Source organism: Paeniglutamicibacter selenitireducens, assembly GCF_051550675.1.
Classification (GTDB): domain Bacteria; phylum Actinomycetota; class Actinomycetes; order Actinomycetales; family Micrococcaceae; genus Paeniglutamicibacter.
Window position 1 is genome coordinate 1 of record NZ_JBPULF010000011.1, and the last position, 57,092, is coordinate 57,092.

The following is a 57,092-nucleotide window of genomic DNA, read 5'->3' on the forward strand; positions in this document are numbered from 1 at the left end:
AACACCGGGGGCAGATTCGCCCGGCTGCCCCTTTGCTGGCATTCTGTAGCCATGGCAATAGAACTCACACCAATGCCCGTTTCCGAGATGCCGGCGTGGTTGGATGCGATCAAGGCGGAGTACGTCGAAAGCCGCAGGCTGGCCGGCGAATCCAGGGAAGAAGCCCAATCCAATGCCGATGCCAGCTTCGCAAGGTTCTTCCCCGATGGCCTGCCCATTGACGGTCATCTGGTGTTCCAGGCGCACCACGAGACTGAAGACGACAGCGTCGGATACCTTTGGATAGGGCCGCAGATGGATTCCAGCCCGGACAAGTGGTGGGTGTGGGACATCGAAATATACAAGCCGCACCAACGCAATGGGTACGGTCGAGAAACGATGCTCCTGGCGGAGCGGACCGCGAAGGCGTGTGGCGCGAGTGAGCTCGGCCTGAACGTCTTCGGGTACAACACTTCGGCGAGGGCCCTCTATGAGTCGCTGGGCTACGAACCGACGTCCATCCGCATGGCGAAGGCGCTCTGAATCGGGGTCAGTGCCAGTGTCGGGAATCACGGCGTGAATGGCTGCCCCGATTCGACCCGCCTCGAAATATGGGCTATAGTTTTATACGAAGAACCACAGCATTAGTTGTGACTCACCAAAGCTACCGGCAGCCTGAACAAGGAATGTTTGGTAATAGAGTTACGGCGGTCATAGCGTGGGGGAAACGCCCGGTCCCATACCGAACCCGGAAGCTAAGACCCACAGCGCCGATGGTACTGCACTCGGGAGGGTGTGGGAGAGTAGGACACCGCCGGACATAATTGTCCCGAAACCCCCAAGCCACAGACTTGGGGGTTTCGATGTTTAACGCCCGTTTGGTCCCTGTGCCCGCCTCGGGGCCACCGGCTACTGTTGAGTCATGGACGGACTCTTTTCCCACGCTGCATCATCCGGTGACGACTTTGAAGAGTCGGCGCCGCTCCCGGAACTCATTCATACCGTTTCGGTCCCGGTGCCCATCGACCAGGCGTTCGAGGGATTCACGGACTACATCCACCTCTGGTGGCCGGTCAACGTCTACTCCCACTTTGGTCCGGGGAGCCACGTCTCGTTTTCGCAGGGGCAGCTCCTGGAAGAATCCGAGGAGGGCGAACAACACCTGTGGGGAGATGTCGTCGACCTCGACGTGCCGACACGCATCGTCCTGGATTTCAGCCTGGGCATGGAGAGCGCCCCGCCGACGAAGCTCGCATTCGAATTTGCGGATTCGGGGACCGGCACCGCCGTCACGGTTCGGCACGGCGGGTGGGCACGGGGGAGCGCAGGCGAGGCGCAATATGCCCGGTATGCGCGCTGGCCCGAAGTCATTGCGTACTATGCTCGCTTCATGGGCGCTCACAGCTGACCTCATCGTGGTCGGTCAGGTTCGGGCGTTCGGTAAGAACGAGATCCACCGACGACTAACGAGGGGCTGACATGGGCCTGGCACGCACCGATGAAACTTTGATTGACGACCTGATCCGCGAAGTGGGTTCGGGGTCCGTGTCCACGGACCCCGAGATCCTTGTGGCAAACAGCCACGATTTCGGCAAGCTCACTGCCGATTACCAACTGCCGCTGGCCGTGGTCTTCGCCGAGCGCGTGGAAGACGTCCAGGCGGCCCTGCGCCTGGCTTCCGCGGCCGGAGTCGGTGTGGTGCCCCGCGGGGCCGGTACGGGCGTCTCAGGGGGCGCCAACACCATCTCACGGTGCATCGTGCTCTCCCTCGAACGCATGAACCGGATCCTGGAGATCCGGGCGGACGACGAGGTCGCCGTCGTGGAGCCCGGCGTCGTGAATGCGGATCTCAACAACGCCGTGGCCAAGCACGGGCTGATGTATGCGCCGGACCCGGCCAGCTACCAGCAGTCGACGATCGGCGGGAACGTCGCGACGAATGCCGGAGGGCTGCGCTGCGCCAAGTACGGCGTCACCACCGACTCCGTCCTGGGGCTGGAGGTGGTGCTTGCCGACGGGACGCTGGTCTCCACCGGGCGCAACACCTTCAAGGGGGTGGCCGGATACGACCTGACCTCGCTGCTGGTGGGTTCCGAGGGGACGCTGGGCATCGTGGTTTCCGTGACGGTTCGCCTGCGCTACCTCAGTGAGAAGTCCTGCTCGATCGCCGCGGTGTTCACCGACGTGGCCCAGGCGGCCGCGGGCGTGGTGGCGATCGCCAGGGTGCGCGTGCAGCCGGCCATCCTGGAGCTGCTGGACAACGGGACGCTGCGCGTCCTGGATGCGATGTACGGGTCGGACCTGAGCGCGCGCGGCGGGGCGCTGCTGTTGGTGCGCACCGACGGCCACGGGGCAGAGATCGAAGCGGCAGTCGTCCGCTCCGCGCTGGAGAACCTGGGCGCCCAGGTGAGTGCAGAGGGCGACGAGCAGGCCGTCAAGCTCATCGAGATGCGGCGTGCCAGCCGCGGCGACGGGCAGGATGACCAGTACCGGGTGGGGGAGGACGTTGCGGTGCCGCGATCGGCCATGGTCGAGTTCATGCGCACGCTCAGCCAGATCGCCTCGCGCCACAGGGTGATGGTGCGCATCGTGGCCCACGCCGGCGACGGCAACCTGCACCCGACCTTCTGGGTGGACCCCGAGGACGGGCCCGCCGGCGTCGGCCGCTTGGAGGCCGCCCTGGAGGAATCGGTCCGCGAGGCCCTGGCCGTCGGTGGGACCATCACGGGCGAGCATGGCGTCGGAACCGTGAAGCGCGAGTGGCTGGGCTGGGAACAGTCGCCCGAAATCGTGGAATTGCAGCGGAAAATCAAGGATGTTTTCGACCCGCAGGGCATCCTGAACCCGGGCAAGGCCATCGTCTGAAACCGCGAATGGACCTCGATTAGGTGTTCGCGGGAAAAGTGGGTAAACTATTTTCTCGTTGGTAAAACACCGGGATATGGCGCAGCTTGGTAGCGCGCGTCGTTCGGGACGACGAGGTCGCAGGTTCAAATCCTGTTATCCCGACCAATGTGAGCCCCGCAAGAGACTTCGGTTTCTTGCGGGGCTCGTCCCATTTAACTGCCCGTTTCGGCCGGGAGCCACCCGGGGCCCCGAGGGTCAGTCGCCGAACAGGTCCACGTCGCCGCGCCACCCGATGCCGGGCCATCGTGTGGTGATCTCCCGGAGCTCGGGAGCATCCAACCGGATCCCGGGCGGACCGGGTTCCGCAATGTCGCAGACCGCGATGTCCAGTGCCACGGTTTCAACGGTTGCGTTCGACGATGCGGCAATGGCGTTGTCGATGTCGCGGATGGTGCCCTCGGGCGGAAAGCCGTTGGATTCAACCACCAGGGCGATGATCCGGGGCGCCCGCGACACCACGAAGATCTCCACGGGGTCGGTGAACAGCTGCGACTTCAACCCGGCCATGAGTTCGAGCCGAAATTCCTCCAGCCACGGGGGCGACGGCGTTTTCTGTGGGGTCATGGTGGGGATCCTACCGGTGGAACGATCCTGCAGGGGCCATGCACGGCGTGGCGAGGCCGCATGCGCCAGGCCGTCCCCAGCGTTGTCCATCGGCCTGTCTGGGTGGTTAAACGACTGTGGGACCCGGCAAGGCCGGGTCCCACAGCTGCAGCAAGGTTTGTTGCGGCGAAGTGGCTACTTCACCAGGTAGGTGCGCAGGTCGTCCAGGACGAGCGAGGCGCCGGTCGGGCCGAGGCCCAGGAACCAGACGTCGTCGTTCACACGCTGCACGTTGCCGGCCTTGACGGCCTCCAGCTTGTTCCAGATCGGGCCCTCGAGCGCGGTCTTCTCGCCGGTCGCCTCGGGGGTGCCGTAGGAGGTGTAGAAGATCCAGTCCGAGTCGGCCTCGGCAAGGTTCTCCGGGGAGATCTCGACGGCCAGGTCCTCGATGTCCTGGTTCGCCGGGCGCGAGAGGCCGGCGTCCTTGAGGATGACGCCGATCAGCGAGGCGTTGCCGTAGAGGCGGATCTTCTCCGGAAGGAAGCGCAGCAGCGAGATCTTCGGGTCGCCCGGGACGTCCTTGCCCAGTGCTGTGGCCTTGTCCTGGTAGGCGTTGAGCACGTCGACGGCCTTGGTTTCCTCGCCGAGCGCCGAGGCGGCCAGGCGGAAGTTTTCCTTCCACGGGAAGCCCGGGCGGATCGAGAAGACGGTCGGAGCGATCTGCGAGAGCTGCGGGTAGAGCTTGTCCGCGCGCAGCTGGGAGCCGATGATCAGGTCCGGCTTCAGGGCCGCGATGGCCTCGACGTTCAGTTCCTGGATGGTGCCCACGGTCTTGGCGTCCTTGACGGACTCGGCCAGGTAGCTGGGGATCGAGTTTGCGCCCTCGGTGGAGGGGATGCCGACGGGGGTGATGCCCAGGGACAGCACGGCGTCGAGCTCGCCGGTGTCCAGGACTACGACGCGCTCGGGCTTCTTGGCGATCTCGGTCTGTCCGTTGGCGTGGGTGAGCGTGCGCGGGAAGACGCCCGGGGCGACGTTGGCGCCGAACTTTGCGGTTTCCTCGTCGGCGGTGGAGAATCGTTCGCCGCCCACCGCGACGTCCTTGTTGCCGGCGGCCGTGTCGGCGGAGCCGTTGGCGCCGCATCCGGCGGTGAGGGCGATCAGGAGCAGGGCGGCGGTGGCCTTGACCGCACCGAAGCGGGTCTGGCGTAGGGAAGAAGTCAATTTCACCACGTAAATGTATCCTATTACTCTTGCCGTGGCCTAAGCGGGTGGCGGCGGCCGTGACACCGCACCGGGGCGGCGCGGTAGTGTGGAACGGTTCGAAGCTAAGGAGGATGATTCGTGGCAGGCCCCACCTCCGCTGCGGCGAACCCCAAAAACACCCAAGACAGCCCCGGCATGGCAGGCGCACAAGGCGCTTCCGCGCGGGAAACGGCGACCGGCGCGCCGCCGCACGAGGGAGCGCGCGCCCACCTTCGGCGTGCGTCCCTGTTGGGGGTGTTCGTGGCGGTGCTGGTGCTGCTGGCGCTGGCCTCCCTGGCCGTGGGTTCCAAGCACATCGACCTGCAGACGGTGCTCGATGCGCTGCTGCGCCCCGACGATTCCGCCGACCACGCGATCATCCGCGAATCCCGCGTGCCGCGCGCGATCCTGGGCGTGCTGGCCGGAAGCGCACTGGGAATCGCCGGGGCGCTGGTCCAGTCGATGACCCGCAACGCGCTGGCGGAGCCCGGCATCCTGGGCGTCAACGCCGGTGCCTCGCTGGCGATAGTGGTCGCCGTGGGAACCTTCGGCGTCAACGGCTTCGGCGGCTACGTGTGGTTCGCCTTCGGCGGGGCGGTGCTGGCGACGGGCGCCGTGTACCTGGTGGGCATGGCCGGGGCGCGCTCCAGCGACCCCGTGCGGCTGGTGCTGGCCGGCGTGGCGCTGGGCGCCGTGCTCTCCGGGATCGGCACGGCCCTGGCACTTGTCCACCCGGCTGCGTTCGACCAATTGCGGGCCTGGACCGTCGGCTCGCTCGAGGGACGCTCCACGGACGTGCTGGCACCCCTGGCGCTCGCCGTGCTGGTGGGCGTGGTGCTGGCCGCCTTCACCGGACGCTCGCTCAACGCCCTGGCGCTCGGGGACGACACCGCCCTGGCCCTGGGCTACAAGGTGGGCAGGGCGCGCGTGCTGATCCTGCTGGCCGTTACGGTGCTGGCGGGGGCCGCCACCGCGGCCGTCGGCGCCATCAGCTTCCTGGGCCTCATGGCACCGCACCTGGCCCGGCGGTTCTCCGGGCCCGACGCCCGCTGGATGCTGGCTTTCACCGCGGTGCTGGCCCCGATCATCTTGCTGCTGGCCGACGTGCTGGGCCGGGTGGCCATCCCCGGGGAGCTCGAGGCCGGGGTGGTCTGCGCGTTCGTCGGCGCCCCCGTGCTGGTCATGCTGGCCCGTCGCCGGAAGCCGGTGGCCGTATGAGCGTCGAACCGGGAACAGCGCCTGGCACCCGGGAGCCGGACGCACCCGCAACCGACGCTTCAGGTCGCGCCCCGCGGCGCCCCCGGCGCGGCGGGCGCGAGGCCCTGCTCTGCCTGGTGCTGGCGGGACTCGCCGTGCTGGTGGCCCTGCTGGTGATCGGCAGCGGCGACTACCCGTTGGGCCCCGGGCAGGTCCTGAAGGTGCTCTTCGGCGGCGGGGAGGGCCTGGAGAACACCATCGTCTTCCAGTGGCGCGCCCCGCGTGCCGTGGCGGCCCTGGTCTTCGGTGCCGCGCTGGGGGTGGCCGGCGCGGTGTTCCAGTCGCTGACCCGCAACCCGCTGGGTTCCCCGGACGTCATAGGTTTTTCCACCGGCGCCTACACCGGTGCGCTGTTGGCCCTGATGCTGGCCGGCGGCAGCTTCGCAGCGACCTCGATCGGAGCGCTCGCCGGGGGCCTGCTCACGGCGCTGGCCGTGTACCTGCTGGCCTGGCGGCGCGGTTCGCACGGGTTCCGGCTGATCCTGGTGGGCATCGGCATCTCCGCCATGCTCGCCGCGGCGAACCAGTGGCTGGTGCTGCGCGCCGAGATCGAGGTGGCCATGGCCGCTGCGGTCTGGGGTGCCGGCAGCCTCAACGGGGTCGGCTGGTCCACCATCCTGCCTGCGACGCTCGTGATCCTCCCGGTGCTGGCGCTGACCCTGGCCGGCGGGAACCGGCTGCACATGCTGGAGATGGGCGACGACGCGGCAACTGCCCTGGGCGTTCCGGTGGAGCGGACCCGGCTGGGCATGATCGTGCTGGCGGTGCTGCTGACGGCGGCCACCACCGCGATCGCGGGGCCCATCGCCTTCGTCGCCCTGGTGGCGCCGCAGCTGGCCAAGCGGCTGGTCAAGGGGGCGGGCATGCGGCTGGCTCCGGCGGCCTGCATGGGCGCGCTGCTGCTGGTGCTCAGCGACCTGGTGGCGCAGCGGCTCTTCGCCCCGGTGCAGCTGCCCGTGGGCGTGGTGACGGTGAGCATCGGCGGCGTCTACCTGATCTGGCTGCTGGCGCGCGAGGGCAGGGCCCGCGGGCGGTAGCTGCGGGCCCGGCCGGGCACACCCCGGGACCTCAGGTGCGGATGATGCGCCGTTCGATGGCCGCGGCCACGGCCCCGGCGCGGGTGTCCACGCCGAGCTTCGTGTACACGTGGGCCAGGTGGGACTTCACGGTGCCCTCGGAGACGAAGAGCTCCCGGGCGATCTCCTTGTTCCCCAACCCCCGGGCCAGCAGGTCAAGCACCTGGACCTCGCGCCCGGTGATTCCGGCCCCCTGGCCGGAGGTGCGCCGGACCAGGGCGGCGGCCACGGAGGGGGCCAGCACGGTTTCCCCGCGCGCCGTGGCGCGGATGCCGGCAAAGAGCTCCGGCGGCGGGGCGTCCTTGAGCAGGTAGCCGCGCGCCCCGGCCTGCAGCGCGCGCACGATGTCCGCCTCCGTGTCGTAGGTGGTGAGCACCAGCACCTCGGGCGGGTGTTCGAGCCCGCGCAGGGCCGTGGTGATCGCGATGCCGCCGGGGGATTCCGCGCCCAGGTGCAGGTCCATCAGGGTGACGTCCGGCGCGAACTGCCGGGCGGCGGCCACCGCGTCATCGAGCGTGCCTGCCTCGGCCACCACCTCGAGGTCCTCCTGCGCCGCGATGAGTGCACGCAATCCGGCGCGGACCACGGGGTGGTCGTCGACAAGCAGCAGCCTGATCATGAATCCTCCAGGGTAAAGCGGACCGAAACGGTGGTGCCCTCGCCGGGCGTCGAATCCAGTTCGAAGGTGCCGCCCAGCGCCAGGGCGCGTTCGCGGATGCCCCGCAGCCCGTGCCCGCGCAGCGTGGCGGTGGCCGCGGCGCCGGGGTCGCAGCCGATCCCGTCGTCGCGGATGTCCAGCAGGACCTCATCGTCGTTGCAGGTGAGCGTCACCGCCACCCGGGTGGCCCGTGCGTGCTCGCGCACGTTCGCCAGGGCACCGCGTGTGGTGAAGACCAGGGCCTCGGCGATCTCCGCGGGCAGCTCCGGGGCGCTCCCGAAGGAGTGGAATTCGACGGGCATGCCCGGGACCGTGGCGGTGATCGCGTGGCGCAGGCGTTCGTCGAGCGATTGCTGGCCCGCAACCCGCACGGGACCCGGGCCAGGTTCCGCTTCGTCCCCGGCGGGCGGGCCGGCGAAGTCGCGCACCAGGCGGCGGATCGAATCCAGGCCCTCGCGGGCCGAGGCCGCTGCCATTGACACGTTTTCGCGGGCCTCCGCGGGCCGGGTATCCCACGACTGCCCGGCGGCCTGGAGCAGCAGGTTGATGCTGGAGAGGTCCTGGCCCACCGAGTCGTGGATGTCGCGGGAGAGCCGGGCCCGCTCGGTGAGCGCCCCGGCGCGGCGTTCGGCGCGGACCAGCCCCTCCTGGGCAGCGGTGAGCTCCTGCAGCAGCACTTCCCGCTCGCGCGACTGCCGGGCGAGCGCGCGCACGGACATGACCGTGACCACCGCGATCCCCAGCGGTCCCACCACGAGCGTCGGGTCGAAGTCGGCGCCGATGCGCGCCCACGACAGGGCGATGGCGAGCATCATCGCCGCGAGCGTCGCCATGGCCCAGGGTTCGGGAAGCACGCTGAGCACCGAGAAGGCCACGGGCACCGCGCACCAGGCGAAGGACGGCGCGGCAAGGGTCAGCGCGCCCCAGAGCAGCACCAGGGAAGCCGTCCACGCCACGAGCCAGCCCATGCGCTCGCGCGCCAGCGGCCGCACGGCGTAGAGCACCATGAGGGTCGCGGCCCCGAACATGATCGGGACGGCGTTGTCTTCCAGGCCGTGCCGTTCCAGGTAGCGCCAGGTGCTGGTGGCCACGAGCGCGAACAACACCAGGTGCAGCCAGGGCGCCAGGAGCGTGGCGGGGGCCAGGATGCCGCGCATGCCGTGTTCTGCGTGTGTACTCATGATTCCCTCCAGCCTACGGCGGGGACGCCGGCGCCGGCATCATCCGATCGGCCAGTGCCTGCTGCCCTCCTGCCGGATGCCGCGCCCGGGTGCCCGCGGGAAAACTTGTGGGTGGACGACGAAAAACCACCACCACGTACACCGGGAGTGCACATGACGAAGAAAACCACCAGGCTGCTGGCCTCCACGCTGCTTGCCTCAACGATCGCCGCCTCCGCGGTCCTGGCCGGCGGGATCGGCTCCGCCGCGCTGGCCGCCCCGGCGAACGCGGCGCCTGCCGCGGCACCGGCAGCCGACTCGCCGGACCAGCGGCGGGCGCAGACCTACACGATGTCCGGCGACGAGGGCGGCTCGAAGTTCGAGGGCATCGGCGCGGACACCCGCCGCGGCACCTTCTACGTCAGCGAGGCCACGGGCGGGGAGATCCACCGCGGGGTTTCGGGCACGCCGCGGATGGCCGAATGGCTGGGCGGCAACGGCACCGACGGGCGCTACACCGCCCGCGGCATCACCGTTGACCGCGCGGGAAACATCTACATCGCCGGCGGCCCCAACGGCATCGGCAACGACCGGCCGGACCTCTGGGTCTACAACGCCCGGGGGGAGCTGCAGGCGGCCCTGCGTGCCCCGGGCACCGACGTGTTCCTCAACGACGTCGTCATCGGCGCGGACGGCGCCGCCTACTTCACCAACTCGAATGACGCGCAGCTCTTCCGCGTGGCAAAGTCCGGCGGCACGTACAAGGCAGCCCTCTGGGCCGACGCCACCGGGACCATCGAGCGGCTGCCCGGGTTCAACCTCGGCGGCATCGAGCTGAGCCCCGACCGCTCGGGGCTCGTGGTCGCCCAGGGCAACACCGGTGTGCTGTGGCGCTTCGATGCCAGGACCCGCGAGGCCAGCCGCGTGGACACCGGCGGCGCGCTCCTGCCCAACGCTGACGGACTGCTGCTGCGCGGCAGTACCCTGGGCGTGGTCCAGAACTTCACCAAGCAGCTGACCACCCTGAAGCTGGATGCCGACGGCAGCCGGGCCCGCGTGGTGAAGCAGCAGGCCACCGACCCGCAGCGGGTGCTGACGACGATGGCGCAGCTGCGCGGCCAGACGCTGTTCGTCGACTCGAAGTTCGACGAGCAAGTCGCCTCCGGCCCCTACGAGGTCATCACCGACCCCGTGGCACGTTAGCGGTGTCGGCTGCCTGCGGCCCCGATAGGCTCCCCGCAGGGAAGCCCCCAAGGGGGCCGATCCGTCGTTCGGGGCGCTGAGGGGTCGCCGCCGAATACGAATAAAGGATCGTACGTTGGAGGCGAGTTGAGTTTGACCGCCACTGGACTGCAGCTTGCCAATGGAAGTCCCCGACACCGTTTCACACGGGAACGTCATAGAAGCATCCATCATTTGGATAGTTTGGTTCAACTGAGTCATAGGTCAGGCTGTTGAATCCTGCTGTATGGGGGATGTTTCATGCCGTGAAGGGCAACAAATATGCTTTTTGACTTGGAGTAACAATTAGAACCAATCTGCGAAAACTTTGAAACATGTGCTTTTTATCACCTAGGCTGACAAACTCCACCGACTTTCAGGAGTAGATATGCTCGCAAAACCCCGTAAGCGCACAATGCTGTTGATTCCAGCGCTTTCATTCGCTCTTATCTCGATGGCTCCGGTAGCTCATGCAGACAGTCAGCCTGTAGCAATTGAGCGCGGCGAGGATGTCACGATCCAACCGAGGGTCTGCACCGGACCCACCCCGATCTTCACCCTTGGGACAAGCAAAGTGGACAGCCGCCCTACCAACGTGAAAAGCGCATACATCACGGGTCCCGGAACGCTCACATATAACAAGAATATTTCGGCAACCGTTTCCGCTGGCACCACCACCACCGCGTCCGCCGACATCCCACTGATCGTCACAAAGGCCAACGCTTCATTTTCAAAGAGCGTCACGAATTCACGGTCTTGGTCCGATGGATTCAGCTATTCGCTGACCGTCCCTAAGGGCCAACGGCGCGCGATGCGACTGTTCCAGGCCTCTCGATCATTCACAGTCAAGAAGGAAACCTTGGTTAGCCCCTGCAGCTACAAGGTTGTTTACACTAACCAGCTGGTGAATCTCCCTCTTGCCTCACGCGATGACGAGTGGAAGCTGATTCCATGAGCGTGAAGTTGCCTCTTCATCGCCACAAAAGGTCCTTGACTTTTGCCATAGTTGCCGCGGCTTTGCTCACTGGATGCACGGCTACGGACAACGGCGTGGAGCATTCTGCAGCCGGATCTCCGACACCGCCGGCTACTCCGTCACAAACCACGGCCCCTGCGCAGAGCCCTACGACGGACTCATCGTCGAGCCCAACCGGGGAAACAGCCACCGAAACTCCTACATTTAGCCCGGACTCCATCACGATTATCAGTCAAAAAGCTGTGAGCTCTGGTGCGACAAAATCCGTGGTTCTTAAGGTCCATGCACCGGAGAATACCCGTTTTGGCATCAGTGAGGTTGGCGCCAAGACTGCCCCAATCGATTGCACTTCGAAGGTCCTCGACCCGGCGCCAGTTCTCTATGAGGTCCAATGTCCTCAACAAGGGGCAAAGCAGGAACTGTCTGCCACGATCACCTACGGAGATTTTGACTACGGGTTCAAGAAATCCTTGAAATAGATTCGCATTAAAAGGTAGGGAGGACACTGGTTTCGGTGGCCCTCCCTACCTGTTTATCGTGACAGATCATGGTGATCTGCAGTACTTGACGCAGGTTCCGCTTGATCGGTCCTTGAGGGGAAATCCCAATCGTCTGGCCAGTCGACCTCAACTTCATTAGGGTCCCAGACCTGATCGGTCATTGGCCTGTCGGCCATGGATTCGTCGTAGGGACCCAAGACATGGTCGGTGATGGCGCGTCCCCGTACGTTCTGAAGATGCTTCCACTGGTCCTTCAATCGTGTGTGGGATTTGCTCGGCTCCACCGCGGCGAAGGCTTCCTCTTGCTGGTCCGCTATTTCACGCCACAACAGAGTTGCCCGCAGGAGCGTCCCTCCACCGGACACGCTAGCCTCTGACATGCATCGTTGCGAGCGATGGCCGTCGACAGTCCCGTATAGGGTGTTCGGTGAACTGACCGGTGAACGCGCGGTCCCTATGTGCAACACCCATCTACATGTCCGGGAATCTTGGAAGGCTGTGCACACGTGTCCACGGAAGAGCAAGACCTCACCGCCCAGCGTGATGCCCTGGCGGCCCTTGGCGTTGAGCCGGAACGCATCTATGTTGATCATGGCTTTACCGGCAGGAACAAGAATCGCGCCGGACTCCGCGAAGCCCTCGCCGCGTGCAGGGCCGGAGACACATTCGTTGTCACCAAGCTCGACCGCCTGGCCCGTTCCGTTCGTGATGCTCACGAAATAGCGGACGACCTCGCCAGTCGCGAAATCAAACTCAACATCGGTGGTTCCATCCACGACCCCACCGACCCCATGGGCAAACTGCTGTTCAACGTCCTGGCGATGATCGCCGAGTTCGAAGCCGACCTCATCAGCATGCGCACCCGCGAAGGAATGAAGGTTGCCAAGGCCAACGGCCGGCTCCGAGGAAAACAGCCGAAGCTCAGCGTGAAGCAGGAAGCCCCCCTCCTCGAACTGCACGAAGCCGGAGAATACACCATGGCCGAAATGGCCGAAATGGCCGAAATCTTCTCCATCAGCCGATCCACCATTTACCGGGCCGTCGAACGCAGCCAGAGGAAGAAGCCCGGTACTAGTAGCATCTGACGTGTGGATGTCCATCGTCGGACGATGACACCAGGTCCCCCACCACCCCTGTTCCTCCTTTCCCGCTTTATCGGGAGAAGCACCGATGCCCCGTCGTTGGATCCTGTTTGCCGCCGAGCACGAAAGTCCGCTCGCGCTGCCAGATGCCGAGGATGAGGTTATTCGACAGGGCACATACAGCGAATTCGATCTGGTAGCCATCCGCCAGAAACGCAGCGAAGCGAACCGCTTAGTCTTTGCTGCGCTGTTGCAATGGATTGGCGCTCAATTCGGCATCGACCCGACCTGCTGGCCGGCGTATGAGGCACGAGAGGAAGCAGGCCCCGAGCATCTGCCCGAACTGCTCACTTGCCCCGGCGTCAAGCCATTTGGCCTTATTGGCTACCGCGAGACCCTGCCTTCGGCCCTGGAATCCGGCAATCGGCCTTGGTGCACGATTTCACTCCGATTTCTGAAGCCGCACTTAGGTCGACGGACCCTGCGAGGCGTGCCGGTGTGCCGGAGGTGCTGTGGAGGAACGCAGCACGAATTCGGTGGGGAAGAACTCAGGCGCCGCGGCGTCGGGTTCCTCCTCGCCGAGCAGTTCCATGATGCGCCGCACCGCGGCCTCACCCTGGGCATGCGGGTGCTGGGCGATGGTGGTCAGCCCGTAGAGCTCCCCGAGCTCGTGCCCGTCGATGCCGACCACGGAGAAGTCCCCGGGCACCTCCAGCCCCAGGTCCCGGGCCGCCATGATGGCGCCGAAGGCCATCTCGTCGGAGGCGCAGAGCAGCGCGGTGGGCCGCCCGCGCGGGTTGGAGAGCATGCTGCGGACCTTCTGGTAGGCCCCGGCCGTGGTGAAGTCCGCGTTCAGCAGCCACTGCTGGTTGACCTGGATGTCCGCCTGGTCCAGCGCGTACTCGAACCCGTCGAGGCGCGCCGAGGGCAGCCGGAAGTCGATGTTGAACTCGTCGGTGCCGCCCAGGAAGCCGATGTCCCGGTGCCCCAGCGAGACAAGGTGCTCGGTGGCCAGCGCGGCGATGTTGAAGTCGTCGACCCGGATGGTGTCGACCTGGGGAAGCAGGCCGCCGAGCGCCACCAACGGCTTCTTCACCTGGCGCAGCTGGTGCAGCTCCGGGTCGGTGAGTTTGAGCGTGACGGTGATGACCGCGTCGAGACGCTGGCGCATCAGCAGGTCCTGGAAGACCGCATCCCGGTGCCGCTGCTGTCCGCTGGTGTTGTAGAGCGTGAGGTCGTAGCCGCGCTCGTTGAGTTCCTGGGTGGCACCCTGCAGCACGTGGGCGTAGTACCAGCGCGACACAGTCGGCATCACGATCCCGACGTTGCGGCTGCGCCCGGAAGCCAGCGAGGAGGCGTTGTAGGAGAGCACGTAGTCAAGCTCCTTGGCCGCGCGCTGCACCGCCTGCCGGGAGGCCTCGGAGACCTTCCCGTTGCCGGAGAGCGCGCGGGAAACCGTGGCGACGGAGACGCCCGCGCGGTGGGCTACGTCCTTGATGCTGGCCATGCGCCTGTGCTCTTTCCTTTCGTGCGGCGGGCAAGCCCGGGAAGGGTGCCCCGGTGTTTCACGGGGCCGGGGGTCATGCTCTCCCGGCGGCCTTGAGCCACACCGCCGAGTTCGGGGCCAGGAGCGGGGTTCCCGCTCCGTCGCCGGCCACCACGGCGTGCGCGTCGCTTGCCACCAGGATTTCCCCTGCCGGAAGCGGCACGGGGGTCACGCCCAGGTTGGCCAGGACCAGGACCCCGGAGTTCTCGAAGCCCAGCAATTCCGGGTGTTCCGTGTTCACTAGCCAGTTTAGATTGCCCAGGCCCAGTTCGTGGCTCCGGCGCAGGGCCAGGGTCCGCCGGTAGAAGGCGAGGGTCGAGGCAGGATCGGCCTCCTGCGCCTGGCGGGAGAGCGCGGACCAGCCTTCGGGCTGCGGGAGCCAGCCCGCGCCGGCGTCGTTGAAGCCCAGTGATTCCCCGCCCATGCTCCATGGCAGCGGCACCCGGCAACCGTCGCGGCCCAGGCGCTCGCCGTGGGTGCGCGCGTAGCTGGGGTCCTGGCGCAGCGCGTGCGGCAGCGTGGTGTGGTCGCCGAGGCCCAGCTCCTCGCCCTGGTAGAGGTAGGCGCCGCCGGGCAGGCCCAGCATCATCAGCGTGGCGGCCTTGGCGCGCAGCAGGCCGAGCTCGAGGTCCGGTTGCGCGTCCTCGGGGCCCAGCCCGTCCCCGGGGCGCGCGGCGGGGGAGGGGGCTCCCAGCCGGGTGGCGTGGCGCGGGACGTCGTGGTTGGAAAGCACCCAGGTGCTGGGGGCCTGCACCGCGTCGAAGGCCTGCAGGGAGCGGGTGATGATGGCCTTCAGTGCTGCGGCGTCCCAGCCGGTGTGCAGGAAGGGGAAGTTGAAGGACTGGTGCATCTCGTCCGGGCGCACCCAGTCGGCCATGGCCTCGATCGGGTGAACGTTGGCCTCGGCGCAGAGCACGCGCTCGCCCTCGTACTCCTCGCAGACCCGGCGCCAGCGGCGGTAGACGTCATGCACCCCGGGGCGCCCGAACATCGGCGCGTCCTCGAACGGGAACCCGGGGGTCGGTGCGCCGTCGGCGGTGCCGCCCCAGTCGGGCAGGGAATTGTCCTTGATCAGTGCGTGGGCCACGTCGACGCGGAAGCCCCCGGCGCCGCGGTCAAGCCAGAAACGCAGGATGGATTCGAACTCGTCGCCGACAGCGGGGTTGTCCCAGTTGAAGTCGGGCTGGCTGGAATCGAAGAGGTGCAGGTAGTACTGGCCCGGGGCGCCGTCGGCCTCGGTGACGCGGGTCCAGGCAGAGCCGCCGAAGTGGGACTGCCAGTTGTTCGGCGGCAGCTCCCCGTGGGCGCCGCGCCCGTCGCGGAAGATGAACATCGCGCGTTCCGCCGAGCCCGGGGCCGCGGCGAGGGCGGCCTTGAAGAGTGCGTGCTCGCTGGAGCAGTGGTTGGGCACGATGTCGACGAGGATCTTCACGTCCAGGCGGTCCGCCTCGGTGATGAGGTCGTCGAAGTCGGCGAGGGTGCCGAAGAGCGGGTCGACGGCGCGGTAGTCGGAGACGTCGTAGCCGGCGTCCTTCTGCGGGGACGCGAAGAACGGGGAGAGCCAGACCGCGTCGACGCCGAGGTCCGCGATGCGGTGCAGTTCGCGGGTGATGCCCGGCAGGTCGCCGATGCCGGTGCCGGTGGTGTCACGGAAGGAGCGCGGGTAGACCTGGTAGATCACCGAACGGCGCCACCACTCGCGCCCGGCGGAGGGGGCGTGGGTGGCCGCTTCGCGGTGGTAACCCTGCAGTGGAGTGTTGCTCACGGCGAGCTCGGGAATCTGTGACATGCGCTCAATCATAACGACGCAACGCACGAAAATGGAAGCGTTTACATCTTTCAGTGAAAACGTGGAACGGCCTTCCAGTCGTGAATCTGCATGCTCCAGCCCCGTCAATTCAAGGGAGTTACTCTCGATGTAACGCTCGCGCGCAGGAAACTCCGGGGCGCATCCACCTGTCAAGGGAACGTGACCTAGACGACAGCGGTGGAAACGCTTACACTGAATCCACGACATAAGCGCCGGAGTCCATATCCGATCGAAATTTTCCACCCGGGCACCCGGGGCGAAATGCTTGAAGCGGCCAATGGTGGCAGCACGAGACTTGAAAGAGGTAGATCATGACGGGAAACACCAAACCCGCCACGCGTCTGACGCGCCGCAGCTTCACCCTCGGAGCGGTGGGAGCCATCTCCGCACTGGCCCTGACCGCCTGCGGCGGCGGCGGAACCCCTGCCGCATCCAGCGGAAGCGCCGCGGCAACGTCGGCCGCCTCCAGCGCACCGGCTACCAGCACCACGTTGACCATGTGGGTCGATGCGGAACGCTCCCCGGCATTGAAGGACATCGCGGCAAAGTTCAAGGCCGAAAAGGGCATCGACGTGAAGCTTGTCGTCAAGGACTTCGCGGCGGTGCGCGACGACTTCATCACCCAGGCGCCGACCGGCAAGGGCCCGGACATCCTCGTGGGCCCGCACGACTGGCTGGGCAAGCTCGTCCAGAACGGCGTCGTGGCCCCGATCCAGCTCGGCGACAAGGCCAAGGACTTCGCCGAAAGCTCCATCAAAGCGGTGACCTACGACGGCCAGACCTACGCGGTGCCGTACTCCATCGAGAACGTGGCCCTGATCCGGAACACCGCGCTGGTCTCGGAGACCAAGGACACCCTCACCGAGGTCGTGGCCGAGGGCAAGAAGGCGGTTGACGCGGGCAAGGCCAAGTTCCCGTTCCTCGTGGGCCTCGATCCCAAGCAGGCCGACCCGTACCACCTCTACCCGTTCCAGACCTCGATGGGTGCCCCGGTCTTCGCCCAGAATGCCGACGGTTCCTACGACGCCAGCAAGCTGACCCTGGGCAACGAGGGCGGCCAGAAGTTCGCCCAGCTGCTCGCGGACCTCGGCGACAAGGGCGAGAAGGTCTTCAACTCCAACATCACCGGCGACATCGCCAAGGAGAAGTTCCTGGCCGGGGAGTCCCCGTACTTCCTGACCGGCCCGTGGAACGTCCCGGACATCGAGAAGAAGGGCATCAAGTTCGCAGTGGACAAGCTGCCCACCACCGGGGACGACCCGGCGCTGCCGTTCATCGGCGTGAACGGCTTCTTCATCTCGGCCAAGTCGACAAACGCGCTGGCCGCCAACGAATTCGTTGTCAACTACCTTTCGCAGGTCGAAGCCCAGGACGAGCTCTTCAAGCTCGGCGGGCGCCCGCCGGCCCTGACCGCCTCCTTCGAGAAGGCGGCAAGCGACCCGGTCGTCAAGGCCTTCGGCGAAATCGGTGCCGAGGGTGTCCCGATGCCCGCGGTTCCCGCCATGGACGCCGTCTGGGCCGACTGGGGAGCCACCGAGCTGAACCTCATCAAGGGCAAGGAAAGCGACCCCGCCGCGGCCTGGACCAAGATGGCTGCCAACATTGAAAAGAAGATCGCCGGCGGCAAGTAGCCCGCCAGCCATCCTCCAGCCGCCGGCGGCGGGGCAGGCATGCCACAGGCATCCTGGCCCCGCCGCCGGCGCACCACCAACCGCCATGCACCGGCGGGAAGCGCATCACGGAAAGTTTGGATCCCATGGTCGAAGTCGATGAAAAGGTGAACGGTCAGGCCTCCGGCCGCCCCGCCCCACCCCGCAAGAAGAAGTCCCATGGGCCGGATTCCCTCGGCGGCATCCTCGCCAAGATCATCCTGCTGGGCCTTGTCGACGCCGTTGCGGCGTTCGTGCTGTTCCAGCTGGCCACCGGCGGCCAATGGCTGGTCTTCGGGATCTCCCTGGTGGCCACCGCGGTGATCAACTGGATCTACCTGCGGCGCGGCGGGCTCCCGGCCAAGTACCTGGCTCCGGGCGTTGCGTTCCTCCTGGTCTTCCAGGTGTTCGTGATGGCCTTCTCGACCTACATCGCATTCACCAACTACGGCGACGGGCACAATTCCACCAAGGAAGACGCCATCGCCTCCATCCAGCTTTCCGCCTCCGAGCGCGTCCCCGACTCCCCGCAGTACCCCACCAGCGTCCTGGAACGCGACGGCTCCTACTTCCTGCTTGTCACGACACCGGAGGGCGAGGCGAAGCTCGGCGGCACCGACCAGCCGCTGGAAACCGTCACGGCCACCGGCACCGGGCCCACGGGCGCCGCCACCGGCGTCGAGGGCTACACCACCCTCGACTTCGCGACGCTGCTGCAGCACCAGGCCGAGGTCACGGCCCTGAGTGTCCCGATCAGCGGCAACCCCGAGGACGGGGCCCTGAAGACCGCGGACGGCTCCACCTCCTACGTCTACACCCCCAAGCTGCACTACAACCAGGACACCGACACCTTCACCGACACCCAGAGCGGGGTCACCTACACCGACAACGGCCGCGGCTCCTTCGTGGCGGCGGACGGCTCGCAGCTGAACACCGGGTGGAAGGTCAACGTCGGCTTCGACAACTTCAAGCGCGCCTTCACCGACCCCAACCTCCAGGGCCCGCTGCTGCAGGTCATCCTCTGGACCTTCGTCTTCGCCATCCTGTCCGTGGCCACCACCTTCGCGCTCGGCCTCTTCCTGGCGATCACCTTCAACAAGGCGGACCTGAAGGGCCAGCGGATCTACCGCATCCTGATGATCCTGCCCTACGCCTTCCCGGCGTTCCTCTCCGGCCTCGTCTGGTCCGGCCTGCTGAACCCCGAGTTCGGGTTCATCAACAACGCGCTGCTGGGCGGGGCCGACATCCCCTGGCTGACCGACCCGTTCCTGGCGAAGGTCTCGGTGCTCCTGGTCAACCTCTGGCTCGGCTACCCCTACATGTTCCTGGTGTGCACCGGCGCCCTGCAGTCCCTGCCGGAGGAAGTCGACGAGGCCGCCCGCATGGACGGCGCCAGCGCCTGGCGGATCTTCACCTCCATCAAGCTCCCGCTGCTGCTGGTGTCCCTGGCGCCGCTGCTGATCTCCTCCTTCGCATTCAACTTCAACAACTTCAACGTGATCTACATGCTCACCGGCGGCGGGCCGCGCTTCGACGACACGACCTTCGACATCGGTTCCACCGACATCCTGATCACCATGGTCTACAAGATCGCCTTCGGCACCGGAACCGGACGCGACTACGGACTTGCCAGCGCGCTTGCCATCCTGATCTTCATCATCGTGGCAGTGATCTCTGCACTGAGCTTCAAGAAGACCAAGGCCCTGGAGGACCTGAACTGATGAGCACCTCGACAGCACCTGCAAACCTCTCCGCGCCGCGCGAGAACAAGCGCGGCCTGGGCGACTGGTTCCTGGCCAAGGGGTGGCGCCACGTGGTCGCCATCATCGCCACCGTCTTCTCCGTCTTCCCGCTGCTCTACGTGCTCTCCGCGGCGCTGAATCCCGCCGGCACCATGGCCGGGGCGAGCTCCCTGTTCAGCGAGATCGGGTTCGGGAACTTCGAGGAGCTCTTCTCCAACCAGGAACGGCCCTTCGGCCGCTGGTTCGTCAACACCCTGGTGATCGGCACCGTCACCTCGGTGGCCACGGTCTTCCTCGGGGCGCTGGCCGCCTACGCGTTCTCCCGCATGCGCTTCAAGGGCCGCCGTTTCGGGCTGCTGAGCCTGCTGCTGCTGCAGATGTTCCCGCAGCTGCTGACGGTGGTGGCGATCTTCCTGCTGCTGAACTTCCTCGGCGACATCATCCCGGCCATCGGGCTGGGCTCGCAGCTGGGGCTGATCATGGTGTACCTCGGCGGGGCACTGGGCGTGAACACCTACCTGATGTACGGCTTCTTCAACACCGTGCCGATGTCCCTCGACGAATCGGCGCGCATCGACGGGGCCAGCCACGTGCAGGTCTTCTTCAAGATCATCCTGCCGCTTGTCACCCCGATCCTCGCTGTCGTGGGCCTGCTGGCGTTCATCGGCATCTCCTCCGAGTTCGTGATCGCCTCCGTGGTGCTCACCGACCCCGAATCGCAGACCCTCGCCGTGGGCCTGTACTCCTACGTGGCGCAGCAGCGCAGCGAGAACTGGGGCGTCTTCGCCGCCGGCGCGGTCCTTGCCGCGATCCCGGTCATGGCGCTCTTCCTCTTCCTGCAGCGCTACATCACCTCCGGCCTGACGGCCGGCGGCGTCAAGGGCTAGGCGGCCCCCGCACCCCGCAGGCAACACCCACGCACCCACCCATCGGACCCCCTGGAGCACCCGCATGCTTGCCGCAGATTCCTCACTGGCCCTGGCCCCGCACCACGACGGATCCCCACTCCACGTCCGCGGGCCGCGGATCCCGCAGGTCGGAGACGAGCTGCTGGTGCGGCTGCGCGTGCCCAGGATCCCCGGGCGCACCGTCCGGGTCTGGCTGCGCAGCCTGCGCGACGGCGAGCCGCACATCGAGCCGGCGGCCCCGGCCGGGGAGGACGGCGACGTCGCCTGGTTCGAGGCGCCGCTGGCCATCATCAACCCGGTGCAGCGCTACAGGTGGTACCTGGCCTACACCGATGGGGCCGGGACCGTCGAGCACCGCTGGCTCAATGCGGCGGGCCTGCACCGCCGGGACGTGCCTGACGCTAACGACTTCAGGATGCATGCCGGACACGGGACCCCGGACTGGGTCAAGGAATCCGTCATGTACCAGGTCTTCCCCGACAGGTTCGCGAACTCCGGGGCCCCGAAGCCCGCAACCGGCTGGATGGTCGCCTGCGACTGGGACACCCCGGTGGAGGGCAGCGGCGAAAACACCAGCCGGCAGTTCTACGGCGGGGACCTGCCCGGCATCGAGGAACGCCTGGGCCACCTCGCGGAGCTCGGTGCCACGGTGCTCTACCTGACCCCGATCTTCCCCGCCGAGTCCAACCACCGCTACGACGCCTCGAGCTTCGACATGGTCGACGAGCTGCTCGGCGGCGACGCGGCACTGGTCTCCCTGGTCTCCGCCGCACACGCCCGGGGCCTGCGCGTGGTCGGGGACCTGACCACCAACCACACCGGCGCCGGGCACCATTGGTTCCTCGCCTCCCGCAACAACCCCGGCGCGCCGGAGGGGGAGTACTACTACTTCAACGAGGACCGCAGCGAGTACGTGTCCTGGCTGGGCGTGCCCTCGCTGCCGAAGCTCAACTGGAGCTCCGAGGCGCTGCGCGCACGCTTCATCCTGGACGACGACTCGGTGGCCGTGCGCTGGCTCAAGGAACCGTTCAACCTTGATGGCTGGCGCATCGACGTGGGCAACATGACGGGCCGGATGGGCACCGACGATTTGAACCACGAGGTCGCCCGGATGCTGCGCAACCGCCTGGAGGAGGTCAAGCCCGGTGCCATGCTGCTGGCCGAGTCGACCTCCGACGCGGCCCCCGACGTGCCCGGGGACGGCTGGCAGGGAGCCGTCAGCTACACCAACTTCACCCGGCCGCTCTGGCAGTTCCTGGCCAGGGACCCGGACCCGGAGGCGTTCGGCTGGTTCTTCGGGCTGCCGCAGGCGGGCCCGGCGCGCATCGATGCGGCGGACTTCGTGGCCACCCACCGCGAGTTCTCCGCCGGGTACAGCTGGGAGGTTCGGCTGGCCAACGCCAACGCCCTTGACACTCACGACACGGCACGCGCCGCCAGCCACATGATTGCCGGCGGCCAGCAGGTCGCCGCCTGCGTGCAATTCTCCTTCCCGGGGATCCCGTTGGTGTTCGCAGGGGACGAGTTCGGCCTCACGGGCTACAACGGCGAGGACTCGCGCACCCCCATGCCCTGGGACGCGCCGGAGAAATGGGGTGCGGACCTGCGCGGCCTCTACGCCGAACTGGCAGCCCTGCGCGCCGGGCACCGCGCGCTCGTTGACGGGTCGCTGCGCTTCCTCCACGCCGAGGGCGACCTGCTGGTCTACGTGCGTGAACACGCGCAGGGGTCGGTGTTGTGCGCGGTCAGCCGCGGGCCCGTGGCCCAGACGCCGCTCGGGACCGGGATCCTGCCGCCGGGCGACGCCGTGGAGCCGCTGCTCCAGGTCGGGTCGGCGCCGTGGCTGCGCGTGGATGCCGCGGGCCGGCTGCTGGTCGGAGCCGGCGGTGCCGGTGCCCTCTTCCACCAGGTGCCGGCGCCCGCCACCTGGGGCTAGGGCTTTTCGGCGGCGGCGACCCGGACCAGGCTGCGTTCGGTCGCGGCGCTTCCTGCCCCGAACACCAGGATGGCGACGAACACGGGCAGGAACCCGCCGAACCCGTCGTCCTGAGGCAGCCGGAGCTTCAGCACGGCGAACGCCGCCACCGCCACGGCGCACCAGATGGCGCCCGCGAGCCGCTTCTTCCTGCCGGGGACCCCCGCCCAGAGCGGGAGTGTGCCCGGTGCGTGTTCGCCGGTGAGGCCAAGCCACTTCAGCATCCGTGTTCCTTTCGCGCGTGGCATCACTCGCCGGCGGCCTCGGGGTCCAGCATCAGCCGGGCCTCGTCGCGCCGGTGGCGCAGCACCGCCTCCACATAGGAGGCGACGGCCTCCTCCATGGGCACGTTTGAGCCGCGCGCCTCGGAAATGTACCAGCGGTGCTCCAGCACCTCGTGCACGATCTGCGCGGGCTCCAGCTTGCCGTGGAACTCGCGCGGGATGGCCCCGGTGATCCTGTCGAAGACGTTGGCCACCCAGTGCGCCGCCACCAGCTCCTCGTCGAGCTCCGGGTGCTTCTTGGCCCGGTAGGCGTCAAGGTCGTTGAGCAGGCGCCGGGCCTGCCCCTCCTCGACGTCCAGCCCGGTGAGCCGCAGCAGCCGGCGGGTGTGGTGCCCGGCGTCGACAACCTTGGGCTGGATGACCAGCTGGCCGCCGTCGGGGGAGGTCTTGAGGCTGATTTCCTCCACGTCGAAGCCCAGTTCGTTGAGCCGGCGGATGCGTTCGTCCACGCGCCAGCGTTCGGAGAGGTCGAAGGACTCGGTGTCGTTCAGCTCCGCCCACAGCCCGCGGTAGGCGTGCAGGATCTGCTCGCTGGTGGCCACCGGGTCCACCTTTTCCTCGATGAGCCCGGCCTCCATCAGGTCCATGAGTTCCCCGGCGATGTTCACGCGGGCGATCTCCAGGTCGTATTCGCGCTGCCCGGAGGAGAGCTCCGGGTAGAGCTCCCCGGTTTCCGCATCCACCAGGTAGGCGGCGAAGGAGCCGGCGTCGCGGCGGAACAGCGTGTTGGACAGGGACACGTCCCCCCAGTAGAAGCCGATCAGGTGCAGGCGCACCAGCAGCAGCGCCTGCGCGTCGATGAGCCGGGTGAGGGTGTCGCGGCGCAGTTTCTGGGAGAACAGCGCGCGGTAGGGCATCGAGTACTTCAGGTGCCGGGTGACCAGCACCGGCTCGAGCTCGTTGCCCTCGGTGTCGGTGCGCCCGGTGATCACGGCGACGGGCTCCACGCAGGGGGCCGCCAGGCGGCGCAGCTTGCGCAGCATGTGGTACTCGTGCCGGGCCACGTGTTCGCCGGTTTCCTTGATGGCGATGACCGAGCCGCCCATCATGGCAAAGCGCACCACGTGGCGCGAGATGCCGCGCGGCAGCGGGGCCAGGGTGTCCGCGGGCCAGTCCTCGAGCCGGATCTGCCACGGCAGGTCCAGCAGCGCGGGGTCGGCCGTGGCGGAGGTGATGGACAGGGAACCGGCCACGGATGGGCGCGCCGTATCGGGTGCCTCGCGCGGCAGCTTGCCGGGCTGCACGTAGTTGGTGGGTTCGTCGTGCCATTGGGCGGTGTGGCGGATCATGGGGTGTTGACCGTCCCTTGTCGAAGGCTCAAGTTGTCGAAATGGCCGCCGGTGCGCGGTGCCGCACGCGGTGGCGCGGGCGAAAGCCCGCCGGATGCGCAAAAGCGGCCGCATTCGTGGTGGTGAATGCGGCCGCCGTTGGCACTTGTTCCGAGCTTACAGCCCGGGGTGGCCGGGCCTAGACCTCGCTGGGGACCGGAGCCGCGTGCGCGCCCGGGACCTTGACGTCCGCCAGGCGCTCGCCGGAGGCGGTGTCGAAGAGGTGGACGTGTCCGACCTTCGGCATCACGTGCACGGTTTCGCCCTTGAACGGCGGCTTGCGGCCGTCGACGCGGACCACCATCTGGTATTCCGTGCCGCCCACGGTGGTGTGGCCGTAGACGTAGGCGTCGGCGCCGAGTTCCTCGACGACGTCGACGTTCACGGCCAGGCCCTCGCCGGCGGATACCAACTCGAGATCCTCCGGCCGGACGCCCAGGGTCACCGAGTTGCCGGTGGCTGCCTCGAGCGTTGCGGAGGACACCGGGTAGGTGGTGCCGCCGAAGGCGACGCCGCCGTTGACTGCCGGCAGTTCCAGCAGGTTCATGGCGGGGGAGCCGATGAAGCCCGCAACGAAGACGTTCTGCGGGCGGTCGTAGAGCTCGCGCGGGGTGCCGACCTGCTGCAGCAGGCCGTCCTTGAGCACCGCGACGCGGTCGCCCATGGTCAGTGCCTCGACCTGGTCGTGGGTCACGTACACGGTGGTGACGCCGAGGCGGCGGGTCAGCGACGCGATCTGGGTGCGGGTCTGCACGCGCAGCTTGGCATCGAGGTTGGAGAGCGGTTCGTCCATGAGGAAGACCTGCGGGCTTCGGACGATCGCGCGGCCCATGGCAACACGCTGGCGCTGGCCGCCGGAGAGCGCCTTCGGCTTGCGGTCCAGGTAGTCCTCGAGGTCCAGCAGCTTTGCGGCTTCCTGGACGCGGCGTGCGCGCTCTTCCTTGTCGACGCCGGCGATCTTCAGGGCGAAGCCCATGTTGTCGCCCACGGTCATGTGCGGGTAGAGCGCGTAGTTCTGGAAGACCATCGCGATGTCGCGGTCCTTGGGTGGAACGTTCGTGACGTCGCGGTCCCCGATGAGGATGCGGCCGGAGTTGACGTCTTCCAGGCCTGCGAGCATGCGCAGGGAGGTGGACTTTCCGCAGCCGGACGGGCCGACAAGAACGAGGAATTCCCCGTCGGCGATTTCCAGTGAGAGCTTGTCCACGCTGGGCTTTGTCGCTCCGGGGTAGACGCGTGATGCCTGGTCAAAAGTTACAGATGCCATGGGGCATTAATCCTTCCACGGGCAGGTACGTGCCCGACGATCCGTTGTGAATGGAATCACAAGCTTCTCATATCGAGTACCAATTCCAAAAGGGTTGACAATTCCCCGGGGCCGTTGAGCCGGAATTGCGCCCTCGTGTTGCCCGAACCGATCTTGACGCCGATGTCCCCGGGGCGCAGGACCGCGAAGGCGTCCTCGTCGGTGACGTCGTCCCCGGCGAAGAGTACGGTGGAGGCATCCGCCACCTCGCGCAGCCAGTCGAGCCCCTCGCCCTTGGTCCCCGACAGCACGGTGGCCTCGAGGACCTCCTTGCCGTCGAGCGTCCAGAGGTCCTTGACGTCCTCCAGCCTTTCGCGGGCAGCACGCAGTGCCTTGGTGGCGGTCTCTGGGGCCGCCTGGCGCACATGCAGCACCACGGATGCCGGCTTGTATTCGAGGTTGGTTCCTGGGTGGTCGGAGACGACGGCCTCCAGGAGGCGGGTTGCCTTGTCCAGGGCCGCGGACTGTTTCACGTTGAGGTCGATGTGGGTCGCATCGGTGCCGAAGCTCTCCGGGGCCCAGCGCTCGGTGCCGTGGCTGCCCACCAGCAGGGTTTCCTCCGGCGGGGTTGCCACGGCGCGCAGGGACGCCAGGTCGCGTCCGGAGATCAGGGCCGTGACGGTGTTTTCCGTTGCGGCAAGGCGGGAGAGCAGCTCCGCGGAGGCGGGCAGCGGCCTGGCATCGTCGGGGTGGTCGACAAGCGGTGCCAGGGTTCCGTCGAAGTCCAGCGCCACCAGGAGTATCTGGGTATCGGCCAGGGTTTCGATTGCATCGGCGAGTTCCGGCGAGAGGGGTCCCATGGGTTGGCCCGGGTCCTTTCAGGGTTGGAGGGGTGCGCCCGGACGGTGGCCGGCCGGGCGCGTTGTCCCGGGTGCGCCTAGACGAGCGTGTCGGTCGGCAGCGGCTGGGACAGGGCGCTGAGGAACGTGTGGGACCATCGGGCCACGTCGTGTTCCTTGAGGTGCCGGCGCATCCGGCGCATGCGCCGGGCGGATTCGAGCGGGTCCATGTGGACGGCGCGCAGGATCCCCTTCTTCATGCCGTCGATGTCGTGCGGGTTCACCAGCACCGATTGCGTGAGCTGGTCGGCGGCCCCGGCGAACTCGGAGAGCACCAGCATGCCGCTGTTGTCCGTGTGTGCCGCAACGAATTCCTTGGCGACAAGGTTCATGCCGTCGCGCAGGGCCGTCACCAGCATGATGTCGGCGGCCAGGTACAGGGCGATCATTTCCCGTTGCGGGTAGGAGTGGTGCAGGTAGCGCACGGCGGTGTGTCCCATGGTGTCGTGTTCGCCGTTGAGCGAGCCGACCATGAGCTCCACCTGGTCCCGCAGCTGGGCGTAGCGTTCGACGTTTTCGCGGCTCGGGCTGGCGACCTGCACCAGGCAGGCCTGGCCCACGACGAGGTCCCCGTCGGCCAGCAGTTCGCCGTAGGCCTTGAGCCGGTGCCGCAGCCCCTTGGTGTAGTCGAGCCTGTCGACCCCCAGGAGGACGGTTTGGGGGTTGCCCAGTTCCTTGCGGATCTGCTTGGCACGGGCAATGATCTCCGGGTCGTGGGCCAGCTGGGCGACCTGCGAGGTGTCGATGGAGATCGGGTGGGCCTCGGCCCGGCAGATGTTCCTGGTGGAGGCGCTGCCGTCCAGCTGGGCGGGCGGGATCGCCCACGAACCCTTGACGGTGCGGTCGGTGTAGCGGCGCATGGCGCGCAGGAAGTTGCTGGCGTCGGCCGTGCGCTGGAAGCCCACCAGGTCCGCCCCGGCCAGGCCCTCAAGGATCTGCCGGCGCCAGGGGAGCTGGGAAAAGATCTCGGGGGAGGGAAAGGGGATGTGGTTGAAGAACCCGATGCGCAGGTCCGGCCGCTGCTCCCGCAGCAGCTTGGGCACCAGCTGCAGCTGGTAGTCCTGCACCCAGACGGTGGCGCCCTGGTTTGCCACCTTGGCTGTGGCATCGGCGAACCGCTGGTTGACCTTCTTGTAGTTGTCCCACCAGGTTCGGTGGAACTCCGGGGGGACAATGACGTCGTGGTACAGCGGCCAGAGCGTCGAGTTGGAGAACCCCTCGTAGTACAGCTCGAAGTCCTCGGCATCCAGCGGCACCGGAATCAGGTGGATGCGGTCGTTCTCGAACGGGGACAGTTCCTCGTCGGTGGCTCCGTGCCAGCCGACCCAGGCGCCGTCGGACTCCTGCATGACCGGTGCAATGGCCGTGACCAGGCCGCCCGGCGACCGGCGCCACAGCAATTCCCCGTCGTCGCCCTCGACCCGGTCCACCGGCAGCCGGTTGGCAACCACAATAAAGTCGTAGCCCCGATGCTCGGGGGCAGGTGAGGGCTCGTGATCTTGATCGGCCATCATAGTGATCCTCCAGTTCGCGAACGCCTAGTTGCTCTTGAGCCTAGGTCAGCCACGGCGGCGAAGCGACACTATGACGCCCGGGAGCGCCGTGTCAGTGCCCTAAACTGGTGAAGTTGGGGGAGTACAAAACCTACCTAAGGGACGATTGACCTATGGCATCCGATAGCCAGCGGCCGAGCAAGGCCGAGCGCACCGCGAGCGCACGTGAGAAGGCGCAGCAGATGCGCGTTGCACAGGAAGCGGCGGACAAGCGCAAATCACTGTTCATCAAGCTCGGTGTTCTCGTAGCGGTCCTGGCTGTGATCGCCCTGGTTGCGGCCATCATCCTGCAGAACAACTCGGGCAAGGTCGCCGACGCGGGCAACGCACCCAGGGGCGGCAACGCCGCCGGCGGCATCACGCTGACCTCCGACAAGACCCTGGCCGACACCTCCGGCATCACGGTCGACGTCACCAAAGCCGGTACGGTTCCGCAGGACTCGTCGACGCGTCCGCCGGCCCCGCGCGACGCCAAGGCCTCGGCCAAGGGGGAACCGGTCAACCTGCTGGTCTACGTGGACGTGAACTGCGTGCACTGCGCCGACTTCGAAACCAAGTACGCCGACCAGATCAGCACCTGGCTTGCCGCCGGCGACGTCAACGTCGAGTACCGCAACGTGGCCTTCCTTGACCGTGGCTCACCCACCAACTACTCCTCGCGCGGCGCGAACGCACTGGCGTGCGTTGCCGACGCCGCACCGGCTTCCTACCTGCCGTTCTCCAAGGCGCTGTTCGCCCACTACCCTCAGGGTGAGATGAACAACAAGGCCCTGGCCCAGCTGGCCAAGGACAACGGTGCGGATGTGGAAAGCTGCATCGAGAAGGGCGACTTCCGCCCGTTCGTGAAGTTCACCGATCAGGCCGCACGCGTAGACGCCATCGGTGGCACCCCGAGCATCTTCGTCCAGGGCAAGGAATGGGACCAGACCGCCAACCCTGACTTCGTGGCCTTCGTGAACGAGCAGATCGCCGCCAACCAGTAGTCGAGGCATCGCCTCCGGCTGATGGCCGGGTTCTGGACCGCTTCGTGCGGTCGGGAACCCGGCCATCGGTTTTCCACGGCCGAGATGGCCGTCCGGGCCGGTTTTATGCTGCGGGCCATTGTCGGCTACGCTTGATTCTGCACTTGCGTTGCATTCATGCAACGAGTTGCGCGCCTCCTTAGCTCAGTTGGCCAGAGCATCGCTCTTGTAAAGCGAGGGTCGCCGGTTCGAATCCGGCAGGGGGCTCCAGCGAAGAGCCGAGGCATCCCTGTGAACGAGGGATGCCTCGGCTCTTTTCGTTTGCCGTGGGGCCAGGCGGGCCTCGTCGGCCAGATTCGATGGCTTCGGGACGGTTCCCACGAGGATTGGTGGCAAGCCCGCCTGCGAAACGGCAGCGACGCCCGGAAGCGGCGCTGCAGCCCACGTCGTGGCCCGGCCCAGGAAGCGCGGAAGGACTATCGACGCGCAGAGAATGCCGCGGGCCCGACTGAAGTGCGGAAACCAAGCCCCGTCCACGTTGTCAACGTGACGCCACGGACAGGTTTGGCCTAGTGGCATGTATGCGGAAGTTGCACCAAGGCGAGGTGGTCATTCTCCCGGCGCGCCATTTCGCTCCCTTTCCCGCCCGGGCCCGGGAGGCAACCGGCCAGAACCCCCAGTCCGAGCCGGCGAGGGCTGCCAATCTGCTCGAAAGCGGCCGCCGACTTGGTCTTTCAAAAGACCTTTACGGTGCGGGGTCTTGATTGAACGCAAAGATTCCGGTGTAGTTCATACTGAACGTAATGCACATTACTAAACACTTCGGAGCGTGAGTCGATGATGAGCGAGGAACGACAGAATCGCATCCTTCGCGAACTGGCACTTCGGGGTTCCTTGAATGCCGCCGACTTCGCTCGAAGCCTGGGAATCTCGGGCATGACAGTCCGGCGAGACCTCGCCCTCCTCGAGGAGCAGGGGGCGCTGCAGCGCGTGCATGGCGGGGCTGTCGCAGTCGCCGAACGTTTCGGGGACTCCGGCGGATTCACCCAGAGGAACGCAGGGCGCGGCGGCGGATTCGCGGGACAGGGTTTCGCGTCCGGGAAACCGAGCCCGCTGGCCCATGGCCAGCGGCCGCTGGCGACAATCGGCATGGTCGTGCCGTCGGCAAAGTACTACTTCCCCGGGGTGATCAGGGGCGCCGAGGCTGCGGCCTCCGAACTGGGTGTCAGGCTGGTGCTCGGCGTTTCAAACTACTCGCCAGTCGAGGAACAGCGCCAGGTCAAGCGGCTGCTCATGAGCGGCGTTGACGGGTTGCTGGTGACACCGAGCGTGGAACGCCTGGCCGGCACGCCCACGCTGGACCTCCTGGCCTCGGCGGAAGTGCCCGTGGTTGTAGTGGAGCGTTCGATCGGGGACGTCCTTGATGCCGGCAGGCTGGAATCGGTCCAGAGCGACCACGTCCGTGGCGCCGAGATCGCCGTGACGCACCTCTTGTCCCTGGGACACCGCCGGATCGCGTTGTGCACGCGCCAGAACAGTCCCACGGCGTCGCAGGTCGAGGACGGCTACCGCCTCTCCATGCAACATGCGGGGCTTGCGTCCGACGCTGCCCTGGTGGGGGCCACGTTCGATACCAGCGACCCCGAGAAGCACCGCGAGCAGATGAACGGAATCGTCGAGGGCTTCGTGGAAGCAGGGGCCACCGCCGCCATCATCCACAACGATGAGGACGCGCTCACCTTTGCCGACCTGTGTGAAGCGCGGGGCCTGCGGATACCCGAGGACATCGCCGTGGTGGCCTACGACGACGAGGTTGCCGCGCTGGGCGCCGTGCCGTTGAGCGCCGTGGCCCCGCCCAAATTCGACGTCGGATACCACGCCCTGCAGATGTGCCTGAACCGACTGGGGCCCCGCCGCCGCTGGGACCTGGCCGTCCAGCGGGTCAGCTTGTCGCCGACGCTTGTCGTGAGGGATTCGACGGCCGCCTGATGCCGTTTTGCGCGGCGACCCGGCAATAATCTGGCTGCCAAGGGAAGCTCGAGACTGGCCTGCGCCACCGGCTGAAGCATGGCCGGCGCCTTGTCGGAGCCTGAATTGAACATGGCCCGAAGGTGCCAGGCACGCGGCCCGCTTCCCATTGCGTGGCAAGCCTGCGCGCGCAGGGCTCAAACCCTCGAATGTTCAGCTTTGTTCATTTTGTTTACTTCGTTCAATTCTGCGTGTTTTATGGATCTAGTTCATTCGACGGTGATCACCGTCACTACCGCATCAGGGATTTCGAGGGAGAACAATGAAGCGTCGCAAACTGCTCATCGGGGTAGCCAGCCTGGCCAGCAGCGTCATGCTGCTCGCCGCCTGTGGATCGGCCTCCGGCCCGTCCTCTGCACCGGCCGCAACCGGGGAACCCTCGGGGTCGATCACCTTCTGGTCCTCGCTTGCCGGCATGGACCAGGTGGCCGAGTCCTTCAACAAGAGCCAGGACAAGATCAAGGTCAACTTCGAGACGATCCCCAACGGCGCCAGCGGCGGCTACGCCAAGCTGTCCACCGCGATCACCGCCGGAAACGGCCCGGATGTTTCCACCATCGAATACCCGCAGCTGCCGCTGTTCGTCAGCAACAGCCAGGTGCAGCCGCTGAACGGACTCATCGACGAGGCCGAGACCATTGACAAGCTGGCCTCCGAGATCCGCGGCCAGGTCGAGTTCGGCGACAAGATCTACGGCCTGCCCTACGATGCCGCCCCCATGGTCATGTACTACCGCCAGGACCTGCTGAAGAAGGCCGGTGCCGAGGTCCCCAAGACCTGGGCGGAATTCGAGGAAACCGGCAGGAAGCTCAAGAAGGTGGCCCCCGAATCCTACCTGGCCAGCTTCAACCCGAACGAGGTCGCAGCCACCGCGGGCCTGGCCTGGCAGGGCGGCGCGAGCTGGTTCGACGTCGAGGGCGACAGCTGGAAGATCGGCATCAACGATGCGGCAACCAAGAAGGTCACGGACTTCTGGCAGAAGCTGATCGACGACGGACTCGTCAAGGTCTCCCAGGCCTACAGCGACGAATGGAGCCTTGACCTGTCCAACGGCACCGTCGCAGGCGTCGTCGGCGGCAACTGGAGCGCCTCGGGCATCCAGAAGCGCACCGAGGCCAGCGGCCAGAAGGGCAAGTGGATCGCCGCACAGCTTCCGAACTGGGAAGCACCGGCCGGTGCCTTCTACGGCGGTTCGAGCTTCAACATCACCAAGAGCAGCAAGAACCCCGCTGCCGCTGCCGAATTCATCAAGTACCTGACCACCAGCCCGGAGGCCATCAAGGCCCGCGGCAACACGGGCTCGGCCTTCCTGGCCTTCCCCGGCCTGACCCCCGTGGCACAGGAGGCGTTCGACGCCGGCTACTTCGGCAACGACATCTACGAGGTCTTCGAGGCCGCCTACAAGACGGTCCTCCCGGGCTGGCAGTGGGGCCCGAACTGGGACGTCACGAACACCGCCCTGAAGGATGCCTACGGAACCATCGGCACCGGGGGAACCCTCGGCGGCGCCGTCGACACCGCCCAGCGCGCGACGGTCGAGGGCCTGAAGCAAAGCGGCCTGTCCATCGCGGAGTAGCACCACCCCCTCCCCGGGTTGCCGCCGCACGGCGGCAACCCGGGCCAGTTAGGAGATCCCCATGGCCCCCGAGGCCCCCACATCCGTTCGAAGCGCGAAGCGCTCCTCGGTTACCGGAACAGGCGGCAGGACCGCCTCGCTGTTCCTTGTACCGTTCTTCACCCTGTTCGCTGTCGCCATCATTGCGCCCGTCGTCTATTCGCTGGTGCTCAGCTTCCACACCCAGCAGAAGTCGGGCCTGGGCTTCGGTGAAGCCAAGACCGTCTTCGTCGGCCTGGAAAACTACGCACAGGTCTTCGCCTCGGAGTCGTTCGTCGGGGGCATCCTCCGGCTGGGCCTCTACTGCCTGATCTACATCCCGCTCATGGTGGGCGGGGCCATCGTCTTCGCGCTGCTGCTCGACGCGACGGTGGCCAAGGCCCGCAAGCTCTTCCAGCTGCTGGTCTTCCTGCCGCACGCGGTGCCCGGCGTCATCGCGGCCCTGATCTGGGCCTACCTCTACACCCCGGGCATCAGCCCGCTGGTCCAGGCGCTGGAGGGCGGCGGCATCCAGATCAACTTCCTGGATGCCAACATGGTCCTTCCCGCGATCGTGAACATCGGGGTCTGGGAATGGACCGGCTACAACGTCATCATCATCTTCACGGCGCTGCAGGCGGTTCCGCGCGAGGTGCTGGAGGCCGCCCGGATGGACGGCGCCGGGGACATCCGCATCGCCATGGGCATCAAGATGCCCATGATCCTGCCGGCGCTGAGCGTGATCATGCTCTTCACCATCATCGGCACGCTGCAGCTGTTCACCGAGCCGACCATCCTGGCCAAGGCCACGCCCTCCATCACCAGCAGCTGGGTCCCCAACATGTGGGCCTACGACGCCGCCTTCATCAGGCACGACCTGAACCAGGCCGCGGCGGCTTCGATCATCATCGCCGGGTTGGCGGCAGTACTGTCGCTCATCGTCACCCGCTTGAGCTCCAGGATGAACAAATCATGAGCACCAACACCATGGCAAAACCAGCCCCCGCCCCCGCCCGGCGCGCACCCGAGGCGCCCAAGGCACCCCGCGCGCAAGCCCACCGCAACAGGTTCATCAGCAGCTTCACCGTCAACGGGCTGCTGGTGCTGGGATCGGCCTACATGGTCGTGCCCGTGCTGTGGCTGCTCTTCGCCTCCACCAAGAACACCGCGGACCTCTACGGCACCGGTGCCTACTCGCTTGGGGAGTTCTCGCTCTTCGAGAACATCGGCAACGTGCTCGCCCAGGACGACGGGGTGTTCCTGCGCTGGATGGGCAACTCGGTGCTCTACGCCGGCGTCGGGGCCGTGGTCGGCGGGCTCATTTCCGTCATGGCCGGCTACGCGTTCGACAAGTTCGAGTTCCGCGGCAAGGACTCGCTCTTCGGGTTCGTGCTGGTGGGCGTGCTGATCCCCAACACCGCAACGGTGCTGCCGATGTACCTGCTGGCCTCCGTGGTGGGCATGACGAACACCGTCTGGGCGGTGCTCATCCCGGTGATGTGCAACCCGTTCGGCGTCTACCTGGCCCGCGTCTACTCCGCGTCCTACGTCCCGGCGGAAACCCTAGAGGCCGCCCGCATGGACGGCGCCGGGCCCATCCGCTCGTTCTTCTCGCTGGCCCTGCCCATGATGATGCCCGGCTTCGTCACCATCGCGCTCTTCCAGTTCGTGGGGGTGTGGAACAACTTCATGCTTCCGCTGGTCATGCTCCAGGACCAGAAGCTGCTGCCGGTCAGCGTGGGCATCTCGATCTGGCAGGGCTTCGCGGTTCCGCAGCCGGACTTCGTGCCCATGGTGATCACCGGGTCGCTGCTGTCGATCATTCCGCTGCTGCTGGCCTTCATCTTCTTGCAGCGCTTCTGGAAGTCCGGGATGAACGCGGGGAGCATCAAGTGAGCAACGACGAATCCCGCCTCAACGTGGCCCTGGCGATGCCGCAGGACGTGGCCCGGAGGGTCTTCCCGCCGCGGCTGCTCCAGCTGCTCGAGCCCGGGCTGAACCTGCTGGACACCGAGCCGCTGGAGGAGTTCGACTCGCCGCGGTCCCGGGCGCTGCTGGCCCGCGCCGACGTGCTCATCACCGGCTGGGGCTGCCCGCTGATCGACGGCCCGGTGCTCGATGCGGCGCCGAACCTGCGCTACATCCTGCATGCCGCAGGCAGCGCCAAGCACCACGTCGGGCAGGCCTGCTGGGACAGGGGCCTGCAGGTGAGCACCGCCGCGGAGGCGAACGCCGTGCCCGTGGCCGAGTACACGGTGGCGATGATCCTGCTGGCGAACAAGAACGTCCTGCAGCTGGCGCGGATCGTGCACACGAAGCGCTCGAGCGTCGAACCCGAGGACCACTACCCGCGGCTGGGTAACTTCCGCAAGCGGGTCGGGATCATCGGGGCCTCGAAGATCGGCCGGCACGTGATCAGGCTGCTGCGTTCATACGACCTGGACGTCGTGGTCGCCGACCCGTTCCTGGAACCGGGGGAGGCCGCCGGGCTCGGCGCCGAACTCGTGACCCTTGATGAGCTGGTGGCAGGCAGCGACGTGGTGTCCCTGCACGCGCCCTCCCTGCCCTCCACGCGGAACATGATCGACGCCCGGCAGATCGCCCGGTTGCGCCCCGGCGCCACGTTCATCAACACGGCCCGCGGCGAACTGGTGGACCAGGATGCGCTGCTGCGCCGGATCGAGCAGGGCGACCTCTACGCGGTGCTCGATGTGACAACGCCGTGGTCGCTGCCGCCGGACTCGGGGTTCTACGTGAACCCGAACGTGCTGCTGACCCCGCACGTTGCCGGGTCGCTGGGCAGCGAACTCGAGCGCATGGCAGCAAGCACCGTTCAGGAGGCGCTGCGGCTTTCCCGCGGCGAGCCGCTGCAATTCCAGTTGCGCGCTGCGGACCTGGCCTTCACCGCCTGAGCAATTTCCCCAACCACCCCGGCAGGGACCTGCCTGCCGGGGGCCTTCGGGCTGCGTTGTGCACGCCCCACCCTGCATGCCCCATCAAGCGCGAACCACCACCAACGACCGCACGCGAAGCAAAGGAAGTTCCATGAAGAACCCACACCTCAGCCGACGAACGATCCTGCAGGCTGGTGGCGCCGTCGGCCTGGCCGCGGCCCTGGGGCTTGCCGGAAGCGGTGCGGCACACGCCGCCCCGCTGCCCGCGGGCCGCCCCGGCGACGGGCCGGAGATCCTGGACCTGGGCCCCGCCGTGGTCCAGTTCGGCTTGATGAGTTCGCTGCTGGTCGGGGACGTTGTCTACATCGGCTCGCGCAACGTCGAACCCGTGCGGATCGTCGCCTACCACGTGCCCACCGGCAAAGTGGTGGGACAGACCGAGCTGGCCACGGGGCACAGCATCCAGACGCTGGCCGCGGATGCAGGCGGCCGCTACCTCTACGCCGGTGTCCTGCAGAAGGCAACGGGCCCGCAGCCCAACCTCTTCCGCTGGGACCTGTCCTCGCTCTCCGCCCCGGCAACACCGATCGGCCGCATGGGGGACCGGGACGTGCGCGACCTGAGCGTCGCACCCGACGGACGCCTCTACGCGGTGGGCGGCGGCAGCGGCACCGCGCCGGCGCTCTGGGAATACAACCCCGCCACCGGGTTGGTGGCGAACCTCGGCATCCCGGATGCCGGGGCCACCCTGGCGCGGGCCGTCGCCGCCACCGAGCGGACGGTGTTCTTCGGGGCGGGAAGCACCCTGGGCGGCGGAGCCGGTGCGGCGCGCGCCTGCCTCCACGCCTACGACCGGGCGGCGCGCACCTTCACGAACGTGACACCCGCGGAAATGCTGGCCGACCCCAGCATCAGGGACCTGGCCCTGGACGGGGACCGGCTCCTGGTCAGCTCCGCCGCCTCCACCCAGCAGTCCAAGGTGGCGGTGCTGGAGGCCGCGAACCCGTCCTCCTACGCCGTGGCGACCTCGATCGGCAAGACCGCCAAGAACTTTGCGGTGATCGGCGCGGATGTGTACTTCGCCAACGAATCCGGGGTGTGCGTCCTCTCGGCGTCCTCCGGGAAGGTCTCGCAGCTGCAGGTCGGCGGGCCGGCGCTGGGGGAGATCTGGGGCGTGGACGCCCGGGCCGGCAAGCTGCTGGTGACCTCCGCCTACGGGTTCATCGCGGAGATCGACCCCGGCACCGGGAACTCGGTGGTCCGCGACCTCGGCGAGGCGGGAGCCGTCTCCACCGCACAGACGGCCATGGGCCTGGCCGCCGGCGCCGGCTACATCTACGTCGGCGGCAACGGCGTGATTGCCCGCCACTCGATGGCCACCGGCGAGGTGGTGAACCTGCAGGCGCAGGGCGAGGCCAAGGACGCCGTGGTGGTGGACGGGGTGCTCTACACCGGCCAATACAGCTCGCAGGGAATCTGGGCCTACGACCCGCGCAGCGGGGAGGCGATCCACCAGGCCGCCGACTTCCCGGGGGCCCAGAACCGCCCGCTGGATGTCTGCTGGGACGAGGTGAACGAGCTGGTGCTTGTCGCCGCGCAGTCGGACACCGAGGGTGGCGGGTCGTTCTGGACCTACAAGCCCGGTAGCGGGGCCAAGCAGTGCTTCACCAACCCCATCGACGACGTGCAGCTGCTGCGCGCCGTGGCAACCCGCGACGGCGTGGCCTACCTGGGCGGCGGGCTTTCCTCGCTGGAGGGTGCCGGCACCGTCGTCGCCTTCGACCCGGTGGCCGGCAGGGAGCTGTGGCGGATCGAACCGGGCATGGGATCCGGGCTCGCGGCGTTGGCCGTGCGGGGCAAGCACCTGTACGGGCTGACGCGCAAGGGCGGGCTCTTCGTCATCGACCTGCCCAAGCGCCGCATCGTGCACCGTTCCGATGTCAGTTCCGTCTCCCGGGGATTCGGTGCCCTTGTGGCAAACCGCGGTGTCGTCTACGGGGTCTCGGACACCACGGTGTTCCGCTTCGACCCCAAGACGTTCGCCGTGACCACGGTGCTGGCCGACACCGACGGCGGCTGGTACAGCGGCTCCCACATCACCAACGACGAATCCGGCTACCTCTACACCATGCGCGGCCGCAACCTGGTGCGCATCGACGACCACCCGCGGCGCTAGCGCCCCGGGTCCGGGGAACGGCGTCCCGCGCGTGGCACCTGGGTGGGTGCCGCGCGCGGGACGCCATCTCGCGCGGGTGGTGCACCCGCCGGAACCACCCTCCAAGACCACGAACCACCAGCCAAGAACACCAACCCGGAACAGGATCCGCCGGATCCGGCTTCCCGAAGGCGAGCGTCCCGATGATTTCCGTTCCGTACACGCTGCCCGCCCGCCCCGCGGGCTCACGGTCGCCGGCCCCGCTGGACGCGGGGCTCTGCTCGGTGACGCTGCGCGCGCTGGGCATCCAGGAGGTGGTGGACATCGCCGCAGCGGCAGGGCTCGCCGGCATCGAGTGGGGCAGCGACGTCCACGTGCACGATGCCGCCTCCGCCGACCTGGCCCGCGGGGCCTGCGCCGCGGCCGGGCTGCGGGTCTTCTCGCTGGGCTCCTACTACCGGGCCGGAAGCTTCGGCGATTTCGGCGCGGTGGCAGCGCTTGCCGCACGCGTGGGGGCACCGCGCATCCGCATCTGGGCGGGAGACACCGAACCCGCGGACACCGACGCGGCGACCTGGGAGGCGGTGGTCCGGGACACCCGGCGCATCGCCGGGATCGCCGGGGAACGCGGCCTCGAGCTGGCCTTCGAGTTCCACAAGGACACGCTCACCAGCACCGTTGAATCGACCCTCGAACTGCTCGGACGGGTGGCCCGACCCAATGTGGGGACCTATTGGCAGCCAGCCGAGGGCCTGGGCGACGGCGAGGCGCTCGAGTCCCTGCGCCGGCTGCTTGGGCACGTCACCGGGGTCCACTGCTTCTCCTGGTGGCCGGCGAACCACCGGCTGGCGCTGGAGGAACGGGCCGCGCTTTGGCGCGGGGTGGTTTCTGTCCTGCGGGAGCACGGGCGCGGGCTGGAACTGATGCTCGAGTTCGTCGCGGGGGACACCCCGGGGCAGGTGGCCGCCGATGCCGCCTTCCTGCGTAAGCTCACCGAGGGGCCGGAACCGGCCTAGTCGCGGCCCGCAGCACCGCCGCCGGTGCTGCGGCGCAGCACCACGGTGCCCTCGATGGTGCCGGGGTGCGCATCGCCGGTGATGGCGGCCAGGGTGGCGAGTCGCCCGAGTTCCTCCAGCGGCAGGCCCACGGTGGTGAGCGCCGGCTGGAAATCGCGCAGCCATTCGATGTCGTCGAACCCGGCCAGCGCGGCATCCCGCGGGACCTCGAGCCCGTGGGCGCGCAGCGCCGCCGCCACGCCGATCGCCATCACGTCGTTGCAGGCGAAGATGCAGGGCCGCGGGGTCCCGTCTCTGGCCCCGGCGGCGATCCGCGCCGCGATTCTTTCTCCGGCCGCGAAGCCGCCGTCCCTGTCGAAGCCGGTGTGCACCACTTCCGCCGCCGGCGCCCCGGCTTCCGCCAGGCCCTGCTGGAAGCCGCGGATCCGCTCGTCGGAGGTGGACAGGCCGGCAGGCCCGCCCACTATCGCGAACGGGCCGGCGTGGTTCCGGGCCAGGGTGAGGGCGAGCTCGCGGGCGAGCGCCTCGTTCGGGATTGAGACGGTGCCGAAGCCCTCGGTTCCGGTGGTCCCGGCGACCGGTTGGCCCAGGGTGCCCACGCGCCCGCCGTTGCGGCAGTAGCGCTCCAGCTCCACCGCCAGCGCGGCGTTGGCCTCGGCATCCTCGGGGCGCGTGGAGCGCGAGCCGGCCAGGATGACCGCCTCGGCCCTGCGCCCGGCGAACGCCATGACCGCCTCCCGTTCGGCGGCGGGGGTGCCGTCGGTGGTGGCCAGCAGGACCATGCGTTGTTCCTGGTGCGCCGCGCCCTGGACGCCACGGGCGATCGCGGAAAAGTAGGGGTCTGCGATGTCGTGGACGATCAGCCCGACAAGCCCCGTGCTGGACCTGGCCAGCGACTGGGCCTGGGCGTTGGCCACGTAGCCCAGGGAGGCGGCGGCGGAGCGGACCCGCTCGGCGATGCCCTCGGCGGGCTTGCGCGCGGAGCCGTTGAGGACCCGGGAGGCCGTCGCCGGGGAGACTCCGGCCAATGCGGCCACCTCGGCCAGGGTGCTTGCTGCCACGGGGGTTTCCTTTCGCGGGTTCCGGATCCGCACCTCGCATCCGCGGGCACCTTAACCACCTTACGGCAGTGCGCGCCGAATTTGGGAAAGCGCTTGCCCAAATGGCCCGGAGCGTGCACACTTGAGGCATTGGGAATGCGCTTTCCAGCATTCCGGCCAAACCCGCACCAACCTTCCGGAGGACCCGCATGGGCAACGACACCAAGACGATCCGCATCGCCATGAACGGCATCACCGGCCGCATGGGCTACCGCCAGCACCTGCTGCGCTCCATCCTCCCCATCCGCGACGCCGGCGGCTTCACCCTGGAGGACGGCACCCGGATCCAGGTCGAACCGGTCCTGGTGGGCCGCAACGAGGCAAAGGTCCGCGAACTGGCGGAAAAGCACCAGGTCGCCGAATGGTCCACGGACCTGGACGCGGTGATCAACGACCCGAGCATCGACGTCGTCTTCGACGCCTCGATGACCAGCCTGCGCGCCGCCACGCTGAAGAAGGCCATGCTGGCCGGCAAGCACGTGTTCACCGAGAAGCCCACGGCCGAAACCCTCGAGGAGGCCATCGAACTGGCCCGCATCGGCAAGGCCACGGGGGTCACCGCGGGCGTGGTGCACGACAAGCTCTACCTTCCGGGCCTCGTCAAGCTGCGCCGCCTGGTTGACGAGGGCTTCTTCGGCCGCGTCCTGTCGATCCGCGGCGAATTCGGCTACTGGGTCTTCGAGGGCGACACCCAGCCCGCCCAGCGCCCGTCCTGGAACTACCGCAAGGAGGACGGCGGAGGCATGACCACCGACATGTTCTGCCACTGGAACTACGTGCTTGAGGGCATCGTCGGCAAGGTCAAGTCCGTCAACGCCAAGACCGCCACGCACATCCCGGCCCGCTGGGACGAGGCCGGCGCCGAGTACAAGGCCACGGCCGACGATGCCTCCTACGGCATCTTCGAGCTGGAGACCCCGGGCGGGGAAGCTGTCATCGGGCAGGTCAATTCCTCCTGGGCGGTGCGCGTCTACCGCGACGAGCTCGTCGAGTTCCAGGTCGACGGAACCCACGGCTCGGCCGTCGCCGGCCTGAACAAGTGCGTGGCCCAGCAGCGTGCCCACACCCCCAAGCCCGTCTGGAACCCGGACCTGCCGGTCACCGAGTCCTTCCGCGACCAGTGGCAGGAGGTCCCCGCCAACCAGGAACTGGACAACGGCTTCAAGCTGCAGTGGGAGGAATTCCTGCGCGACGTCGTCGCCGGGCGCGAACACCGCTTCGGTCTGCTCTCCGCGGCCCGCGGCGTCCAGCTCGCCGAGCTGGGCCTGCGCTCCAGCGACGAACGCCGCACCATCGACATCCCGGAAATCGCGCTCTGATGGCCACCCTGATCCTGCCGACCGCCGACGGCGGCACCCGCACCCACACGCTGCGCCCGGCCACCGCCTGGGCCAAGCCCGTCGCGCCGCTGACCTCACGCCGCGCCTACGCCGCGGCCCACGTGATCCCGGAAACCACCGCGGAAAACGTGCCCGGGGCCCCGGCCCGCCTGGACTGGGAAGCCACACTTGCCTACCGCCACGAACTCTGGTCCCACGGCCTGGGCGTCGCCGACGCCATGGACACCGCCCAGCGCGGCATGGGCCTTGACTGGGCAGCGACCCAGCAGCTCATCAAGCACACCGGGGCGGAGGCCGCCTCGGTTGTCTCCTCGAACAACCCCGCCACCTCCGGAAAGAGCGTGCGGGACCTGGTCTCATGCGGCGCCGGCACCGACCAGCTGGACCTCGACGCGCTGCCCGCGGGCCGCGCCGGGCTCCAGGCGGTGCTCGAGGCGTACCGGGAACAGCTGGCAGTGGTGGAGGAAGCCGGGCCCAAGGTCATCCTGATGGCCTCCCGGGCGCTGGCCCGCGTCGCCGGGTCCGCCGAGGACTACCTGTACGTCTACTCCACGCTGCTTGGCGAGGTGGACCGGCCGGTGATCCTGCACTGGCTCGGCACCGTGTTCGACCCGGCGCTCGCCGGCTACTGGGGATCCGACGACGTGGAAACCGCCACGGAAACCTTCCTGTCCCTGATCCGCGAGCACGCGGACAAGGTCGACGGCGTCAAGGTCTCGCTGCTGGACGCCGCCCACGAGGTCGGCCTGCGGGCCGCGCTGCCGGAGGGCGTGCGCCTGTACACCGGGGACGACTTCAACTACCCGGAGCTCATCGACGGCGACGGCACCCGCCACTCCGATGCCCTGCTGGGCGTCTTCGCCGCCATCTACCCGGCGGCCTCCGCGGCCCTGCAGTGCTACGACGCCGGCGAATCCGCCAAGGCCCGGGCCATCCTGGATTCCACCCGCGAGCTGGGCAAGCACCTCTTCAGCGCCCCCACCTTCTACTACAAGACGGGCATCGCGTTCATGTCCTGGCTCAACGGCCACCAGGCGGGCTTCCAGATGGTCGGCGGCTTGCACTCGGGCCGCTCGGTGCTGCACCTGACCCGTACCCTGGAACTTGCCGACGCCGCGGGGCTGCTGCTCGACCCCGAGCTGGCGGCCCGCAGGATGTCAACCTTCCTGCGCACCCACGGGGTGGACGCATGAGCGGGGTCCAGGCCGGAGTCCGGGCCGAGGCCCGGGCCGGAGTCCAGGCCGACTACTCCAGGCTCTCGCTGAACAGCGCGACCACCAAGCTGCTGACCCTGCCGCAGGCCATCGCTGCGTGCGTGGCGGCGGGCATCCCTGCCATCGGCCCGTGGCGCGACCGCGTCGCGGAGGTCGGGGTGGAGACCGCCGCCAGACTCATCAAGGACGCCGGGTTGCGGGTCTCGTCGCTGTGCCGCGGCGGGTTCCTCACCGCGCCGGATGCCGCGGGGCAGGAAGCCGCGCTGGCGGACAACCGCACCGCCGTGCTGGAGGCCGTGGCGCTGGGCACCACCGAGCTTTTCCTGGTGGTCGGCGGGCTCGCCCCGGGGGAGAAGGACGTCGTTGCGGCCCGCACCCGCGTGGCCGAGCGCCTCGCGGAACTGGTGCCCTTCGCCGTCCAGCACGGCATCCGGCTGGTGCTCGAACCGCTGCACCCGATGTATGCCGCGGACCGCGCGCTGATCTCCACCCTGGGCCAGGCCCTGGACCTCGCGGCGCCCTACGACGCCTCGGCCGTCGGGGTCGCCGTGGACACCTTCCACGTCTGGTGGGACCCGGAGCTGCAGGCCCAGATCGGGCGGGCCGGGCGCGAGGGCCGCATCGCCTCATACCAGGTGTGCGACTTCAACCTGCCGATCGCCGCCGATGCGCTGCTCTCGCGCGGCATGATGGGCGACGGGGTCATCGACTTCGCGGCCATCGGGTCCTGGGTGCGCGATGCCGGCTACACCGGGGACATCGAGGTGGAGATCTTCAACCGGGAGATCTGGGATGCCGATGCCGACGCCGTGCTGGCCACTGTGAAGGAGCGCTACGCGGAACTGGTGTTCCCGCATGCCTGAAACGCGCACGCCTGAGACCAGCCTGCCGGATACCCGGGCCGCGACCCCGCTGCGCGTGTTGGTGGCACCGGACAAGTTCAAGGGATCGCTCACCGCCGCGCAGGCCGCAGAGGCCATGGCCGAGGGAGTGCTGCGCGTGCACCCGGACGCCGTGGTGGTGCGCTTCCCGATCGCCGACGGCGGCGAGGGCACCCTGGAGGCGGCGGTGAACGCCGGCTACGAGCTGCGCACCGCCGCCGTCACCGGCCCGCTCGGCCAGGAGGTCCTCGCGCACTGGGCGTTGCTGCGCGAACCCGGCGGGGCAACCCGCGCGGTCATCGAGGCCGCCCAGGCCTCCGGGCTTGCCGCCTCCGCCCGGACCCCCGAGGCCGCGCTGGAAGCCCACAGCCACGGCTGCGGGGAACTGGTGCGACTGGCGCTCGACGCCGGAGCCACCGAGATCGTGATAGGACTCGGCGGCTCGGCGATGACCGACGGCGGCGCCGGGGCGCTGCTGGCCCTGGGGCTGGGGATCCTGGACACCCAGGGCGACCCGGTGGGCTTGGGCGGCGGGCACATCGCCGATGTCGCATCGGTGGACGCCGCCGGGCTGGATCCGCGGCTGGCAACGGTGCGGCTCCGGCTGGCCGTCGACGTCGGCAACCCGCTGCTGGGGCCCGACGGGAGCGCGGCGGTCTTCGCCCCGCAAAAGGGCGCCGACGCGCCGGCGGTGGCCGCGCTCGAGGCCGGTCTGCTCCACTGGTCGGGCGTGCTGCGCCGGGCCACGGGGCGGGACGTCAACGTCCCCGGCGCCGGCGCCGCCGGGGGATTCCCCGCAGCGTTCCTGGCCTTCACCCCCGCGGTCCTGGAGCCGGGCTTCCGGCGCGTCGCGGAGCTCAGCGGCCTGGCCGCGCAGCTTGACGTTTCCGACCTGGTCATCACCGGCGAGGGATCGCTGGACGCCCAGTCCTTCGAGGGCAAGGCGCCGATCGCCCTGGCCGAGGTGGCGCGGGTGCGCAACCTCCCGGTTCTGGTGGTTGCCGGCCGCATCGCGGCCACGTCCGCGGAGCTGGAACGCTACGGCATCACCGGCGCGGCCCAGCTGCTGGATTTCGCCCAAGGCACCTCCGGCACCCCGGACGCCGCCGACGCCATGGCCAACGCGGCGCTCTACCTGCGCAGCGCCACGGCCCGGGTCCTTGCCGGGAGCCTGAAACAGGCCGCCCGCGTTTAAGCGGTGGCACCCCGCTGCACCGGTGCGGCGGTGCTCTTGCGCACCATGAGGCGCGTGGGCACGCTGACATCGTGCGCCGGGGTGTCGCCGGCGATCTGCTGGAGCAGGTTCTCGATGCTCAGCCGCCCCACGGCGTGGAAATCCTGGCGGATCGTTGTCAGCGGCGGCCAGAACGATGCGGCTTCCTCGAGGTCGTCGAACCCCACGATGCTCACGTCTCCGGGGACGGACCGGCCCAGCTCGTGCATGGCCCGCATGGCGCCGAGCGCCATCTGGTCGTTCGCGGCGAAGATGGCACCGACCTCGGGGTTCTTGCCGAGTTCAAGGCCGATCACGTAGCCGGACTCGGCCGACCAGTCGCCGTGGAGCACATCCGGCGCCCGGATCCCCGCATCCTCGAGGGTCCGCTTCCATGATTCCTCCCGGTGCAACGCGGAAAAGGACGACGCCGGGCCCCCGATGTGCCAGACCTGGCGGTGCCCGAGTTCCAGGAGGTGCTCGGTGGCCAGCCGGGCGCCCTGGTGCTGGTCCGTGTCGACCACCGAGTACCCGGACCCGGCGTTCGAGTCGATCACGACGGCGGGCAGGTCCTCGGGCAGCGTGATGTCCGCGTGGTCCAGCAGGTGTGCCTCGAAAATGATGACCACGCCGTCCACCTGCTGCTCGCGCAATTGGTGGTATGCGCCGGAGACCTTGCCCGTGGTCGGGTCGGTCAGCGGGATCAGGGTCACCGAGTAGCCGGCGCGCGAGGCGGCCGTGGCTATCGCGTCCAGGGTGCGCATGTTGCCGAAGGTCGAGAGCGTGAACATGATGACTCCTATCGACTTGAACCGCCCGCTCTTCAGCGCCCGGGCCGCCCGGTTGGGCCGGTAGCCGAGCTTCCGCATCGCCTCCAGGACCCGCTGCTTGGTCGAATCCTCGACGTTGCTCAGCCCGTTGGATACGCGCGATACCGTCTGGGACGAAACGCCTGCTTCCCTGGCGACGTCCGCCATGGAGGGGCCGCGCGCGGCCCGGGCGTGGTGCGAAGCGCCGGTTCCGTCCCCGGGATCGGGGACGCCGGAATCTGAAAGTGTCATTTTTCCCTTACCCTCTTGCATGTTCACCTAAACATGCTACTTTTGTTTCCACAATGTTTGCGTAAACATTTCCGGATGAAACTAAGGATACTTATGACAACGACGTCTAGCGCAACGGTTGCGGCCCGGCCCCCGCGCACGCGGCGCAGCGGCAGGTGGACGGGATGGGCCTTCGTCGGCCCGTTCATGCTGGTCTTTGCACTCGTGTTCCTCGCCCCGGTCATCTACGCGATCTACCTGAGCCTGTTCCAGCACCAGATGATCGGCGGCAACAAGTTCGTCGGCGGGGCCAACTACGTCCAGGCGTTGACCGACCCGCAGTTCTGGGACGCGGTTCGCCGGGTCGGGCTGTTCCTCATCGTGCAGGTCCCCATCATGCTGTGCCTCGCACTGGCAGCGGCTCTGGCCATCGACAGCTCCCGGCTGCGGTTCTCGTCGTTCTTCCGCATCTCGATCTTCCTGCCCTACGCGGTTCCCGCCGTCGTGGCAACGCTGATGTGGGGGTTCATCTACGGCCCGCGCTTCGGGCTGGTGGGCAACCTCAACGAGTTCTTCGGTTGGGCGATCCCCGACCCGCTCTCCAGCCACTGGATCCTCGTCGCGATCGGGAACATCACGACGTGGGAATTCACCGGCTACAACATGCTGATCTTCTACGCGGCGCTCAAGACCATTCCCACGGAGCTGTACGAGGCTGCAAGCCTGGATGGCGCCGGTGCGTGGAGCGTGATCCGGAACATCAAGATCCCGGCGATCCGCGGGGCGATCGGCATCGCGACAATCTTCTCCGTCATCGGCAGCTTCCAGCTGTTCAATGAGCCGAACATCCTCAAGGCGCTGGCCCCGAACGCCATCAGCTCCTACTTCACACCGAACATGTACGCCTACAACCTCTCCTTCGCGGGCCAGCAGTTCAACTACGCGGCGGCGATTGCCATGATCATGGGCCTGCTGACAATGCTCGTGGCCTACCTCGTCCAGCTCTCCGGCTCCCGAAAGGACGCATAGCCCATGTCGCTGCAAATGACTCCCACCGAGGCCAGGCCGACCGCGCCCGGGAAGGCCCCTGCCGCACCGAGGTTCGCCACCCGTCCCGGGCGGGGTGTGACCCACAAGCGCAAGTCGCTGCTCCTGACCCTCGTCATGGTCCTGATGGCCGTGTACGCGCTGTTGCCGCTCTTCTGGCTGTTCGTGAACTCCACCAAGACCCAGTCGGAACTCTTCAGTTCATTCGGGCTGTGGTTCTCCGGGGACTTCGCGCTGTGGGAAAACATCGGCCAGACCCTGGCCTACCACGACGGGGAGTTCCTGCGCTGGCTGGCCAACACCGTGCTTTACGTGGTGGTGGGTGCCGGCGGGGCCACGTTCCTGGCAACCCTGGCGGGCTACGGGCTTGCGAAGTTCGATTTCCCCGGAAAGCGCGCCGTCTTCGCCGTGGTCCTGGGTGCGGTGGCCATCCCGGGTACGGCCCTGGCCGTGCCGACCTTCCTGATGTTCAGCGAACTCGGCCTGACCAACACCCCGTGGTCGGTCATCATTCCCTCGCTGATCAGCCCCTTCGGCCTCTACCTGGTGTGGATCTATGCGCTCGAATCCGTCCCCACCGAGGTGCTCGAGGCGGCCCGCATGGACGGAGCCGGGGAATTCCGGACCTTCTTCACCATTTCCCTGAGGATGCTGGCCCCCGGGTTCGTCACGGTGCTGTTGTTCACCGTCGTGGCGACATGGAACAACTACTTCCTGCCCCTGATCATGCTCAGCGAATCAACCTGGTACCCGCTGACGGTGGGGCTCAACAACTGGAATGCGCAGGCCACCACGGCCGGAGGCGACGCCATCTACAACCTCGTCATCACCGGATCCCTGCTCACCATCGTGCCCATCATCGTCGCGTTCCTCTTCCTGCAGCGCTACTGGCAATCCGGCCTGTCCGCCGGAAGCGTCAAGTAGCCGAGTCCCCGCGCGGGGACCCCACAGCGGTTCCACCGGTTCCACCAATTCCACAGTTCCACTCGTCCTACAAGCAATGAAGTGAAAGGCAGCAATCCCATGAAAATCAGTCATCGTTTACGCCGTGCCGCCGCCGTCGCCACGGCGGGCCTTCTGGTCAGCACCCTTGCTGCCTGCGGGGGTTCCACGGCCGAGGGCAGCGCAAGCACCGCGGGGGTGAGTGCCGAGGAAATCGCGGCTGCCCTGCAGACCGAGACGACCCTCACCGTCTGGGGCTGGGCCCCGCAGCTTGAGCCGATCGTGGAGGCCTTCGAGGCGAAGTACCCGAAGGTGAAGGTCAACCTGGAAAACGTGGGCACCGGCAACGACCACTACACGAAGATCCAGAACGCTGTGAAGGCCGGAAGCGGTGCCCCGGACGTGGCCCAGATCGAGTACGCGGCACTGCCGCAGTTCGCGCTCTCCGATTCGCTGGTCGACCTCAAGGCCTACGGCGCCGGGGATCTGCAGGCGAACTACACCGCCTCGACCTGGGGGTCGGTGAACCTCAACGGGGGCATCTACGCGCTCCCGCAGGATTCGGGGCCCATGGCCATGTTCTACCGCGCGGACGTCTTTGAAAAGCACGGCATCGAGGTTCCATCCACCTGGGACGAGTACATCGAGGCGGCAAAGAAGCTCCACGCCGCCGACCCCAAGGCCTACATCGCCAACGACATCGGCGACGCGGGATTCACCACCAGCATGATCTGGCAGGCAGGCGGACAGCCCTACAAGGTCGATGGCCCCACCAGCGTCCAGATCAACCTCCAGGACGAGGGCTCCAAGGCCTGGACGCAGAACTGGAACCAGCTCGTCGAAGGCAAGCTCGTGGCACCCGTCGCCTCGTGGAGCGACGAATGGTACAAGGGCCTGTCAGACGGAAGCATCGCCACCCTCATCACCGGTGCATGGATGCCCGCCAACCTGGAATCGGGCGCCGCAGAAGGCAACGGCAAGTGGCGCGTGGCGCCCATGCCGACCTATGAAAAGGGCAAGCCGGCTTCGGCGGAAAACGGCGGCGGCGGCGACGCGGTCCTCAAGCAGAGTAAGAACAAGGCGGCAGCCTACGGATTCCTCCAGTTCAGCAACGGCCCCGAGGGTTCCAAGATCCATGCCGCAAACGGCGGCTTCCCCTCCACCACCGCCGACCTCGAGGACCCGGCGTTCCTGGACGCCGAGAACGCGTACTTCGGTGGGCAGAAGATCAACGAGGTCCTCGTCCAGGCCTCGAAGGATGTTGTCCCGGGCTGGTCGTACCTGCCGTTCCAGACCTACGCCAACAGCATCTTCAGCGACACCGTGGGCCAGGCCTACGGATCGAACAGCGACCTCAACGCCGGGCTTGTGGCCTGGCAGGACGCAAGCATCAAGTACGGGAACCAGCAAGGATTCACGGTTTCCGCCAAGTAGGACACCGGGTGGCCCGCACGCCGTGCGTCGTGCGGGCCACCCGCCCCCGTGAGAAGAAGGACTTCACTCCATGCCCACATTGACCATCGGCGAGCACGACTTCCTGCTCGACGGCCGCCCCCACCGCATCCTCTCCGGGGCGCTCCACTACTTCAGGGTCCACCCCGACCTGTGGGCGGACCGGATCCGCAAGGCACGTCAGATGGGCCTGAACACCATCGAGACCTATGTAGCCTGGAACGCCCACGCACCGGCCAGGGGCACCTTCGACACCGAGGGGATCCTGGACCTTGGCCGCTTCCTTGACCTTGTCGCGGCCGAGGGCATGCACGCGATCGTGCGCCCGGGACCGTACATCTGCGCCGAATGGGACAACGGGGGGCTGCCCGCGTGGCTCTTTGGCGCCGGGGCGGAAGCCATCCGTTCCGACGACCCCGTCTACATGGCGGCCGTCGCCGAGTACTTCGAGCAGCTCGCGCCCATCCTGGTCCCGCGACAGGCACACCTCGGGGGACCTGTCGTCCTGATCCAGATCGAAAACGAGTACGGTGCCTACGGAAGCGAGAGTTCCTACCTGGAGAAGCTCGTGAAGATCAACCGGGAGATCGGGCTCACCGTCCCGTTCACCACCGTCGACCAGCCCCAGGACGACATGCTCGCCCACGGCAGCCTGCCGTCGCTGCACAAGACCGGGTCCTTCGGCTCCCGGTCCGCCGAGCGCCTCGACACGCTGCGCCTGCACCAGCCCACCGGGCCGCTCATGTGCTCCGAATTCTGGGTGGGGTGGTTCGACCACTGGGGCGCCCACCACCACACCACCGGGGTGGGGCAGTCCGCCGAGGAACTCGAGGCCATGCTGGCCCGCGGCGCCTCGGTGAACATCTACATGTTCCACGGCGGCACCAACTTCGGGTTCAGCAACGGGGCCAACGACAAGGGCGTCTACCAGCCCATCGTGACAAGCTACGACTACGACGCACCCCTGGACGAGGCCGGCAACCCGACGCCCAAGTACTGGGCGTTCCGCGAGGTGCTGGGGCGCTACACGGAACTTGACGACGACGACGTTCCCGCCGCGGCGGCCGCGGCCCCCGAACTGGAGGTTGCGGTGGACGGCACGCTTTCCCTCTGGGACGTCGTCGACGGAGCGGGGCCATGGACGTCCTCCGGGAACGGGCCGATGACCACGGACGAAATCGGCAGCTACTCGGGATTCAGCGTGTATCGGACCCGGATCGAGGTCTCCGGACCCGCGGTCCTGACCCTGGGGGAGGTGCGTGACAGGGCGCAGGTGTTCCTCAACCGCCAGGGGATCGGCACGCTCTCACGCGACAACCACGACCACTCGCTGGTGCTGCCCGTGAACGCCAGCGGAACCCTGGAGATCCTCGTGGAGGACCAGGGGCGTGTGGACTACGGTCCGCGGCTCGGCGAGCCCAAGGGACTGCTGGGCGGGGCCTCTCTCAACGGGGAACCGGTCCGCGAGTGGGAGCTGCTCCCGCTGGACCCCGGGGTACTCGGCGCCGCGGCCGAGCGTGTCGCGGCATCCCCGGCACGCGCCGTCGACCTTGTTGCCGGGCCCGTTTTCGCGCACGCGGCCTTCGACCTGCCAGAGGCCACGGACCTGTTCCTGGATACCGGCGGCTGGGGCAAGGGCGTGGTGTGGGTCAACGGATTCTGCCTGGGCCGCTACTGGTCCAACGGTCCGCAGCGGACCCTGTATATCCCCGGGCCGCTGCTGCGCACCCGCTCCAACCACGTCGTCGTCCTGGAACTGCACGCGGCCGCCGCACCGGTTCTCCCGTTCGTGTCGGCCCCGAGCCTGGGCCACACCGAGTCCTGATCCCCGGGCCGGCCCGCACCGCGCGCCGGCCCGGGGCTATGCCTGGAGCGTCGAGCCGCGGACCATCAGCGAGCTGTCGAGCGTCAGCTGCGGCGTCTCGAGGTCCTCGCCCTTGATGAGCTTGAGCAGCTGCTCGGCGGCACGCCGGCCCAGCAGCTCGGCCGGCAGGTTCACGCTGGTGAGGCCCGGGTTGCTGTTCGTGGAGTAGGGCAAGTCGTCGAAGCCGGTGACGGCCAGCTCGCCGGGGACCGCGATCCCCGCGACGCGGGCCTCCTGCAGCACGCCGTAGGCGTGGGTGTCGGTGGCGCAGACCACCGCGGTGATTCCCGCCCGCTTCCACGCCGGCCAGGCACGCGCGAACTCGTCGGCGGCCAGGCCGACGTCGATGGTCGTGGCGGCCTCCGCACCGGAGGGAACGCTCATGCCCAGCGAGGCGGCCGCCTCGAGGAACGCGGTGCGGCGCAATTCGAAGGTTGTGGTACCGGTGATGCCGTCCAGGTAGGCGACCTTGGTGTGGCCCGCGGCGGCGAGGTGGGCCGCCAGGTCGCGGGCGCCCTGCGCGACGTCCAGGTTCACCGCGGGGATGCCCTGCCCGAACCCGGGGGCGTCGAGCAGGACCAGGGGGCCGGAGGCCGAGAGTTCCTCGAGGAACGAGGGGTCCGGGGCATCGACCAGCAGGCCCGCTGGACGCAGGCCCAACAGCCGCCGGGTGTCCGCAGCGCTGGGCAGCTGGCCCGCGTCGGTGACAGAGAGCAGCAGCTGGAAGTTCGAGCCGAGCGCGCTGCGCACCCCGGCGATCACCTTGGCGAAGAAGGGGTTGGAAATGTCCGGTGCCACCATGATCACGGTGGAGCTGACGCCGCGGGAGAGCGAGCTGCCGATTTCGTCGATGACGTACCCGAGCTTGCGGATCGACTCCAGCACCTTGGCCTCGTTGGCCGCCGAGACCCGGCCGTGGGTCTTGCCGTTCGCAACCAGCGACACCGTGGCGGTGGAAACGCCCGCGTGTTCGGCCACCATCGCGGCAGTGACGCGCCGTCTCGCGGGCGCAGCGATGCGCGGCAAATCCGTGGAATCCATGGACTTAATCCTAGTCGAGACGGTGGTGCTTCGGACCGCAATTCGTTAAGCGTTTGACTTGATGGTATGCACGCGGCGAGTTAAGCGTTTGACGCAGGTGCGAAAAAGGTGCCAGACTTCCAATGAAACCCCCGTTCCTGTTTCGTGTCCCAGGGCACGGCAGTTCCCCCAAAGATGTGGAGAAGACCATGGGCGAACCCCGAGTGGAAGCCGCGCCGCGCAAGATCATCCTTGACTGCGATCCCGGCCACGACGACGCAGTTGCCATCCTGCTGGCACACGGCAGCCCGGCCATCGAGCTGCTTGCCGTGACAACCGTCGTCGGCAACCAGACCCTGGAAAAGGTCACCAAGAACGCGCTGGCCGTGGGCACCATCGCCGGCATCACCGGCGTCCCGTTCGCCGCCGGCTGCGCCCGCCCGCTGGTGCGCACCATCGAGAACGCCCCGGACATCCACGGCGAATCCGGCATGGACGGCCCCGCGCAGCCCGAGCCGGCCATCGAGTTGGACCCGCGCCACGCTGTGGACCTGATCATCGAAACCGTCATGTCCCACGAGCCCGGCACCGTCACCCTGGTGCCGACCGGCGGCCTGACGAACATCGCGCTGGCGGCCCGCAAGGAACCGCGCATCGTCGAACGCGTGAAGGAAGTCGTCCTCATGGGCGGCGGCTACCACGTGGGCAACTGGAGCGCCGTGGCGGAGTTCAACATCATCATCGACCCAGAGGCCGCACACATCGTCTTCAACGAAAAGTGGCCGGTGGTCATGGTCGGGCTCGACCTGACCCACCAGGCGCTGGCCACCGACGAGGTCGTCGCGCAGATCGAGGCAGTGGGCACCGGCCCGGCGAAGTTCGTGCGCGAACTCATGGACTTCTTCAAGGCGACCTACAAGGACGCCCAGGGCTTCGACTTCCCGCCGGTCCACGACCCGTGCGCCGTCGCCTACGTGATCGACCCGTCCATCGTCTCCACCCGCAAGGTCCCCGTCGACATCGAGCTGCAGGGCAAGCTGACCCTGGGCATGACGGTTGCCGACTTCCGCGCCCCGGCCCCGGCCGACTGCCACACCTCGGTGGCCGTGGACCTCGACCACCAGCGCTTCTGGGACCTTGTCACCGACGCACTCGTGCGCATCGGCGAGGTCGAGGTGAAGGCGGCATGAACGCGGTGATCGACAAGGGCACCATGACCCGCGGCGGCACCGCCGCCCTGACCGCAGCGCTGCTGACCGCCTGCATCGCCTTCCAACTCAACGCCTCGATGCTCAGCCCCGCGCTTGTCACCATGGGCGAGGAACTGGGCACCGACCAGGCATCGATCGGCCTGTCTCAGACCTGGTTCTTCACCACCGCGGCACTCTTCTCGCTGTTCCTGCCGCGCCTTTCCGACGTCGTGGGACGCAAGCGCATCCTTGTCATCATGATGCTCACCACGGCGCTCGGTTCCGCCGTTGCGGCGCTGGCGCCGAACATCGGCTGGCTGTTTGCCGGGCGCATCATCCAGGGCATTTCCGGCCCGACGGTCCCGCTGTGCCTGCTGATGCTGCGCAGCGCCGTCCCGAACCCGAAGCGCTACGGTGCACTGATGGGCCTGATCCTGGCCGTCAACGGCGGCGTGGCCGGCGTCGACTCCTTCCTGGGCGGCTACCTGGCCGAGAACCACGGTTTCCGTTCCATCTTCTGGTTCATGGTGGTGCTGGCCGTGCTTGCGGCGCTGGCCGTCGCCCTGCTGACCCGCGAGTCCAAGCCGCAGGCCGGAACCAAGATGGACTGGCGCGGCGTCTTCTTCATCGTCATCGCCGTCGGCGCCCTGCTGACAGCGCTCAACGAAGCCTCCAAGCTTGTCGGCGGGATGTCCTCCCAAACATTGCTGCTGTCGCTGGTGCTGCTGGTTGTTGCGGCTGCCGCGTTCTACGGATTCTGGACCACGGAGAAGCGCGTGGCCGAACCCATGGTGCAGATCCAGCACCTGCGCCAGCGCGCCACCTGGGCGCCGCTGCTGACCACCACGCTGACCATGACCGGCATCTTCGCGGTCATCAACGGGATCGTCCCGGCCTACGTGCAGGCCGCCGCCCCCGGGTTCGGTGTGGGCCCCACGCAGACCGCGTTGCTGATCCTCACCCCGTACGCGCTGCTGGGCTGGGTCTTCGGCCCGATCACCGGCCGCCTGGCACCGGTCCTGGGCTACAACAAGGTGTTGCGCATCGGCATGCTCGGTTCCATCGCGGCCCTGCTGGTCATAGCGTTCTTCGGCCTGGGGTCGCTGCCGGTGATGGTCGCCGGCACCGCCTTGCTGGGCATCACCTACGCCGGCACCGTGAACATCATGCTCAACGGCCTGGGCATCGTGCTTTCGCCGCAGGGCAACCCCGGTTTCCTTCCGGGCATGAACGCCGGCGCCTTCAACCTCGGTGCCGGGCTGAGCTTCCTTGTCCTGCCGGCCGTGCTTGTGGGAACCTCGAACTTGGGCGACCATGCTTCCTACCTCACGGTGATCCTGGTCGGCCTGGCCATTACCGTTGCGGCCTTCGCCGTTTCATTGTTGATCCCCAAACCAGTCGACGCAGAGGTGCAGTAATTGAACCAGCAAACCCCCAGCCATGACACCGGTCGGATCGTTGTGGTCGGCTCGCTCAACGCGGACCTGACCATCTACACCGAGCGGCTCCCGCAACCGGGGGAGACCCTGCACGGCGAGGGATTCACGGTGAACCCCGGAGGCAAGAGCGCCAACCAGGCGGTCGCAGCCGGTCGCCTGGGCGGCACTGTTTCGCTGGTGGGTGCCGTGGGCCGTGACGCCAACGGCAACATGCTGCTGGCCTCCTGCTCGGCGGCCGGCGTGGACACCACGCAGGTGAACCGGGTGGACGGGGTGGAGACCGGCGTGGCAGTGGTGACCGTCGACTCGCACGGTGAGAACAGCATCGTCATCTCCGCCGGAGCCAACGGGACGCTGCGCCCCTCCGACGTGGCCGCGGCGCAGGGCGCCTTCGACGGCTCCTCCGTGGTCTGCCTCTGCCTCGAGGTAGGGCTGGACACCGTCCAGGCCGCCGCGCAGGCCGGGCACGACGCCGGCGCAACGGTGTTGCTGAACCTTTCCCCCTACGCACCTGTGGCCCCCGGGCTCGCTTCGCTCGCAGACGTGCTGCTGGTGAACGCCCACGAGGCCTCGCAGTTCCTGGGTGGGGAGGAAATCCCCGCACCCGAGGCTCCGACCTCCGACTGGGAACCGGTGCTCGAGCACTTCGCGGAGCGCGGACTGGAGCGCGTGGTCGTGACCCTGGGCTCCAACGGCTCGGTCGTCCTCGACCACCTGGCCGGTTCCGAGGGCCGGGTGGTCCGCATCGCGCCCACCACGGTCGACGCCATCGACACAACCGGGGCCGGGGACGCCTTCACCGGTGCGCTTGCCGCACGCCTTGCCGCGGGCGATTCGCTGTACACAGCGGCGGCCTTTGCCTCGGTGAGTGCCGCGCTGGCCACGACGAGGAAGGGCACGCAGGCCGCGTACCCCGACGAGGCAAGTGTGAACGCGGTGCTTGGCGCCAAGCAGTAGTTTTCCTTGGCCGTGTCGGTCCGTCCGTCGACCGGCGATCAACCGACCGGCACGTATCAACCGATGATTGCCGAGCGACAGGTTCGGCAAAAAGCAGAATGAACTCGTAGGCCCACATCAGCGGGGGTGCTGCACCAAAAGCCAAGGCCTTTGGACCTAAAAAACAGGTTCGAGGGCCTTGGCTTTTTGCATGGCCGCAGCCAGTGCGCGAACCGCTTGGTTGGCCTGTGCCCGGGTCTGGCTCACGATCCCTTGTCGACATGTGTTGAAACAAACTTTCAACCGAAAGGAATTGGCGCATAACCTTCAATCGCGCATGTCCGATTCGCCTTCCCTCGCGGAGGATTGAAGGGGTCTGAGACAGCTCATCCAAACCGTTCGGACAGGGGCCTTGGGGCTCCCTATTCTGCTGTCAGCTAGGAGCAACACCCTTGGCTTCACGACCTACCACTCGGCAAAGCGCGAGCATTCTTGCTGCGGCGCTCGCTGGGGCGCTCTTTGTATCTGGTTGTACATCATCGAGTGCCGATGCCAGTACCTTCAACGCGTGTATCGATGTTGAATCCCTTCAGTTTTCTGCCATCTCGCTCAGTCCTCAAACACCTCCGGAATGCCGGGAAACCCAAGTGGCCGTTTCGTGGGCTGCGGATGCCACCCGGGCCAACCAGGAAACCGTGGACTCCTTCAAGGAACCAACAGGTGAAACCGGTGCATCGGGTCATGCAGGAGCCGACGGTGAGGACGGTGAACCCGGAGTCGACGGAACTGATGGTGAGCAGGGCGAAGACGGAGCCGCAGGCTCCGACGGCCGTGACGGTGCGAAGGGAGATACCGGCTCTGCCGGCCTGAACGGCGCCAAGGGCGAGACCGGTACCTCCGGAACCAAAGGTGAGACCGGAGCGACCGGAAGCGAAGGTTCGAAGGGTGAGGCTGGTGCCCCTGGCGTGAAGGGCGAGAATGGTTCGCCTGGTGCGAAGGGCGACCAGGGTGAGCTCGGCGCGAAGGGCGAAACAGGTGCCGCTGGCGTGAAGGGCGATACCGGTGCCGCTGGCGCGAAGGGCGAAACAGGTGCCGCTGGCGCGAAGGGCGATACCGGTGCCACCGGAGCGAAGGGTGACCAGGGTGAGACCGGCGCAAAGGGTGATGCCGGTGCCGCTGGTGTGAAGGGCGAGACCGGTGCCACAGGGTTGCCCGGACAGGACGGCAAAAGCATCCACAACGGCGTCGGAAGCCCATCAGACACGCTCGGTATCGATGGGGACTTCTACCTGGATACCCAAGATTTTGTTGTTTACGGGCCCAAAGCCGGCGGTGTCTGGCCGAACCTGACGCAGAAGCTCATCGGAGAGCAAGGCCCAATCGGCCCCTCGGGCCCGACCGGCGCACAGGGCCCGGTTGGCGCGACGGGCGCGACGGGTGAGACTGGCCAGACGGGTGCGGCGGGCCCAACGGGAGCGGCGGGCTCAACAGGGGAGACGGGCGCGAATGGACCCCAGGGGGCCGCAGGACCGCAAGGCGCCCAAGGCGCTAAGGGCGACGCGGGAGCTGCCGGCGCCCCGCCAGTCTTCATGAGTACGATCCCCTTCATCGATCCTCAGGACAACCGCGGCTACTTCGCCGTCTCCGGTGCCAGCAGCATCGTCAAGGACGCCGCGGATGCAGACATGTTGATGCCTCGTGCAGGAACCCTCAAAGGCCTGTCCATCGCCGCAAGCTCGCGGGCGGGAACCATCAGTGTCACCCTCAACGTCAATGGTGCGGCTACGGCATTGACCTGTGAGATTCCGGCTTCGGAAACCAGCTGCCAGGAACTCGACGAGTCCGTGGCCGTCGACGACCAAGACGAAGTCAGCTTCAGTTATTCTTCGACGGGAATAGTCCCCGTGAAGAACCTGCGCTACGCCGTCGGCTTCGAGGGGCAGTGATCATGCGTTCACCGCTGACCATCAACCGTCGCCATTTTCTTGCGGCTGCCGCAGTGATCGCCGTGGCGACCTATGCCGGAACGTCGGCCAACGCCACTGAAATCGACCAGTACGCCCTGGAAACATGGGAACCGTTGGTGGGGAGTGGCCTGGCCATTGGCAAGACCAAGGCGACATTGGCAGCATGCCGGCGTAGCGACCACGGAGGATTCACCCTGTCTTTTGAAGCAGAGGGGCACGAACTCGATGAAGGAATCCACGAAGTGCACCATCCC

At 67.6% G+C, this 57,092-nt stretch carries 47 protein-coding genes, 2 tRNA genes and 1 rRNA gene (1 of these 50 running past the window's edge); 36 read left to right on the forward strand and 14 right to left on the reverse strand.

All coding sequences use genetic code 11. From position 1 onward, the window contains the following. The 5 genes from ACSYDW_RS16350 to ACSYDW_RS16370 all read left to right on the forward strand — a co-directional run. Positions 1-522: GNAT family N-acetyltransferase (locus ACSYDW_RS16350; RefSeq protein ID WP_438339796.1), on the forward strand; the 522-nt coding region annotated here is incomplete at its 5' end. Between the two features lie 160 nt (positions 523-682). Continuing rightward, a 5S ribosomal RNA gene (rrf, locus tag ACSYDW_RS16355) occupies positions 683-799 on the forward strand. Positions 800-901: 102 nt separating this feature from the next. Beyond that, on the forward strand, positions 902-1,387 hold the full coding sequence (locus ACSYDW_RS16360; RefSeq protein ID WP_438339797.1) for an SRPBCC domain-containing protein: 486 nt from the start codon (positions 902-904) through the stop codon (positions 1,385-1,387). A 71-nt stretch (positions 1,388-1,458) separates the two neighbouring features. Further along, positions 1,459-2,844 (forward strand): FAD-binding oxidoreductase, encoded by a 1,386-nt coding sequence (locus ACSYDW_RS16365; protein ID WP_438339798.1) that lies wholly within the window; start codon positions 1,459-1,461, stop codon positions 2,842-2,844. A 70-nt stretch (positions 2,845-2,914) separates the two neighbouring features. Continuing rightward, a tRNA-Pro gene (locus ACSYDW_RS16370) sits at positions 2,915-2,991 on the forward strand. 90 nt (positions 2,992-3,081) lie between these two features. On the opposite strand, the gene ACSYDW_RS16375 is transcribed toward ACSYDW_RS16370, so the two are convergent. Next, the gene (locus tag ACSYDW_RS16375; RefSeq protein WP_438339799.1) at positions 3,082-3,450 is read right to left on the reverse strand and encodes a hypothetical protein; all 369 of its coding nucleotides are present in this window, start codon (positions 3,448-3,450) and stop codon (positions 3,082-3,084) included. Between the two features lie 174 nt (positions 3,451-3,624). Then, positions 3,625-4,659, reverse strand: coding sequence for an ABC transporter substrate-binding protein (locus ACSYDW_RS16380; RefSeq protein WP_438339800.1), 1,035 nt, complete (start codon positions 4,657-4,659; stop codon positions 3,625-3,627). A gap of 114 nt (positions 4,660-4,773) precedes the next feature. Between ACSYDW_RS16380 and ACSYDW_RS16385 the strand changes: the two genes are divergently transcribed. After that, positions 4,774-5,892, forward strand: a complete 1,119-nt coding sequence (locus tag ACSYDW_RS16385; protein WP_438339801.1) for an iron chelate uptake ABC transporter family permease subunit — start codon at positions 4,774-4,776, stop codon at positions 5,890-5,892. Continuing rightward, the gene (locus tag ACSYDW_RS16390) at positions 5,889-6,968 is read left to right on the forward strand and encodes a FecCD family ABC transporter permease (protein WP_438339802.1); all 1,080 of its coding nucleotides are present in this window, start codon (positions 5,889-5,891) and stop codon (positions 6,966-6,968) included. Before ACSYDW_RS16385 ends, ACSYDW_RS16390 begins: the two co-directional genes overlap by 4 nt. Before the next feature lie 31 nt (positions 6,969-6,999). Here ACSYDW_RS16390 and ACSYDW_RS16395 read toward each other — a convergent pair whose 3' ends face one another. Beyond that, a complete protein-coding gene (locus tag ACSYDW_RS16395; protein ID WP_438339803.1) occupies positions 7,000-7,626 on the reverse strand; it encodes a response regulator in 627 nt (208 codons plus the stop codon). Further along, positions 7,623-8,846, reverse strand: coding sequence for a sensor histidine kinase (locus ACSYDW_RS16400; protein ID WP_438339804.1), 1,224 nt, complete (start codon positions 8,844-8,846; stop codon positions 7,623-7,625). The genes ACSYDW_RS16395 and ACSYDW_RS16400 overlap by 4 nt, the downstream gene beginning before the upstream one ends. 153 nt (positions 8,847-8,999) lie before the next feature. Here ACSYDW_RS16400 and ACSYDW_RS16405 point away from each other — a divergent pair, with 153 nt between their 5' ends. The 3 genes from ACSYDW_RS16405 (at position 9,000) to ACSYDW_RS16415 (ending at position 12,607) form a co-directional block, all read left to right on the forward strand. Next, complete coding sequence (locus tag ACSYDW_RS16405) at positions 9,000-10,028, forward strand: SMP-30/gluconolactonase/LRE family protein (RefSeq protein WP_438339805.1); 1,029 nt, start codon at positions 9,000-9,002, stop codon at positions 10,026-10,028. Between the two features lie 406 nt (positions 10,029-10,434). Beyond that, positions 10,435-11,001, forward strand: coding sequence for a hypothetical protein (locus tag ACSYDW_RS16410; protein ID WP_438339806.1), 567 nt, complete (start codon positions 10,435-10,437; stop codon positions 10,999-11,001). Between the two features lie 1,027 nt (positions 11,002-12,028). After that, entirely contained in the window at positions 12,029-12,607 is a 579-nt protein-coding gene (locus ACSYDW_RS16415; protein WP_438339807.1) for a recombinase family protein, read from the forward strand. A 463-nt stretch (positions 12,608-13,070) separates the two neighbouring features. Here ACSYDW_RS16415 and ACSYDW_RS16420 read toward each other — a convergent pair whose 3' ends face one another. After that, positions 13,071-14,111, reverse strand: a complete 1,041-nt coding sequence (locus ACSYDW_RS16420) for a LacI family DNA-binding transcriptional regulator (RefSeq protein ID WP_438339808.1) — start codon at positions 14,109-14,111, stop codon at positions 13,071-13,073. A gap of 73 nt (positions 14,112-14,184) precedes the next feature. Then, complete coding sequence (locus ACSYDW_RS16425; RefSeq protein ID WP_438339809.1) at positions 14,185-15,939, reverse strand: glycoside hydrolase family 13 protein; 1,755 nt, start codon at positions 15,937-15,939, stop codon at positions 14,185-14,187. A gap of 332 nt (positions 15,940-16,271) precedes the next feature. On the opposite strand from ACSYDW_RS16425, the gene ACSYDW_RS16430 reads away from it, so the two are divergent. From ACSYDW_RS16430 to ACSYDW_RS16445, 4 genes are all read left to right on the forward strand, one after another. After that, a complete protein-coding gene (locus tag ACSYDW_RS16430; RefSeq protein ID WP_438339810.1) occupies positions 16,272-17,591 on the forward strand; it encodes a sugar ABC transporter substrate-binding protein in 1,320 nt (439 codons plus the stop codon). Between the two features lie 125 nt (positions 17,592-17,716). Then, positions 17,717-19,330 carry an ABC transporter permease subunit gene (locus ACSYDW_RS16435; RefSeq protein ID WP_438339811.1) on the forward strand — a complete coding sequence of 538 codons (1,614 nt, stop codon included), beginning with the start codon at positions 17,717-17,719 and terminating at the stop codon, positions 19,328-19,330. Beyond that, positions 19,330-20,238: a sugar ABC transporter permease gene (locus tag ACSYDW_RS16440; protein WP_438339812.1), complete on the forward strand. Its 909-nt coding sequence runs from the start codon at positions 19,330-19,332 to the stop codon at positions 20,236-20,238. The genes ACSYDW_RS16435 and ACSYDW_RS16440 overlap by 1 nt, the downstream gene beginning before the upstream one ends. A gap of 64 nt (positions 20,239-20,302) precedes the next feature. Further along, a complete protein-coding gene (locus tag ACSYDW_RS16445; protein WP_438339813.1) occupies positions 20,303-22,195 on the forward strand; it encodes a glycoside hydrolase family 13 protein in 1,893 nt (630 codons plus the stop codon). Here the strand turns inward: ACSYDW_RS16445 and ACSYDW_RS16450 are convergent. The 5 genes from ACSYDW_RS16450 to ACSYDW_RS16470 form a co-directional block, all read right to left on the reverse strand. Then, complete coding sequence (locus tag ACSYDW_RS16450) at positions 22,192-22,458, reverse strand: hypothetical protein (RefSeq protein ID WP_438339814.1); 267 nt, start codon at positions 22,456-22,458, stop codon at positions 22,192-22,194. The two genes, ACSYDW_RS16445 and ACSYDW_RS16450, sit on opposite strands and share 4 nt — an antisense overlap. A gap of 23 nt (positions 22,459-22,481) precedes the next feature. Then, complete coding sequence (locus ACSYDW_RS16455; RefSeq protein WP_438339815.1) at positions 22,482-23,807, reverse strand: DUF4032 domain-containing protein; 1,326 nt, start codon at positions 23,805-23,807, stop codon at positions 22,482-22,484. Positions 23,808-23,985: 178 nt separating this feature from the next. Next, positions 23,986-25,113 carry an ABC transporter ATP-binding protein gene (locus ACSYDW_RS16460; protein ID WP_438339816.1) on the reverse strand — a complete coding sequence of 376 codons (1,128 nt, stop codon included), beginning with the start codon at positions 25,111-25,113 and terminating at the stop codon, positions 23,986-23,988. Between the two features lie 56 nt (positions 25,114-25,169). Then, positions 25,170-25,952: a trehalose-phosphatase gene (gene otsB / locus ACSYDW_RS16465; protein ID WP_438339817.1), complete on the reverse strand. Its 783-nt coding sequence runs from the start codon at positions 25,950-25,952 to the stop codon at positions 25,170-25,172. 77 nt (positions 25,953-26,029) lie between these two features. Beyond that, the gene (locus tag ACSYDW_RS16470) at positions 26,030-27,505 is read right to left on the reverse strand and encodes an alpha,alpha-trehalose-phosphate synthase (UDP-forming) (protein WP_438339818.1); all 1,476 of its coding nucleotides are present in this window, start codon (positions 27,503-27,505) and stop codon (positions 26,030-26,032) included. A gap of 152 nt (positions 27,506-27,657) precedes the next feature. On the opposite strand from ACSYDW_RS16470, the gene ACSYDW_RS16475 reads away from it, so the two are divergent. The 9 genes from ACSYDW_RS16475 (at position 27,658) to ACSYDW_RS16515 (ending at position 38,193) form a co-directional block, all read left to right on the forward strand. Beyond that, positions 27,658-28,527 carry a DsbA family protein gene (locus ACSYDW_RS16475; RefSeq protein WP_438339819.1) on the forward strand — a complete coding sequence of 290 codons (870 nt, stop codon included), beginning with the start codon at positions 27,658-27,660 and terminating at the stop codon, positions 28,525-28,527. 172 nt (positions 28,528-28,699) lie between these two features. Then, positions 28,700-28,776, forward strand: a tRNA-Thr gene (locus ACSYDW_RS16480). 570 nt (positions 28,777-29,346) lie between these two features. Further along, positions 29,347-30,495, forward strand: a complete 1,149-nt coding sequence (locus ACSYDW_RS16485; RefSeq protein WP_438339820.1) for a LacI family DNA-binding transcriptional regulator — start codon at positions 29,347-29,349, stop codon at positions 30,493-30,495. A gap of 301 nt (positions 30,496-30,796) precedes the next feature. After that, a complete protein-coding gene (locus tag ACSYDW_RS16490) occupies positions 30,797-32,110 on the forward strand; it encodes an ABC transporter substrate-binding protein (RefSeq protein ID WP_438339821.1) in 1,314 nt (437 codons plus the stop codon). Positions 32,111-32,171: 61 nt separating this feature from the next. Continuing rightward, positions 32,172-33,104, forward strand: coding sequence for a carbohydrate ABC transporter permease (locus ACSYDW_RS16495; protein WP_438339822.1), 933 nt, complete (start codon positions 32,172-32,174; stop codon positions 33,102-33,104). Next, positions 33,101-34,024 carry a carbohydrate ABC transporter permease gene (locus tag ACSYDW_RS16500; RefSeq protein WP_438339823.1) on the forward strand — a complete coding sequence of 308 codons (924 nt, stop codon included), beginning with the start codon at positions 33,101-33,103 and terminating at the stop codon, positions 34,022-34,024. Before ACSYDW_RS16495 ends, ACSYDW_RS16500 begins: the two co-directional genes overlap by 4 nt. Then, positions 34,021-35,040 carry a hydroxyacid dehydrogenase gene (locus ACSYDW_RS16505; RefSeq protein ID WP_438339824.1) on the forward strand — a complete coding sequence of 340 codons (1,020 nt, stop codon included), beginning with the start codon at positions 34,021-34,023 and terminating at the stop codon, positions 35,038-35,040. The genes ACSYDW_RS16500 and ACSYDW_RS16505 overlap by 4 nt, the downstream gene beginning before the upstream one ends. A gap of 133 nt (positions 35,041-35,173) precedes the next feature. After that, positions 35,174-37,198, forward strand: a complete 2,025-nt coding sequence (locus ACSYDW_RS16510; RefSeq protein ID WP_438339825.1) for an outer membrane protein assembly factor BamB family protein — start codon at positions 35,174-35,176, stop codon at positions 37,196-37,198. A 182-nt stretch (positions 37,199-37,380) separates the two neighbouring features. Next, entirely contained in the window at positions 37,381-38,193 is an 813-nt protein-coding gene (locus tag ACSYDW_RS16515; RefSeq protein WP_438339826.1) for a sugar phosphate isomerase/epimerase family protein, read from the forward strand. Here ACSYDW_RS16515 and ACSYDW_RS16520 read toward each other — a convergent pair. After that, positions 38,190-39,254, reverse strand: coding sequence for a LacI family DNA-binding transcriptional regulator (locus ACSYDW_RS16520; protein ID WP_438339827.1), 1,065 nt, complete (start codon positions 39,252-39,254; stop codon positions 38,190-38,192). The genes ACSYDW_RS16515 and ACSYDW_RS16520 overlap by 4 nt on opposite strands. A gap of 188 nt (positions 39,255-39,442) precedes the next feature. Between ACSYDW_RS16520 and ACSYDW_RS16525 the strand changes: the two genes are divergently transcribed. The 4 genes from ACSYDW_RS16525 to ACSYDW_RS16540 are packed head-to-tail and all read left to right on the forward strand — an operon-like array spanning position 39,443 to position 43,923. Continuing rightward, positions 39,443-40,612 (forward strand): Gfo/Idh/MocA family protein, encoded by a 1,170-nt coding sequence (locus ACSYDW_RS16525; RefSeq protein WP_438339828.1) that lies wholly within the window; start codon positions 39,443-39,445, stop codon positions 40,610-40,612. Next, positions 40,612-41,826, forward strand: coding sequence for a dihydrodipicolinate synthase family protein (locus ACSYDW_RS16530; protein ID WP_438339829.1), 1,215 nt, complete (start codon positions 40,612-40,614; stop codon positions 41,824-41,826). Before ACSYDW_RS16525 ends, ACSYDW_RS16530 begins: the two co-directional genes overlap by 1 nt. Beyond that, complete coding sequence (locus ACSYDW_RS16535) at positions 41,823-42,710, forward strand: sugar phosphate isomerase/epimerase family protein (protein WP_438339830.1); 888 nt, start codon at positions 41,823-41,825, stop codon at positions 42,708-42,710. The genes ACSYDW_RS16530 and ACSYDW_RS16535 overlap by 4 nt, the downstream gene beginning before the upstream one ends. Before the next feature lie 49 nt (positions 42,711-42,759). After that, positions 42,760-43,923, forward strand: a complete 1,164-nt coding sequence (locus ACSYDW_RS16540) for a glycerate kinase (RefSeq protein ID WP_438339930.1) — start codon at positions 42,760-42,762, stop codon at positions 43,921-43,923. Here ACSYDW_RS16540 and ACSYDW_RS16545 read toward each other — a convergent pair. Continuing rightward, on the reverse strand, positions 43,920-45,002 hold the full coding sequence (locus ACSYDW_RS16545) for a LacI family DNA-binding transcriptional regulator (RefSeq protein ID WP_438339831.1): 1,083 nt from the start codon (positions 45,000-45,002) through the stop codon (positions 43,920-43,922). The two genes, ACSYDW_RS16540 and ACSYDW_RS16545, sit on opposite strands and share 4 nt — an antisense overlap. 93 nt (positions 45,003-45,095) lie before the next feature. Between ACSYDW_RS16545 and ACSYDW_RS16550 the strand changes: the two genes are divergently transcribed. The 4 genes from ACSYDW_RS16550 (at position 45,096) to ACSYDW_RS16565 (ending at position 50,247) form a co-directional block, all read left to right on the forward strand. After that, entirely contained in the window at positions 45,096-46,010 is a 915-nt protein-coding gene (locus tag ACSYDW_RS16550; protein WP_438339832.1) for a carbohydrate ABC transporter permease, read from the forward strand. A gap of 3 nt (positions 46,011-46,013) precedes the next feature. Then, positions 46,014-46,952 carry a carbohydrate ABC transporter permease gene (locus tag ACSYDW_RS16555; protein ID WP_438339833.1) on the forward strand — a complete coding sequence of 313 codons (939 nt, stop codon included), beginning with the start codon at positions 46,014-46,016 and terminating at the stop codon, positions 46,950-46,952. Between the two features lie 99 nt (positions 46,953-47,051). Continuing rightward, complete coding sequence (locus ACSYDW_RS16560; protein ID WP_438339834.1) at positions 47,052-48,404, forward strand: ABC transporter substrate-binding protein; 1,353 nt, start codon at positions 47,052-47,054, stop codon at positions 48,402-48,404. 70 nt (positions 48,405-48,474) lie between these two features. Next, positions 48,475-50,247: a glycoside hydrolase family 35 protein gene (locus ACSYDW_RS16565; RefSeq protein ID WP_438339835.1), complete on the forward strand. Its 1,773-nt coding sequence runs from the start codon at positions 48,475-48,477 to the stop codon at positions 50,245-50,247. A 36-nt stretch (positions 50,248-50,283) separates the two neighbouring features. Here the strand turns inward: ACSYDW_RS16565 and ACSYDW_RS16570 are convergent, their stop codons facing one another. After that, positions 50,284-51,327, reverse strand: a complete 1,044-nt coding sequence (locus ACSYDW_RS16570) for a LacI family DNA-binding transcriptional regulator (RefSeq protein WP_438339836.1) — start codon at positions 51,325-51,327, stop codon at positions 50,284-50,286. Positions 51,328-51,515: 188 nt separating this feature from the next. Between ACSYDW_RS16570 and uriH the strand changes: the two genes are divergently transcribed. From uriH to ACSYDW_RS16595, 5 genes are all read left to right on the forward strand, one after another. Further along, positions 51,516-52,496 (forward strand): uridine-preferring nucleoside hydrolase UriH, encoded by a 981-nt coding sequence (gene uriH / locus ACSYDW_RS16575; protein WP_438339837.1) that lies wholly within the window; start codon positions 51,516-51,518, stop codon positions 52,494-52,496. After that, positions 52,493-53,914: a uridine transporter UriT gene (uriT, locus tag ACSYDW_RS16580; RefSeq protein WP_438339838.1), complete on the forward strand. Its 1,422-nt coding sequence runs from the start codon at positions 52,493-52,495 to the stop codon at positions 53,912-53,914. The genes uriH and uriT overlap by 4 nt, the downstream gene beginning before the upstream one ends. Further along, positions 53,915-54,892 (forward strand): ribokinase, encoded by a 978-nt coding sequence (locus ACSYDW_RS16585; protein WP_438339839.1) that lies wholly within the window; start codon positions 53,915-53,917, stop codon positions 54,890-54,892. A gap of 431 nt (positions 54,893-55,323) precedes the next feature. Beyond that, on the forward strand, positions 55,324-56,817 hold the full coding sequence (locus ACSYDW_RS16590) for a collagen-like domain-containing protein (protein ID WP_438339840.1): 1,494 nt from the start codon (positions 55,324-55,326) through the stop codon (positions 56,815-56,817). Between the two features lie 2 nt (positions 56,818-56,819). Then, positions 56,820-57,092 carry the 5' portion of a DUF6916 family protein gene (locus ACSYDW_RS16595; RefSeq protein WP_438339841.1) on the forward strand. It continues 84 nt past the right edge of the window, so the window shows 273 of its 357 coding nt (coding positions 1-273); the start codon lies at positions 56,820-56,822; its stop codon lies off the right edge, out of view.

What these genes read in the sequence shown, in the direction of transcription:
- ACSYDW_RS16360 (WP_438339797.1), top strand. Translation starts at nt 902, where the DNA reads ATGGACGGACTCTTTTCCCACGCTGCATCATCCGGTGACGACTTTGAA.
- ACSYDW_RS16365 (WP_438339798.1), top strand. Translation starts at nt 1,459, where the DNA reads ATGGGCCTGGCACGCACCGATGAAACTTTGATTGACGACCTGATCCGC.
- ACSYDW_RS16375 (WP_438339799.1), bottom strand. Translation starts at nt 3,450, where the DNA reads ATGACCCCACAGAAAACGCCGTCGCCCCCGTGGCTGGAGGAATTTCGG.
- ACSYDW_RS16390 (WP_438339802.1), top strand. Translation starts at nt 5,889, where the DNA reads ATGAGCGTCGAACCGGGAACAGCGCCTGGCACCCGGGAGCCGGACGCA.
- ACSYDW_RS16395 (WP_438339803.1), bottom strand. Translation starts at nt 7,626, where the DNA reads ATGATCAGGCTGCTGCTTGTCGACGACCACCCCGTGGTCCGCGCCGGA.
- ACSYDW_RS16400 (WP_438339804.1), bottom strand. Translation starts at nt 8,846, where the DNA reads ATGAGTACACACGCAGAACACGGCATGCGCGGCATCCTGGCCCCCGCC.
- ACSYDW_RS16405 (WP_438339805.1), top strand. Translation starts at nt 9,000, where the DNA reads ATGACGAAGAAAACCACCAGGCTGCTGGCCTCCACGCTGCTTGCCTCA.
- ACSYDW_RS16410 (WP_438339806.1), top strand. Translation starts at nt 10,435, where the DNA reads ATGCTCGCAAAACCCCGTAAGCGCACAATGCTGTTGATTCCAGCGCTT.
- ACSYDW_RS16420 (WP_438339808.1), bottom strand. Translation starts at nt 14,111, where the DNA reads ATGGCCAGCATCAAGGACGTAGCCCACCGCGCGGGCGTCTCCGTCGCC.
- ACSYDW_RS16425 (WP_438339809.1), bottom strand. Translation starts at nt 15,939, where the DNA reads ATGTCACAGATTCCCGAGCTCGCCGTGAGCAACACTCCACTGCAGGGT.
- ACSYDW_RS16430 (WP_438339810.1), top strand. Translation starts at nt 16,272, where the DNA reads ATGACGGGAAACACCAAACCCGCCACGCGTCTGACGCGCCGCAGCTTC.
- ACSYDW_RS16435 (WP_438339811.1), top strand. Translation starts at nt 17,717, where the DNA reads ATGGTCGAAGTCGATGAAAAGGTGAACGGTCAGGCCTCCGGCCGCCCC.
- ACSYDW_RS16440 (WP_438339812.1), top strand. Translation starts at nt 19,330, where the DNA reads ATGAGCACCTCGACAGCACCTGCAAACCTCTCCGCGCCGCGCGAGAAC.
- ACSYDW_RS16445 (WP_438339813.1), top strand. Translation starts at nt 20,303, where the DNA reads ATGCTTGCCGCAGATTCCTCACTGGCCCTGGCCCCGCACCACGACGGA.
- ACSYDW_RS16450 (WP_438339814.1), bottom strand. Translation starts at nt 22,458, where the DNA reads ATGCTGAAGTGGCTTGGCCTCACCGGCGAACACGCACCGGGCACACTC.
- ACSYDW_RS16455 (WP_438339815.1), bottom strand. Translation starts at nt 23,807, where the DNA reads ATGATCCGCCACACCGCCCAATGGCACGACGAACCCACCAACTACGTG.
- ACSYDW_RS16460 (WP_438339816.1), bottom strand. Translation starts at nt 25,113, where the DNA reads ATGGCATCTGTAACTTTTGACCAGGCATCACGCGTCTACCCCGGAGCG.
- otsB (WP_438339817.1), bottom strand. Translation starts at nt 25,952, where the DNA reads ATGGGACCCCTCTCGCCGGAACTCGCCGATGCAATCGAAACCCTGGCC.
- ACSYDW_RS16470 (WP_438339818.1), bottom strand. Translation starts at nt 27,505, where the DNA reads ATGATGGCCGATCAAGATCACGAGCCCTCACCTGCCCCCGAGCATCGG.
- ACSYDW_RS16475 (WP_438339819.1), top strand. Translation starts at nt 27,658, where the DNA reads ATGGCATCCGATAGCCAGCGGCCGAGCAAGGCCGAGCGCACCGCGAGC.
- ACSYDW_RS16485 (WP_438339820.1), top strand. Translation starts at nt 29,347, where the DNA reads ATGAGCGAGGAACGACAGAATCGCATCCTTCGCGAACTGGCACTTCGG.
- ACSYDW_RS16490 (WP_438339821.1), top strand. Translation starts at nt 30,797, where the DNA reads ATGAAGCGTCGCAAACTGCTCATCGGGGTAGCCAGCCTGGCCAGCAGC.
- ACSYDW_RS16495 (WP_438339822.1), top strand. Translation starts at nt 32,172, where the DNA reads ATGGCCCCCGAGGCCCCCACATCCGTTCGAAGCGCGAAGCGCTCCTCG.
- ACSYDW_RS16500 (WP_438339823.1), top strand. Translation starts at nt 33,101, where the DNA reads ATGAGCACCAACACCATGGCAAAACCAGCCCCCGCCCCCGCCCGGCGC.
- ACSYDW_RS16510 (WP_438339825.1), top strand. Translation starts at nt 35,174, where the DNA reads ATGAAGAACCCACACCTCAGCCGACGAACGATCCTGCAGGCTGGTGGC.
- ACSYDW_RS16515 (WP_438339826.1), top strand. Translation starts at nt 37,381, where the DNA reads ATGATTTCCGTTCCGTACACGCTGCCCGCCCGCCCCGCGGGCTCACGG.
- ACSYDW_RS16525 (WP_438339828.1), top strand. Translation starts at nt 39,443, where the DNA reads ATGGGCAACGACACCAAGACGATCCGCATCGCCATGAACGGCATCACC.
- ACSYDW_RS16530 (WP_438339829.1), top strand. Translation starts at nt 40,612, where the DNA reads ATGGCCACCCTGATCCTGCCGACCGCCGACGGCGGCACCCGCACCCAC.
- ACSYDW_RS16535 (WP_438339830.1), top strand. Translation starts at nt 41,823, where the DNA reads ATGAGCGGGGTCCAGGCCGGAGTCCGGGCCGAGGCCCGGGCCGGAGTC.
- ACSYDW_RS16545 (WP_438339831.1), bottom strand. Translation starts at nt 45,002, where the DNA reads ATGACACTTTCAGATTCCGGCGTCCCCGATCCCGGGGACGGAACCGGC.
- ACSYDW_RS16550 (WP_438339832.1), top strand. Translation starts at nt 45,096, where the DNA reads ATGACAACGACGTCTAGCGCAACGGTTGCGGCCCGGCCCCCGCGCACG.
- ACSYDW_RS16555 (WP_438339833.1), top strand. Translation starts at nt 46,014, where the DNA reads ATGTCGCTGCAAATGACTCCCACCGAGGCCAGGCCGACCGCGCCCGGG.
- ACSYDW_RS16560 (WP_438339834.1), top strand. Translation starts at nt 47,052, where the DNA reads ATGAAAATCAGTCATCGTTTACGCCGTGCCGCCGCCGTCGCCACGGCG.
- ACSYDW_RS16565 (WP_438339835.1), top strand. Translation starts at nt 48,475, where the DNA reads ATGCCCACATTGACCATCGGCGAGCACGACTTCCTGCTCGACGGCCGC.
- ACSYDW_RS16570 (WP_438339836.1), bottom strand. Translation starts at nt 51,327, where the DNA reads ATGGATTCCACGGATTTGCCGCGCATCGCTGCGCCCGCGAGACGGCGC.
- uriH (WP_438339837.1), top strand. Translation starts at nt 51,516, where the DNA reads ATGGGCGAACCCCGAGTGGAAGCCGCGCCGCGCAAGATCATCCTTGAC.
- uriT (WP_438339838.1), top strand. Translation starts at nt 52,493, where the DNA reads ATGAACGCGGTGATCGACAAGGGCACCATGACCCGCGGCGGCACCGCC.